This window comes from Pseudomonas fluorescens (genome assembly GCF_002022275.1).
GTDB classification, from domain to species: domain Bacteria; phylum Pseudomonadota; class Gammaproteobacteria; order Pseudomonadales; family Pseudomonadaceae; genus Aquipseudomonas; species Aquipseudomonas fluorescens_AJ.
In genome coordinates, this window is the sequence record NZ_MSDF01000004.1 from 1 (window position 1) to 54,491 (window position 54,491).

The 54,491-nt window shown below is 59.7% G+C and carries 52 protein-coding genes; 31 read left to right on the forward strand and 21 right to left on the reverse strand.

What is annotated here, in order from left to right:
- Nucleotides 1-160: 160 nt before the first annotated feature.
- Complete coding sequence (locus tag BFW87_RS01800; protein ID WP_078738290.1) at nucleotides 161-982, reverse strand: SDR family oxidoreductase; 822 nt, start codon at nucleotides 980-982, stop codon at nucleotides 161-163.
- Between the two features lie 330 nt (nucleotides 983-1,312).
- Here BFW87_RS01800 and BFW87_RS01805 point away from each other — a divergent pair, with 330 nt between their 5' ends.
- Nucleotides 1,313-1,465 (forward strand): DUF3309 family protein, encoded by a 153-nt coding sequence (locus BFW87_RS01805; protein ID WP_015885095.1) that lies wholly within the window; start codon nucleotides 1,313-1,315, stop codon nucleotides 1,463-1,465.
- Nucleotides 1,466-1,520: 55 nt separating this feature from the next.
- Here BFW87_RS01805 and BFW87_RS01810 read toward each other — a convergent pair whose 3' ends face one another.
- The 5 genes from BFW87_RS01810 to BFW87_RS01830 all read right to left on the reverse strand — a co-directional run bounded on the left by BFW87_RS01810 (nucleotide 1,521) and on the right by BFW87_RS01830 (nucleotide 7,308).
- Nucleotides 1,521-3,611: an LTA synthase family protein gene (locus BFW87_RS01810; protein WP_078738291.1), complete on the reverse strand. Its 2,091-nt coding sequence runs from the start codon at nucleotides 3,609-3,611 to the stop codon at nucleotides 1,521-1,523.
- A gap of 410 nt (nucleotides 3,612-4,021) precedes the next feature.
- Nucleotides 4,022-4,213 (reverse strand): PLDc N-terminal domain-containing protein, encoded by a 192-nt coding sequence (locus BFW87_RS01815; protein WP_003172956.1) that lies wholly within the window; start codon nucleotides 4,211-4,213, stop codon nucleotides 4,022-4,024.
- Between the two features lie 68 nt (nucleotides 4,214-4,281).
- A complete protein-coding gene (locus BFW87_RS01820; protein WP_078738292.1) occupies nucleotides 4,282-4,812 on the reverse strand; it encodes a hypothetical protein in 531 nt (176 codons plus the stop codon).
- A 41-nt stretch (nucleotides 4,813-4,853) separates the two neighbouring features.
- Nucleotides 4,854-5,369: an ankyrin repeat domain-containing protein gene (locus tag BFW87_RS01825; RefSeq protein WP_078738293.1), complete on the reverse strand. Its 516-nt coding sequence runs from the start codon at nucleotides 5,367-5,369 to the stop codon at nucleotides 4,854-4,856.
- Nucleotides 5,370-5,481: 112 nt separating this feature from the next.
- Nucleotides 5,482-7,308, reverse strand: coding sequence for a long-chain-acyl-CoA synthetase (locus BFW87_RS01830; RefSeq protein WP_078738294.1), 1,827 nt, complete (start codon nucleotides 7,306-7,308; stop codon nucleotides 5,482-5,484).
- A 395-nt stretch (nucleotides 7,309-7,703) separates the two neighbouring features.
- Here BFW87_RS01830 and BFW87_RS01835 point away from each other — a divergent pair, with 395 nt between their 5' ends.
- Nucleotides 7,704-7,982, forward strand: a complete 279-nt coding sequence (locus BFW87_RS01835) for a DUF3509 domain-containing protein (RefSeq protein WP_016970113.1) — start codon at nucleotides 7,704-7,706, stop codon at nucleotides 7,980-7,982.
- 57 nt (nucleotides 7,983-8,039) lie between these two features.
- Here BFW87_RS01835 and BFW87_RS01840 read toward each other — a convergent pair whose 3' ends face one another.
- Entirely contained in the window at nucleotides 8,040-8,318 is a 279-nt protein-coding gene (locus BFW87_RS01840; RefSeq protein ID WP_254865845.1) for a response regulator transcription factor, read from the reverse strand.
- A gap of 216 nt (nucleotides 8,319-8,534) precedes the next feature.
- Nucleotides 8,535-9,389: a LysR substrate-binding domain-containing protein gene (locus tag BFW87_RS01845; RefSeq protein ID WP_254865846.1), complete on the reverse strand. Its 855-nt coding sequence runs from the start codon at nucleotides 9,387-9,389 to the stop codon at nucleotides 8,535-8,537.
- A gap of 136 nt (nucleotides 9,390-9,525) precedes the next feature.
- Here BFW87_RS01845 and BFW87_RS01850 point away from each other — a divergent pair, with 136 nt between their 5' ends.
- From BFW87_RS01850 to BFW87_RS32430, 7 genes are all read left to right on the forward strand, one after another.
- Nucleotides 9,526-10,770 carry an MFS transporter gene (locus tag BFW87_RS01850; RefSeq protein ID WP_078738296.1) on the forward strand — a complete coding sequence of 415 codons (1,245 nt, stop codon included), beginning with the start codon at nucleotides 9,526-9,528 and terminating at the stop codon, nucleotides 10,768-10,770.
- Nucleotides 10,771-11,118: 348 nt separating this feature from the next.
- Nucleotides 11,119-11,892 (forward strand): taurine catabolism dioxygenase TauD, encoded by a 774-nt coding sequence (locus BFW87_RS01855; protein ID WP_254865847.1) that lies wholly within the window; start codon nucleotides 11,119-11,121, stop codon nucleotides 11,890-11,892.
- 61 nt (nucleotides 11,893-11,953) lie between these two features.
- Complete coding sequence (locus BFW87_RS01860; protein ID WP_078738298.1) at nucleotides 11,954-13,129, forward strand: pyridoxal phosphate-dependent aminotransferase; 1,176 nt, start codon at nucleotides 11,954-11,956, stop codon at nucleotides 13,127-13,129.
- Between the two features lie 42 nt (nucleotides 13,130-13,171).
- Entirely contained in the window at nucleotides 13,172-15,082 is a 1,911-nt protein-coding gene (locus BFW87_RS01865) for an FAD/NAD(P)-binding protein (protein ID WP_078738299.1), read from the forward strand.
- 22 nt (nucleotides 15,083-15,104) lie between these two features.
- The gene (locus BFW87_RS01870; protein ID WP_078738300.1) at nucleotides 15,105-15,695 is read left to right on the forward strand and encodes a cysteine hydrolase family protein; all 591 of its coding nucleotides are present in this window, start codon (nucleotides 15,105-15,107) and stop codon (nucleotides 15,693-15,695) included.
- Nucleotides 15,696-15,708: 13 nt separating this feature from the next.
- A complete protein-coding gene (locus BFW87_RS01875) occupies nucleotides 15,709-16,134 on the forward strand; it encodes a cupin domain-containing protein (protein ID WP_176159696.1) in 426 nt (141 codons plus the stop codon).
- Nucleotides 16,131-18,152, forward strand: coding sequence for an aconitase family protein (locus BFW87_RS32430; RefSeq protein WP_078738302.1), 2,022 nt, complete (start codon nucleotides 16,131-16,133; stop codon nucleotides 18,150-18,152). Before BFW87_RS01875 ends, BFW87_RS32430 begins: the two co-directional genes overlap by 4 nt.
- Before the next feature lie 39 nt (nucleotides 18,153-18,191).
- Here the strand turns inward: BFW87_RS32430 and BFW87_RS01885 are convergent, their stop codons facing one another.
- From BFW87_RS01885 to aroC, 3 genes are all read right to left on the reverse strand, one after another.
- The gene (locus tag BFW87_RS01885) at nucleotides 18,192-18,725 is read right to left on the reverse strand and encodes an acireductone dioxygenase (RefSeq protein WP_078738303.1); all 534 of its coding nucleotides are present in this window, start codon (nucleotides 18,723-18,725) and stop codon (nucleotides 18,192-18,194) included.
- Nucleotides 18,722-19,882, reverse strand: coding sequence for an MFS transporter (locus BFW87_RS01890; protein ID WP_078738304.1), 1,161 nt, complete (start codon nucleotides 19,880-19,882; stop codon nucleotides 18,722-18,724). Before BFW87_RS01890 ends, BFW87_RS01885 begins: the two co-directional genes overlap by 4 nt.
- A 73-nt stretch (nucleotides 19,883-19,955) precedes the next feature.
- Nucleotides 19,956-21,047 carry a chorismate synthase gene (gene aroC, locus BFW87_RS01895; RefSeq protein WP_078738305.1) on the reverse strand — a complete coding sequence of 364 codons (1,092 nt, stop codon included), beginning with the start codon at nucleotides 21,045-21,047 and terminating at the stop codon, nucleotides 19,956-19,958.
- Between the two features lie 143 nt (nucleotides 21,048-21,190).
- Between aroC and BFW87_RS01900 the strand changes: the two genes are divergently transcribed.
- On the forward strand, nucleotides 21,191-22,153 hold the full coding sequence (locus BFW87_RS01900) for an alpha/beta hydrolase (protein WP_078738306.1): 963 nt from the start codon (nucleotides 21,191-21,193) through the stop codon (nucleotides 22,151-22,153).
- Between the two features lie 99 nt (nucleotides 22,154-22,252).
- Nucleotides 22,253-23,059 carry a hypothetical protein gene (locus BFW87_RS01905; protein WP_078738307.1) on the forward strand — a complete coding sequence of 269 codons (807 nt, stop codon included), beginning with the start codon at nucleotides 22,253-22,255 and terminating at the stop codon, nucleotides 23,057-23,059.
- A 129-nt stretch (nucleotides 23,060-23,188) separates the two neighbouring features.
- On the opposite strand, the gene prmB is transcribed toward BFW87_RS01905, so the two are convergent.
- On the reverse strand, nucleotides 23,189-24,097 hold the full coding sequence (prmB, locus tag BFW87_RS01910) for a 50S ribosomal protein L3 N(5)-glutamine methyltransferase (protein ID WP_078738308.1): 909 nt from the start codon (nucleotides 24,095-24,097) through the stop codon (nucleotides 23,189-23,191).
- Between the two features lie 239 nt (nucleotides 24,098-24,336).
- On the opposite strand from prmB, the gene BFW87_RS01915 reads away from it, so the two are divergent.
- From BFW87_RS01915 to BFW87_RS01935, 5 genes are all read left to right on the forward strand, one after another.
- Nucleotides 24,337-24,927 carry a cysteine hydrolase family protein gene (locus tag BFW87_RS01915; RefSeq protein WP_078738309.1) on the forward strand — a complete coding sequence of 197 codons (591 nt, stop codon included), beginning with the start codon at nucleotides 24,337-24,339 and terminating at the stop codon, nucleotides 24,925-24,927.
- Nucleotides 24,928-25,073: 146 nt separating this feature from the next.
- Nucleotides 25,074-25,394, forward strand: coding sequence for a hypothetical protein (locus tag BFW87_RS01920; protein ID WP_078738310.1), 321 nt, complete (start codon nucleotides 25,074-25,076; stop codon nucleotides 25,392-25,394).
- Between the two features lie 74 nt (nucleotides 25,395-25,468).
- Entirely contained in the window at nucleotides 25,469-26,026 is a 558-nt protein-coding gene (locus BFW87_RS01925; protein ID WP_017137833.1) for a Smr/MutS family protein, read from the forward strand.
- Between the two features lie 78 nt (nucleotides 26,027-26,104).
- Nucleotides 26,105-26,650: a GTP cyclohydrolase I FolE gene (folE, locus tag BFW87_RS01930; RefSeq protein WP_003204506.1), complete on the forward strand. Its 546-nt coding sequence runs from the start codon at nucleotides 26,105-26,107 to the stop codon at nucleotides 26,648-26,650.
- A gap of 102 nt (nucleotides 26,651-26,752) precedes the next feature.
- On the forward strand, nucleotides 26,753-27,124 hold the full coding sequence (locus tag BFW87_RS01935; protein ID WP_078738311.1) for a glutathione S-transferase N-terminal domain-containing protein: 372 nt from the start codon (nucleotides 26,753-26,755) through the stop codon (nucleotides 27,122-27,124).
- 108 nt (nucleotides 27,125-27,232) lie between these two features.
- Here BFW87_RS01935 and BFW87_RS01940 read toward each other — a convergent pair whose 3' ends face one another.
- The 3 genes from BFW87_RS01940 to BFW87_RS01950 are packed head-to-tail and all read right to left on the reverse strand — an operon-like array spanning nucleotide 27,233 to nucleotide 30,169.
- Nucleotides 27,233-27,553, reverse strand: coding sequence for an AtuA-related protein (locus BFW87_RS01940; protein ID WP_078738312.1), 321 nt, complete (start codon nucleotides 27,551-27,553; stop codon nucleotides 27,233-27,235).
- The gene (locus tag BFW87_RS01945) at nucleotides 27,550-28,875 is read right to left on the reverse strand and encodes an acyclic terpene utilization AtuA family protein (protein ID WP_078738313.1); all 1,326 of its coding nucleotides are present in this window, start codon (nucleotides 28,873-28,875) and stop codon (nucleotides 27,550-27,552) included. The genes BFW87_RS01940 and BFW87_RS01945 overlap by 4 nt, the downstream gene beginning before the upstream one ends.
- A 1-nt stretch (nucleotide 28,876) precedes the next feature.
- Nucleotides 28,877-30,169, reverse strand: coding sequence for a CitMHS family transporter (locus tag BFW87_RS01950; RefSeq protein WP_078738314.1), 1,293 nt, complete (start codon nucleotides 30,167-30,169; stop codon nucleotides 28,877-28,879).
- A 111-nt stretch (nucleotides 30,170-30,280) separates the two neighbouring features.
- Between BFW87_RS01950 and BFW87_RS01955 the strand changes: the two genes are divergently transcribed.
- Complete coding sequence (locus BFW87_RS01955) at nucleotides 30,281-31,177, forward strand: LysR family transcriptional regulator (protein WP_078738315.1); 897 nt, start codon at nucleotides 30,281-30,283, stop codon at nucleotides 31,175-31,177.
- 107 nt (nucleotides 31,178-31,284) lie between these two features.
- On the opposite strand, the gene BFW87_RS01960 is transcribed toward BFW87_RS01955, so the two are convergent.
- Nucleotides 31,285-31,887 carry a glutathione S-transferase family protein gene (locus BFW87_RS01960; protein ID WP_078738316.1) on the reverse strand — a complete coding sequence of 201 codons (603 nt, stop codon included), beginning with the start codon at nucleotides 31,885-31,887 and terminating at the stop codon, nucleotides 31,285-31,287.
- 10 nt (nucleotides 31,888-31,897) lie between these two features.
- On the reverse strand, nucleotides 31,898-33,064 hold the full coding sequence (locus tag BFW87_RS01965; RefSeq protein ID WP_078738334.1) for a PLP-dependent aminotransferase family protein: 1,167 nt from the start codon (nucleotides 33,062-33,064) through the stop codon (nucleotides 31,898-31,900).
- Nucleotides 33,065-33,145: 81 nt separating this feature from the next.
- On the opposite strand from BFW87_RS01965, the gene BFW87_RS01970 reads away from it, so the two are divergent.
- From BFW87_RS01970 to BFW87_RS01985, 3 genes are all read left to right on the forward strand, one after another.
- A complete protein-coding gene (locus BFW87_RS01970; protein WP_078738317.1) occupies nucleotides 33,146-33,577 on the forward strand; it encodes a MarR family winged helix-turn-helix transcriptional regulator in 432 nt (143 codons plus the stop codon).
- 409 nt (nucleotides 33,578-33,986) lie between these two features.
- On the forward strand, nucleotides 33,987-35,333 hold the full coding sequence (locus tag BFW87_RS01980; RefSeq protein WP_078738319.1) for an NCS2 family permease: 1,347 nt from the start codon (nucleotides 33,987-33,989) through the stop codon (nucleotides 35,331-35,333).
- Nucleotides 35,334-35,343: 10 nt separating this feature from the next.
- Nucleotides 35,344-35,985 (forward strand): LysE family translocator, encoded by a 642-nt coding sequence (locus tag BFW87_RS01985; protein WP_078738320.1) that lies wholly within the window; start codon nucleotides 35,344-35,346, stop codon nucleotides 35,983-35,985.
- Here BFW87_RS01985 and BFW87_RS01990 read toward each other — a convergent pair.
- Both BFW87_RS01990 and uraH read right to left on the reverse strand, forming a co-directional pair.
- Nucleotides 35,960-41,209, reverse strand: coding sequence for a dermonecrotic toxin domain-containing protein (locus BFW87_RS01990; RefSeq protein ID WP_078738321.1), 5,250 nt, complete (start codon nucleotides 41,207-41,209; stop codon nucleotides 35,960-35,962). The genes BFW87_RS01985 and BFW87_RS01990 overlap by 26 nt on opposite strands.
- A gap of 155 nt (nucleotides 41,210-41,364) precedes the next feature.
- A complete protein-coding gene (uraH, locus tag BFW87_RS01995) occupies nucleotides 41,365-41,718 on the reverse strand; it encodes a hydroxyisourate hydrolase (RefSeq protein WP_078738322.1) in 354 nt (117 codons plus the stop codon).
- 385 nt (nucleotides 41,719-42,103) lie between these two features.
- Here uraH and puuE point away from each other — a divergent pair, with 385 nt between their 5' ends.
- From puuE to BFW87_RS02035, 7 genes are all read left to right on the forward strand, one after another.
- Nucleotides 42,104-43,030: an allantoinase PuuE gene (gene puuE, locus BFW87_RS02005; RefSeq protein ID WP_078738323.1), complete on the forward strand. Its 927-nt coding sequence runs from the start codon at nucleotides 42,104-42,106 to the stop codon at nucleotides 43,028-43,030.
- A complete protein-coding gene (gene uraD / locus BFW87_RS02010) occupies nucleotides 43,027-43,542 on the forward strand; it encodes a 2-oxo-4-hydroxy-4-carboxy-5-ureidoimidazoline decarboxylase (protein WP_078738324.1) in 516 nt (171 codons plus the stop codon). Before puuE ends, uraD begins: the two co-directional genes overlap by 4 nt.
- Before the next feature lie 78 nt (nucleotides 43,543-43,620).
- Nucleotides 43,621-44,616, forward strand: coding sequence for an allantoicase (gene alc, locus BFW87_RS02015; RefSeq protein ID WP_078738325.1), 996 nt, complete (start codon nucleotides 43,621-43,623; stop codon nucleotides 44,614-44,616).
- A gap of 118 nt (nucleotides 44,617-44,734) precedes the next feature.
- Nucleotides 44,735-45,238 carry an ureidoglycolate lyase gene (locus BFW87_RS02020; protein ID WP_017479983.1) on the forward strand — a complete coding sequence of 168 codons (504 nt, stop codon included), beginning with the start codon at nucleotides 44,735-44,737 and terminating at the stop codon, nucleotides 45,236-45,238.
- 51 nt (nucleotides 45,239-45,289) lie between these two features.
- Nucleotides 45,290-46,579, forward strand: coding sequence for a urate hydroxylase PuuD (locus BFW87_RS02025; protein ID WP_078738326.1), 1,290 nt, complete (start codon nucleotides 45,290-45,292; stop codon nucleotides 46,577-46,579).
- Nucleotides 46,580-46,745: 166 nt separating this feature from the next.
- Nucleotides 46,746-48,092 (forward strand): nucleobase:cation symporter-2 family protein, encoded by a 1,347-nt coding sequence (locus BFW87_RS02030; RefSeq protein WP_078738327.1) that lies wholly within the window; start codon nucleotides 46,746-46,748, stop codon nucleotides 48,090-48,092.
- Nucleotides 48,093-48,537: 445 nt separating this feature from the next.
- Nucleotides 48,538-49,323, forward strand: a complete 786-nt coding sequence (locus BFW87_RS02035) for an outer membrane protein OmpK (protein WP_078738328.1) — start codon at nucleotides 48,538-48,540, stop codon at nucleotides 49,321-49,323.
- Between the two features lie 47 nt (nucleotides 49,324-49,370).
- Here BFW87_RS02035 and BFW87_RS02040 read toward each other — a convergent pair whose 3' ends face one another.
- Complete coding sequence (locus BFW87_RS02040) at nucleotides 49,371-50,519, reverse strand: patatin-like phospholipase family protein (RefSeq protein WP_078738329.1); 1,149 nt, start codon at nucleotides 50,517-50,519, stop codon at nucleotides 49,371-49,373.
- 30 nt (nucleotides 50,520-50,549) lie between these two features.
- Nucleotides 50,550-51,485 (reverse strand): lipid A biosynthesis lauroyl acyltransferase, encoded by a 936-nt coding sequence (locus BFW87_RS02045; RefSeq protein WP_078738330.1) that lies wholly within the window; start codon nucleotides 51,483-51,485, stop codon nucleotides 50,550-50,552.
- Between the two features lie 119 nt (nucleotides 51,486-51,604).
- On the opposite strand from BFW87_RS02045, the gene minC reads away from it, so the two are divergent.
- From minC to BFW87_RS02065, 4 genes are all read left to right on the forward strand, one after another.
- Nucleotides 51,605-52,342 (forward strand): septum site-determining protein MinC, encoded by a 738-nt coding sequence (gene minC, locus BFW87_RS02050; protein ID WP_078738331.1) that lies wholly within the window; start codon nucleotides 51,605-51,607, stop codon nucleotides 52,340-52,342.
- A 201-nt stretch (nucleotides 52,343-52,543) separates the two neighbouring features.
- The gene (gene minD / locus BFW87_RS02055) at nucleotides 52,544-53,356 is read left to right on the forward strand and encodes a septum site-determining protein MinD (RefSeq protein WP_003209098.1); all 813 of its coding nucleotides are present in this window, start codon (nucleotides 52,544-52,546) and stop codon (nucleotides 53,354-53,356) included.
- A 3-nt stretch (nucleotides 53,357-53,359) separates the two neighbouring features.
- The gene (minE, locus tag BFW87_RS02060) at nucleotides 53,360-53,614 is read left to right on the forward strand and encodes a cell division topological specificity factor MinE (protein ID WP_003175252.1); all 255 of its coding nucleotides are present in this window, start codon (nucleotides 53,360-53,362) and stop codon (nucleotides 53,612-53,614) included.
- A gap of 96 nt (nucleotides 53,615-53,710) precedes the next feature.
- Nucleotides 53,711-54,346 carry an RluA family pseudouridine synthase gene (locus tag BFW87_RS02065; RefSeq protein WP_078738332.1) on the forward strand — a complete coding sequence of 212 codons (636 nt, stop codon included), beginning with the start codon at nucleotides 53,711-53,713 and terminating at the stop codon, nucleotides 54,344-54,346.
- Nucleotides 54,347-54,491 lie beyond the last annotated feature (145 nt).

Here is a 54,491-nt window from a genome sequence, read left to right on the forward strand (position 1 = left end):
GATTCAAGCCGGAGTGAGGGCACACCGAGCCTAGGCGAGGTGCCGAGTGGTGGGGCAAGAGCCCTTTGGTTACTTTGGGGCTCTTTTCCAAAGTGACCCGCCGTAAGGGCGGAACCAATACCCGCCGTGACCGCAGCAACGGATATCCCCCAAACCCAGCTCACCCCTTAACACCCCCCACCTGCGCCTTGGCCCGCATCTTGTCCGCCATCACCGCCATCTCGTCATACAACAACGCAGGATTCTTCTGCTTCAACGCCCAAGCCATCCTCCCCTGCTCATGGGGCAAAATCATAAACTCCCCCTCAGCCACCCGCTGATAGATGTAGTCAGCAATGTCAGCCGCCGAAATCGGCGAACTCTCCAGCAGCTTGCCCACCTGCGCCTTCATCGCCGGCGTCGGCCCACGAAACGAATCCAGCAAGTTGGTCTGGAAAAACGACGGGCACACCACATGCACCCCCACTTCCTGCTGCCTGAGTTCCACCAGCAAACTCTCCGACAACGCCACCACACCCGCCTTGGCCACGTTGTAATTGCTCATGGCCGGACCCTGCATCAGCGCCGCCATCGAAGCAATGTTAATAATCCGTCCCTTGCTCTTCTCCAGCAACGGCAGGAACGCCTTGCAACCCTTGACGACGCCCATCAAGTTGATCGCAATCTGCCAGTCCCAATCCTCCAGCGACAATTCGGCAAAGAACCCGCCCGAGGCCACACCGGCGTTGTTGACGATCACATCAATGCCGCCCAGCTTCACTTCACAAGCCTGAGCAAAGGCAGTGAGCTGGCTGTAGTCACGCACGTCGCAGCGCTGGACAAACCCGTCACCGCCCGCCTCGCGTACCAGCTTGAGGGTTTCCTGCAAGCCCGGCTCGCTCACGTCCGACAAGGCCAGCTGCCAACCCTCGCGGGCCCAGCGCAAAGCGATTTCACGGCCCAGGCCCGACCCGGCGCCGGTAATCATCATGCGATTTTGCATAGGAACATTGCCTTGTGGTTCACAGAAGAAGTGATCGGCAGTGTAGCGAAGGTTTTTCCAGTACCCACGCACCATCCAATTGATGAATGCCTCGGGCAAACCGGGGGCCGGGTGCGAGATTGGCTTATAGCGTAAGTTCAATCTTTTTCAACTAAAGCGCGGCAGTTGTGAACGCATTAAAAGAAATAAGCACGTGTGCAAAATGCTTTAAGAAAACATGGAATTTTTTGCGAAGAGGCACAGTCGGAGTTGTTAAGGCGTCCGTACTTGAAACGACGGGCCTGTCGTTAAATAACCGGTCTTTGCAGAAGGCCTATAAGGAAAAAAACCATGAGCCTCATTCTGATCATTATCCTGATTCTGTTGCTGGTCGGCGGCCTGCCCGTGTTCCCGCATTCGCGTAACTGGGGTTATGGCCCGTCGGGCATTCTGGGCGTTGTCCTGGTTGTTCTGCTGGTACTGTTGTTACTCGGTCGGATATAAAATCCAGTCAAAAAAAAGAGGCCTCCTGGAGGCCTCTTTTTTTATGCACGGTTACTTAGTCCGGCTTGCCATTGATCACACCGGCGGTGTTATCCAACAGGCTCTTGGTAGCCGTTTGCAGGAACGATTCAAGTTTCTGCTTCAGCGCGGCTTCGTCCGGGGACTCGGCGATCACTTTGCCAGTCGGCTCGGCGCCCAGTTGGTACTCCCACAACTTGGGTGGCATTTCCTTGGGCAGTACCAGCACGCGGTCACCCGTGAGCAACGCGACGGTCTGGTCGCTGCCCGACGGCTTGATCACGCCGAAACCCTTGTCGCCTTCCGGCAGGTTCAGCAAGTCGCGGCCCCAGCACTGGTGCAGGGTGTCACCACCCAGGCGGCCCATGATGGTCGGCACGATGTCGATCTGGGTACCCACCGTGTGATCACGCTCGCCGAACTTATCCTGAATGCCCGGTGCGATCATCAACATAGGCACGTTGAAGCGGCCCAGGTCCATTTCGGTGATCTGTTGCTCGTTACCAAAACCGTGGTCACCCACGATCACGAACAGGGTTTCCTTGAAGTACGGCTCCTTGCGGGCCTTCTCAAAGAACTGGCCCAGGGCCCAGTCGGAGTAGCGCATCGCCGTCAAATGTTCGTCGAGGCTGCCGCGGCCGGTGACTTTATCCACTGGCAACGGGTTTGGAAGTGCGTACGGCGTGTGGTTGGACAGGGTTTGCAGCAGTGCGTAGAACGGCTTGCCGCTTTCACCACGGGTTTTCAACTCTTCCAGGCCACGGCTGAACATGTCCTGGTCAGACACGCCCCACGTCGGGTCAGAGAACACCGGGTTGACGAAGTCGTTGCGGCCAATGAAGTTGGTCATGCCCTGGTTGCTGAAGAAACCCGACTGGTTGTCCCAGGCAAAATCGCCGTTGTAGACATACACGTCGTCAAAATTGCGCGCGCTGAGCAACTGCGGCAGGCCGGACAGCTTGTGGCTGCCTTCCGGTGTCTGCATCAGGTATTCGAAGCCCGGCAAATTCGGGAAGCACGCCATGGTGGCGAACATACCCTGGTGGGTGTGAGTACCGTTGGAGAAGAAGCGATCGAACAGCAGGCCCTCCCTGGACAGTTTGTCGAAGTACGGCGTGATGTTGCCCGGGCGGCCCAATGCACCCACCGAGTGACCGGCGAAGCTTTCCATCAGGATGACCACAACGTTCTTGATCGGCAGGGTTTTCTCGGCCGGTGGCGTGTAGTCACGGCGCACCGCGGCAATGTCGGTGTCTACCAGTTTTTCCTGCGGCAATACCAGCATGTCACGCACGGTCTGGGTGGCCAGAGGCTGCTCCAGGGTGGCTTTCCAGATGTTGGAACGCTCTTCGGAGAAGCGCGACTTGGCCGCAGCGATCAACGACAAAGTGCCGTTCAGGCCCAACTGGTTGGCGAAGTTGGAGTCGGTGGTGTAGACGTCACCCCAACGCAGTGGCGGGCCCTGGCGCAGGGTGCCACGGATCGCGACCACGGCGATCAACAGGCAAACCACGAATACCGCGATGCGCGTGTACCACGGCGCCACCTGGCGGGTGCCAATGCTGCCGCCGCTGAACGGGCCGCGTGGGCGTGTTGCGCGGTCGGCGCCCTTGAAGGCAATGCTCAGGATCAGCGTACCCACGGCCCAGGCCAGCAGGTAGCGCACCACCGGGAAACCGTACCAGAGCATGCTCATCACGGTTTTCGGGTCTTCCTTTACATACTGGAAGACCAGGCCGTTGAGGCGCTGGTGGAATTCACGGTAGAAGTCCATTTCCATCAGGCCCAGGAACAGGGCAATGCTCGACGCGACGGTCAGCCACAAACGGAAGAACCCGCGTGCCGCCATGGCCCGAACGCTGAATAAGGCCAGCAGCAGCGGGACCAGCAGGTACATCACCAGGCGTATATCCAGGCGCAGGCCGTTGGCGAACGCTTCAAGGAAGGTCGAGGCCGGCGTGTCGAGGATCATCTCGCGGTTGTAGACCAGCAGCGCCAGGCGCAGCAGGGAGAACATCACCATCATGACCAGTGCGCAGAGCGCCGTGTACGCCAGATGGGATTTGACGGTCGGTTGCAGCAGGCGATTAGAAGCTCGCTGCTGACTCAGGGCGTCCGGGTTTGCCATGTCGTTTCAGGACCCATTGGAAGTTTAAGTTGCGAAATAATGCGGTGGCGTCCGTCCCTCGCCCAGGCCTGCTGGGGTAGGCGGTTAACGCGGTGGCGCAAATGGTGCCCGATCAATGGCATCAACGCTATTAATTACTGAACGAGCACTGTAGCGCAGCCTTTAATGACACTGGCGCTAGAGCCTTGGAAGTGCTGTAAAAGCGGGCGGATTGTCTTGGATAAGATGTGAAAATTGTGTGCAGCGAATATTTCGAAACATAAATCTTCAGAATGCGCTGAAGGCAAATGTGGGAGCGGGCTTGCCCGCGATTGCGATCTAACAATCAGCATTGCTGTGACTGGAAGATCGCCATCGCGGGCAAGCCCGCTCCCACATTTACTGTATCCACTTCACATCGGATGAAGTGTTTAAATCCGCACATTCCCCCGTGGCCCGGCAATCGCCCAGATAATCAGGCCCAGTACCGGCAGCAGCAGGATCAACAGAATCCACAGCACTTTGGCGCCCGTGCTCGCGCCGCTTTTGAATACGTTGATGATCGCCCAGATATCCAGCGCAAGGATGATCAGGCCAATCAGGCCATTAAACGTCGAACCCATGGTGTCGCTCCTAAAGTGAGGGCATGCCTCTTTAGGATAGTCAGCCGTGGCGGCGGTTCCGTTTTATTTCAGACGTGGACCGCGACGCGCAACGCCTCCAGCGATGGCTCGGCTTTGATGCCGACTTCGGCACACAACTCCAGCACACGTGGCAGGTCGTTGCCATACACCAGTACCGCCTGAATTTCGTCATCCAGTAATTGGCTGAAGTTCAGCAGCACATAGCCGCCGTCTTCCGGGCTCAGGGCGCTCATCTGGATCTGGATGCGGTTGAGCGCAGTCAGATTTTCGGTCTTGGCCAGTTGCTTGGGCTTGAGGTTGAATGCCACGCCGGGGCCGAACGAGGCAACAATCTGCGCAAACAGGTCGCCGTAGGTGTCGGCCTGGAACAGCACGGTGTCGGGCAGGCTGCCGACCACCACCCACTCACCGAGTGGGATGGGGAACGTGTCGTCGTAGTTGATATCCGGATTCGCCGTCAGGAAGGCCGCCGGGTCCGCGTAGGCCTGGGCTGCCTCGTTGGCGATGCGTGCCACCTCGTCCTCGCCCATGACGCCGGCGCTGATTTTGCTGATAAGTTCGACGAGGGCGGTTTGCATGGGGCGATCCTGTAACGGGCTGGCTTTTGAGGGCGCGTAGCCTACACCAGTTTCTGCAACTGCGCCGCCGTATCCACGGCGCCCATGGTCTGCGCTGCCGCCAGAGCGGTGGCGCCCTGAGCGTCAGTGGCCTTGGGGTTGGCGCCCTGGCCAAGCAAGTAATCCAGCATTTCGACGCGGTTGAACATCGCGGCCAGCATCAGCGCAGTACGGCCGTCAGAGGACGCGGCATCCACCGGCGCGCCGCCTTCAATCAACGCCTTGACCACTGGCAGGTTGCCTTTGAACGCCGCACCGGCAATCGGCAGCTGGTTCTTGTCATTGGCAATCTGCGGGTCTGCCTTGAATTCGAGCAGCACTTTCACCGCATCGGGGTGGCCGTGGTAGGCCGCGAGCATCAGCAGGGTGTCGCCATTGTGGTTGCGCAGGTTGGCCGGCAAGCCCTTGGCCAGCAGCGCGGCGAGCATGGCGGCATCACCGCGGCGGGCCACGTCGAAGACCTGCTCGGCAAATTCGGCGGCTTCGTCTTCGGTCATTTGTTTGGGCTGGTCTGACATGTGGGGCTCCTTGTCTGGTGTGCCTTAATAGGCGCCCAGTGTCGCGACGGAGTTCCCCGCTGTCATGCCTTTTTTGCCAAAAGTGGCCATAGGCAGAATCAATTACACCCTTTTAATAACGGAAGTGCCCGTCTTGTATCTGCGCCAACAGCTGGCCAGTCACCGGTACGTAGCAATCCGAGCCGGGCAGCCACGCAAAGACCGGGTCATTACCGGCCTTGTCCGGGTCGAACGCCTCCTCCTTGAGTTTGACCTTCTGATATTTGAAGGTGCCGGTGGTTTCCATCTTTACCTTGATGCGCAGAAACAGCGGCACCGCGTAATGCGGCAGCTGGCCATGAGCGAATTGCAATAACTCGCGCATGTCGAGGGCGGCCAGGGATTCGCTCGGAGTGATGGCGACCATGCCCGCGCGGCCGTTAGTGTTTTCGATCTCGACGCCATACGCGACCACCTCGGCGATCTGCGGATGTTGCAGCAACACGTTCTCGACTTCGGTGGTGGAGACGTTTTCGCCCTTCCAGCGATACGTGTCGCCGAGGCGGTCGATAAATTGCGCATGGCCGAAACCGATACTGCGCAACAAGTCGCCGGTATTGAAGTAACGGTCGCCTTTTTCAAATACGTCGGTGAGCACCACCTTGCGGTTCTTTTCCGGGTCGGTGTAGCCGTCAAACGGCGACTTTTCATCGATCCTGGCCAGCAGCAGCCCCTGCCCGCCCGTTTGCACCTTGCGCATAAAACCATCGCGACCACGCAGTGGCTCGCCCGAATCATGGCTGTAGTCCACCAGCGCCCAGTGCTGCAAGCAAAAGCCGATGGTGTTGTCGAAATTCAATACGTTGGTAAAGCCGATATTGCCGTCACTGGCTGCATACAGCTCGCAGACATGCTCAACCCCGTAGCGTTGCTTGAATTGCGCCCACACCCCCGGGCGCAGGCCATTGCCGACCATTTTGGTCACCTGGTTATCGCGGTCCTGAGCACTTGGCGGCTGGTCGAGCAGGTAACGACATAACTCGCCGACATACCCCAGGGTAGTCGCCTTGAACCTGCGTACGTCATCCCAGAACTGGCTCGCGCTGAACTTGCGCCGGATGGCAAACCCCGACGCCCCGACAATCGCCGAACCCCAGCACACACACAGCCCGGTGGCGTGATACAGGGGTAGCGTGCAATACAGGACATCGTCCGGGCCCATGTCCAGCGCGATGCTGCTGAAGCTGACGGCGGTTTTGGTCCAGCGCCCGTGCTTCATGATGCCGGCCTTGGGCAGCCCGGTGGTGCCGGAGGTGTAGATATAGAAGCAGGGGTCATTAAAGAAGATCTGCGCGGTGCTGGCGGGGTTGTCCTCGCTGCAGTCGGCACTGGCGGTTATCAGGTCGATATAGCCTTCGGGCGCCGTGGTTGCCTGCTGGTCGGCAATAAACCAGGTGTGCTCAGCGTCGATCGCCACCTGATCGCGCACGGCCCCGTGGGGGGCTACCAATTCCGCCCCCACCACGATTGCCACCGGGTTGACCAGAGTGAGGCTATGCACCAGCGCCGCTTGAGTTTGCGAGGTATTGAGCATGGCGCAGATGCCGCCCAGCTTGGCCACGGCCAACACGCTCAACAGCAATTCGGGACGATTTTCAATAAACAGTGCGACGACATCACCTTTGCAAATGCCCTGCGCCCTCAAGTGATGAGCAATGCGGTTGGCGCGCCGGTTGGCTTCGCTGTAGCTGATTACGCTGTCGCCGTACAACAAGGCCGCGCCGTCCGGGTTGCGAGAGGTCGCCTGCTCGAAGTGCCAGCCCAGGCCACAGGGTTGACCCGGATCGGTGACGTTCGCCGCGCGCATGCCGCGCACCACACGTGGCAGGGCTCGAACAATGGAGGGCAGCTTACGCAACATCATGCCCCAGGTGATCATCTCGTCTTGCTGATGGCTCATGGAGGAACGTCCTTTTTCTTATTCTTCATCTGATCCGAAAACTACGGCAGCCTTGTAAGCAGCAGGCCGAACGCCTTGCAGGAAAATACGCCTGCGCTTCTTTCGCTGTACACGCGGGATTTGAAAAGTTTTGTATCCCGCGTCGCAGCGCCACCGAAACGGAATTTCGCGGCCCGCAGGGGGTCATTATTTGTAACGGCGCACGGAAACGATTGGCGCCGACAACGCAAAATGCAGGATGCACGATGGCCATTCATGCAATTTGCACGAAAACGGAAATTCTGAAATTTTTCAACTGATTGATTTATAAGGATTTTTTAACAAACTTAATACTGGCACAATCACTGCACCTATCACTCCATGCTTGCCAACTTGAGCCAACGGAGCTGATAGACATGAGCCTGATCCAAGATAAATTCGCTTCTGTATTCTCCCAATACGACGTCACCACTCAGCCACGTCCTGACGGCGGTATCCTGCTGACCCTGCGCAACAGCGAAGGCAAACAGGTCAAACGTTCGATCTCGTACCAGCAGCTGCACACCGCCGATCAACTGACTTGGGTGATCAGCGCCATTCGCCGCGACCTGGCCGAACAAGCCAGTGAACTGCCGCAGATTTCCATGCTGCAAAGCCAGAACCGCTTTGCATTGCCGACCTACCATTCGGCTTAAGCACTCGAAACGAAAAAGGGCCGCGACGCCATCAAGCGTCGCGGCCCTTTTTTGTGTTCAACACAGCCCTTGGCGGGCGGCTTCATTCATCGCTTGAACACGGTTGGTCACTTGCAACTTGCCGTAGATATTACGCAGGTGGAACTTCACCGTCGCTTCGGAAGTGTCGCGAATCTGGCTGATTTCCCAGACAGTCTTGCCTTCCGCAGCCCATCGCAGAATCTCCAGCTCCGTCGGTGTCAAGGGTTTGCCAGACAAGCTCAGGCGCTGTCTTTGCAACCTGGACCCGCTGTCCGACTCGCTCGACGGTGATTCCAACGCCTCTGTGCTGCTCATAACTCTCTCCCTTGCAGTGACTTCGCCATACCGACCTTCGGAATTATCCTATTGACAGACGGTATAAACATTGAGGTCAGAGAGAGTTACATAACCTTGATAACCGAAACGCAAGGCTGATCATAAACAGCCGAGCCTTACATTAAATTAAGGCTCTTCCCACAACAAATTCCAACTTACCGGGGTTGACCATTTTCAGCAGCTGGATATCCCCGCCTAATTCACCACTTCGCTGCGAATCGCCTGGGTAACGATACTCGCCAGACGCTCGGTCAGTTGATCAGGGGTGGCCTCTCGTCGGTGCAGGGTCAGCGCGATACTGGGCAACGGCGGCAACCCCCGCTCTGCGGCCGCCAATACCGCTGTGCCGGCCTGCATACCGAGGGATGTCCTGATGGTGTAGCCCAGACCGGCTTCGGTGGCCGCCGATAGGCCGTTCAGGCTGGAACTGGTGAACGATAACAGCCAGGGAATGCCCTTGCCGGTCAGGGCTTGCGTCGCCATCGAATGAAACGGGCACGGCGCATCAAAGGCAATGATCGGCAAGGGCTCGCCCGACTCGGCGCTCCAGTTCAGGTATTCATGCGAAGAACCGATCCACTGCATGGGCAACTCCGCCACGCGTTCCTGGTAGCCGCCTTTATGCCCGTCTCCCCACACCACGGCGAGGTCGAGTGAGCCATTGTCGATTCGACTGAGCAGGTCCGCGTTACGCGCGATCCTGGCTTCTACCCGAACCTCCGGATGGGCCCTGGCGAAGCGGCCCAATACCGTGGGCAAAAAGCCACTCAGGTCTTCCTGCAGGCCGAGGCGCACCCAGCCCTTGAGTTTGAGCTCGGACACGGCAGTGACCGTTTCGTCATTGAGGCTCAACAAGCGCTTGGAGTAGTTCAGCAGCACCTCCCCCGTATCTGTCAGCGCCAGCCGTCGCCCGGCCTTGGTGAACAAGGGCGAGCCCGCCTGGGCCTCGAGCTTTTTCAGTTGCGCGCTGATGGCGGAAGTCGAGCGGGCGAGTTTCTGCGCCGCCTTGGCAAAACTGCCCATTTCAACGCCCGTGACGAAGCTACGCATGACGTCCAAATCGAAATTCACCGGTCGCATAATCATCCTAATTTTCGGGACTAATGAGCTAAATAATTTGATATTCGGAACGATGCGCCCGTGAGAGCCTTTTGCCAACAAATATTGGTCTTTTTTTGGAGTGCTTATGCCAGTCGATAACGGTCACCGCTGGAAAGTGCTGGGGGTCGGCGTTGCGGCCAATGCCAGCTTTTCCAGTGTCGTCGGGGGGCTGCCGGCAACAGCCATTTATATGCGCGCCACCTACCAACTCGACAATACGCAGTTGGGCCTGGTGCTGGGCGTACTGGGGTTGGGCATTGCCATCAGCGAAATCCCTTGGGGTTTGCTGACGGATCGTTGGGGCGATCGCCCGGTATTGCTCACCGGCCTGCTGAGTTCCGGTATCGCCCTGGCACTGTTGGCGGTGCTGGCACTCTACCTACCCACCCTGGCCTTGCTGGCGATCGGGCTGTTCATCGTCGGCCTGCTCGGCAGCAGCGTTAACGGAGCCAGCGGCCGCGCGATCATGGCGTGGTTCAAAGAAGGCGAACGGGGCCTGGCCATGAGCATCCGGCAAACGGCCGTTCCCGGCGGCTATGCGCTGGGGGCATTGATCCTGCCGTACCTGGCGCATACCTACGGCTTCGTTCAAGTGTTTGGCGCCAGCGCGCTGTTTTGCCTGGTGGCCAGCTTCTTTGCGTGGTTATGGCTATACGAGCCGGACTTCGATGGAAAGGCTGCTAAAAAGTCCGGCGCAACGCCCGGCAGCAGCCCGCTGAAAGACTCACGGGTGTGGCGCATCGTCTTGGCCATCGGCCTGCTCTGTGCCCCGCAGTTCGCGATCCTCACCTACGCAGCGGTGTTCTTCCACGACTTCAGCCACCTGGACATCACCCTGGTCTCGGCGACCCTGGCGGTTATCCAGATCGGCGCGATTGTCAGCCGTATCTGGAGCGGGCGCTGGACCGACAAGAACAAAAATCGCCGCAGCTACCTTAAAGCCTGCGCCTGGCTAAGTGCCCTGACCTTCCTGCTGCTGGGCGCAACCGTCTCGATCGCCAGCACGTATGGGATGAGCCAAACACCGCTGGCCAGCACCCTGATCATCGCCGTGATGGTAATCGCCGGTATCAGCGTATCCGCCTGGCACGGCGTGGCCTACACCGAACTCGCCACTCTGGCCGGTGCCAGCCGAGCGGGCACCGCACTGGCGATGGGCAATACCTGTGTGTTTGTGGTGCTGTTTGCTACGCCCATCGCAGCGTCGGCGCTGATGACACATTTCTCGTGGGGCACGGTATGGCTGGCCGCGGCCTTCTGTGCACTGTTGACCGTGCCGTTGTTTCCCCGTGTAGAGAAAAACTATGCATTGGAACTGGGTTCTGCCTGAACCCGCTCCGGTTGCCCTTTAACCCCCTCAAGCAAACAACCGTAGTAACTGCCGTAAACAAGGGCTGACTCGCTCAGCCTTTTTCCAATTGGACATATCCTTATTACATTGGAGGTAAACATGACACCTCGATTTATCTTTGCGCCTGAAGAAAAGGCTCAGTTATTCCAACTATTGGAACGATCGAGCGTTTCTCCTTACACCCATTATCCGGCCTTTTCCGAGGAAATAAAAAACCTGAGACATCTGGCACCGCCACGCTTTATTACGCTCTGCCAAGAGATATTCCATGAGCGCGCAACCCAACAACAAAAGATCCATGTCATTCGCAATTGCCCCCTGGATGTAGTGATTCCCGATCTGGACCCCAATGACCCGGTAAAAGATAAATACCTTAAAAAAACCCGCTTTATCAGTGAAGCGTTTCTGGAGTTGTTTGCTCAACTGACGCATACCCCGCTGCTGTCTTATGAAACCAGAAACCAGGGAGACTTCTTTACCGATGTGATAGCCATCAAGAAATACAGCGGGCAACTCACCGGGTTCAGCGACAGCGAACTGGTGTTCCACAACGACCGCACGGCGCATAAAGTCAGGGCCGATTACATCACCCTGCTGGGCCTGCGCTGCCCCGAGGATGACTTGATCTACACCGGTTACATCGACGGTGTCGACATTGTCAGCCACCTGGACCCTGTACACATCGACTACTTGCGCCACCCGCACTTTCTGACGACGTTCGACGTGTTTTCCCGCGACATGAACAAACAACTCAGCACCTCGGAAAAGCATCCGATCCTCAGCAACAGCCACTCCATCCGCTACCTCGATACGATGACCTACGTCGCGCCGGAGGCACCGCTTGAAGCGCGGGACGCGTTCATTGCCTTCAAACACGCCATGACCCGCTCCCAATGCAAACGGCACCGGATTCTCACCGGCGACCTGCTGACGTTCGCCAACCAGGACGGCCTGCATAACCGCGAAAAAATAGACATCCTCAATCCGCAGAACGCCACCTCGCGGTGGTTATTGAAAACCTATGCGTTCAAGGATTTACCTACCGCCGATAGTTACAAACCCTTCTGGTCCAACAACCGTGCCGGTTGCGTCATTGATTAATACAGCGTCAAACACTCTTCTACTGACGGCAGACTATAGATAACTTTATAAGGTGATTTAAATGCGTTTACGCGCGCTCTCCAAACGGGTTCAACAACTAGAACTTTCGGAAACATATGCGATTTTGGACACAGTGCGTAAATTGCGGGAACAGGGTGAAAATGTCGTCGATCTGGGCGGCGGGGAACCTGACTTCAGGACACCTGATCATATCGTTCATGCTGCCGTAAATGCACTGGCCGAAGGCGAAACTCACTATACCGCCAGCCGTGGCACCAAAGCGTTACTTGACGCCGTCGCTCATAAATATAAGAAAGAGCATGGGCTTGAACTGGATGCCCACAAAAACATCATTATTACGCCCTCGGCCAAACATGCCCTGTTTATTGCACTGATGACGTTACTGGATGACGGCGACGAATTGATCGTGCCCACTCCCAGTTGGGTCAGTTACAAGGCAATGGCAGCGATGGCCGGGGCCACCGTCAAAGCGGTGCCCCTGGATGCAAAGACCGGCTTCAGGCTGGATCCGGAACAGCTGGAACGGGCAATCACGCCGCGCACCAAGGCCATTTTGATCAACAACCCGAATAACCCGACCGGTCGTGTATTGAGCCGCGAGGAAGTACTCGGCGTGGTGCAACTGGCACTGAAATATGGCTTGTACATTGTCAGCGACGAAATCTACGAGAAGGTGCTCTATGACCAATCGCGGCATATCGCCATTGCCAGCGTGGAAGGCGCTGCGCCGATTACCGTGACGATCAGCGGGTTCTCCAAAGCCTATGCCATGACGGGCTGGCGCCTGGGTTATGTGGTCAGCAGCGTGGAAGTTTCCGCACAGTTGCTCAAGGTGCACCAGCACACCGTCGGCTGTGCCGGCTCCTTCATCCAGAGTGGCGGCGTGGCGGCCCTCGAAGGCTGCCAGCAACGGATCGCGCAAATGGTGGTGGCTTACCAGCGGCGACGCGACCGGCTCGTCAGCGGGCTCGAAAAAATCAAGGGTATTACCTGTGTTGCACCTGAAGGCGCGCTGTATGTATTTGCGTCGATATCAGCACTGGGGTTCGAAAACTCGATGGCCTTTACACGCTGGTTGCTGGAGACGGTGAAAGTCGCCGTCACCCCGGGCACCGCGTTTGGTGAGGGCGGCGAAGGCTATGTGCGCCTTTCATTTGCAGGCAGTGATGAAGACATCGACGAGGCAGTCCGCCGACTTCATCACGCGTTCAAATAACGGCCTCAATGACTCTTGAATGCTTCAAACAGACTCAAAGGAATGACTATGCCTTCCGTGAATAACGCCCATTTTGCATCTGCGCACCGCATTGCGATCATTGGCAGCGGCCCGCGCGGCCTGTCTGTCCTCGAACGTCTCGCCGCCCTTCTGTTGACACAGCCACCCGCCCGGCAGGTGCTGATTTATCTGATAGACAGCGCCCCGATCGGCACCGGCCGAATCTGGAGAACCGACCAGCCCCGCCACTACGTGATGAACACGGTGGCGGAGGAAGTCTCGTCCTTCTCCGGCCCGCTGGATGACGGGCCTACGCGGCCCGGCGCAGGTCCGTCCCTGGCGCAATGGTGGAGCGCGGTGGACCCGGCCTATCCTGGCCAGAACGCGTATGCACCCCGCGCCGTGCATGGCGAGTACATGCAGTTCGTGCTGGCCACCATCGAGGAAAGTTTCGGCCCGAACATATCGCTGCAGCGGGTCTGCGGCAACGTCGTCGACCTAGCCGATACCCCCCACCTGCGCACCCTGACGCTGGACAACGGCCAATCCCTGGACGTGGATAAGGTGGTCATCGCCACCGGGCATCCGACCCCGGAATTGACCGGTTGGGAAAAGCACCTGCAGCAGTTTGCCGACCAGACCGACGGCGTTGCGTTTATCCGTGGCGACTCCGCCGCAGACATGCCGCTGTCGATGATCGAGGCGCACCACCAGGTCGGTATCGTCGGCCTGGGCCTGGCGTTTCACGATATCGTCGCCGCCCTGACGGTGGGGCGTGGCGGCACGTTTACGAAGGTAAACGGCGTCACAACGTATACCCCGTCAAATCTGGAGCCCAAGCTGTTCGCGGGATCACGCAGCGGTATGTTGATTCCTGCCCGTGGCCGCAACCAGAAGGGGCCCAACTTCCAGTACCAGCCCCTGTGCATCACCCGCGAGAAAATTGATGCGTTGCAAAAGCGCGGTGATATCGACTTCTCTGCCGAAGTCCTGCCACTGCTGCTGACCGAAATCAACATCGTGTATTTCGCGACAGCCCTGCGTATCCAAAAAGACGCCGAAACGGCGCTGCAATTCAAGACGCGGGTAGCCGATCTGCAGTTGTTCTCACCGCAGGCGCTGGCCGCCGAAGCCGAGCGATTCGGCGTCAAACCCCTTGCAGCACTGGACCTTGACCTGCTGGCGCGCCCCTTCCGGGCACAAACCTTCGACAGCCCGGCGGATTTCGCCCAAGCCCTGGACCGCGTGCTGCTGGACGACCTGCAAAACGCGCTCGAAGGCAACGTAGACAACCCACTCAAGGCGGCACTGGACACCATCCGCGATACCCGCGCCCTTATCAGGAGCGTGGTCGACTTTGGGCGACTCACGCCCAACACCCACCGCAAGGACTTTCTCCAGGCGTACGCACCCACGAGTTTGTTCCTGACCGCGGGGCCACCGCTCTACCGCACAGAACAGATACGCGCGCTGATCGCTGCGGGCGTGCTGACCCTGGTGGGCCCCGAAACCGTCTATGGCACAGACGTCGAGCACCAGAAGCTGACGATCGAATCGCCTCGCGTCGGCCATTCCCGGCGTCTGCTCGATATCGTCATCGACGGGCGTATTCCTTCACCCGACCTGCTCCGGGATCCGTCGACCCTGACTCGCGCCCTGGTACGGCGAGGCTATTGGAACAACTACGTTAATGAAAACGCCACTGAGCGTTTCGTCACAGGCGGCGTCAACGTCACCCCCGGCCCGTATCACCCGATCAACAGGCACGGCCAGCCGTTGGAGCATCTCTACGTCCTCGGTTTGCCCTCCGAACACACCCGCTGGTTCATGCAGGCCGGCAGCAGCCGGCCCGGGTTCTGGACTGATTTCGCTCAGGACGCCCATCACGTGGCCAACCACGCCATTGCGCCTGCCTGGGTCTCGGCCGCCGTCCCGCTCGCCGAAATGGCCTGATCCCCACTTAAAGGAATAAACAATGCCTACGAAAAAAGCACTACTGGTCATGGACTTCATCAACGAAATTGTCCATCCCGAGGGCGTTTATGCGCGTGAGGGTTATTACCAGCAGACCCAGAACCGCGAAGTACTGGATTATGCCGCTGCCGCACTCGAGCACGCACGGGCACTGCAATTGCCCATCATCTATATCGTTGTCGGGTTCAATGAGCACTACCCGGAGTTTCCGCCCCATTCCCGGGTGTTCGCTCCGGCCAAAGAGCATGCCGTGCTCAAGCTGAACACCTGGTCGACCGAGGTGCATGAGTCGCTCGCACCGCGCAAGGATGAAATCATCATCGCCAAAAGCCGCGTCAGTCCGTTTTACCAGACCAACCTGGAACTGACGTTGCGCACCCTGGGGATTGAGGAACTGATCCTGACGGGTGTATCGACCGAACACGTGGTGCTCGCCACCACACTCGACGGCCATGACCGCGACTTTATCGTCACCGTGCTGGAGGACGCCTGCTGCGCCGTCACGCAGGAACGCCACCTGGCAGCGATCGAACGGATTTCACGCACCGCCAACGTCAGCTCGACGTCTCACTTTATCAATACCTGTGTGTAACAAGGACGCGACCATGACGCCTACCATTTTTAACCTGTTGACTGTTACCAACGAGCCGGACTCGATTAACTGGTCGGCGCACGCCCAATTGAATCGCAACGGTGCACGCATCCACACCTTGTTCGAATGCGCCGAGAGTGCCCAGCGCATCGCCTTGATTCGCTGCGATGCGGGCGCCAGCGCCGCGACGCACCAACATAATGGCCACGAAACCTTCCTGATTCTGGACGGTGATTTCGAAGATGAAAATGGCATTTACCACAAGGGCGACCTGGTCATTTACCCGCCGGGCAGCACCCATGCCTGGAAATCTTCGACGGGCGCGCTGATCTACGCGACGTGGGGCGGCACCGTGACCTCCCAGCCTCCTGCGGCGGCCTTTGCCGCGCCTGCGCCGGAGTACGACAACAGCATTTACGACGGCAGGCACCTGGTATGAATACACCGTTGAGCGAGGGTAAAGACCCGGCGCCGGGCACGCTGCGGCTTAATCCAAAACTGCTGTTCCTGAGCAATGACCCGCTGAAAATGTCGCAACAGCTGGGCGCACAAGCCCTCACCCTGGAGCAGGCCGCACCGCTGCGCGACGATATTTCCACCGATGAAATAACGCCAATTCCCGTATTGGCGTACTTCGACGACCGCCTGGCCTCCTACCCTTACGTGGGGTTAAAGACTGGCGCCGTGCTGCCCATCGGCAAAGACGATGTGGTGTCAGGCGGCTATGAAGTGACGGTCGCAGGCAAGCGTTACGGCAAGGGGTCTTCGCGTGAGCACAGCCCGTTGGCGGAGAAGAAGTCCGGCATCCGGCTGGTGATTGCCGAAAGCTTCGAACGCATCTACCGGCAAAACGCCGACAATATTGGCTTGCTCACCTCGACCGACCTGTCATTGATCCCGCGCTTGCTGGCGGGCGAAGAGATCGCGATCCTTGAGCTGATTGGCACACGAGACGCGCTGTCCACCGCCATCCTGCAGAGTGGCGGCCTGCTGCACTACGGCCGCAAGCACCTGCAGCACGCCGCCCATGCGCCTGGCAATAGCACCACGGGCTTGCCTGACAGACCACTGACCTTTGCCGAAAAGATCATCCACCGGCACTTGCTCAATGCGCCGGGTGCCGAACGTGTGGACTACGGCGCCGGCATTCTGATGCGCGCCGACTGGCGCTTCATTCATGAGTATTACACCGGGCTCTGTGCGCATTTACTCGAGGACTGCTTCGGCGACAGCTACGAGCTGCATCAACCCGAATCAATTCTGGCGTTTGAAGACCATCTGTCCTACAAGCGTCGAAGCCCGGCGCACCTGGGCCAGAACCTGGTAGGTGAGCTCGATGCCTTGTCCGACGCCCATCGCCATTTCGCGCAACGTCATGGGCTGAAGGCTCACGGGTACTTGCCCGACGAAGGCAGCGAAGGCATTTCCCACGCCATGATGGCGGAGTCCTACGCCCTCCCCGGCCAAGTGGTGGTGGGCACCGATTCCCATACCCCACACAGCGGTGCATTGGGCTGCCTGGCGTTTGGTGTAGGCACCACCGACATGGCCAATGCCTTCATGACGGGCTCGGTCAGGGCGGCTTACCCTGAAAGCCTGAAGATCTCGCTGTTGGGGCGGTTATCAGCCGGGGTGACAGCCAAGGACCTGGTCCTCGCGCTGCTGGCTGACAGCCGGATCAAAGCGGGTCTGGGGGTCGGCAAGATCTTTGAGTTCAGCGGCCCCGCCGTCGCGTTCCTGTCGACCGATGAACGCACAACGCTGACCAACATGACCGCCGAACTGGGTGGTTTTACCGGTATTGTCGTACCTGACTCGGAAACCGTGCGGTTCATCAAGGAGCGCCGGGGTCATGACTTCGAGCTCGAAGACTGGATGAGCAGTGACCCGGGGGCGGTGTATGCCGACACGATTGAACTGGACTGCCGCCGCATTGCGCCGATGATCGCCTCGCCCGGAGACCCGGGCAATGGGCGCAACCTGACCGACCTGAGCGAGCGCGTCAGTGTCGATATTGCTTACGGGGGCTCTTGCACCGCCGGCAAACGCGATGATTTTGACCATTACTTTGACGTTATCCGCTGGGCACTCGACAGAGGCTTGAAGTGTCACCCGAATGTGCAGTTATTCCTGCAGTTCGGCACGGTAGATGTGCGCGAGTACTGCGAACAGCAGAATTACCTGCCGGCCTTTCGTGCATTTGGTGCAGAGCTGCTCCAGCCGGCATGCGGCGCTTGTGCGAACTGCGGGCCAGGGTCTTCAGTGGAGAGGGAGCAAGTGACCGTCAGCGCCATCAACCGCAACTTCCCTGGCCGCTCGGGGCCCGGCCAAGTCTGGCTGGCGAGCCCGCCCACCGTGGTGGCCAGCGCAGTCGCGGGGTACATCACCTCATTCGGCGCGCTGCGTGCCCATCACGCGCAACACGCGCTGAACGCCGGTGAAGGTCTTTACGCGTAACGGATAACGCCGGAAGGGGCATGCGCCTCTTCCGGCGGGTCAGTCATCCAGCCCCGGGAACCCGGCGCCCGCCGTATCCCCCGTGAACTCAGGCACTGGGGCTTGCTGTGTGCGGGACAGGCGCAAGGTCACACAATGCGGGTTCTCACCGATATCAAAGCCATGCGCCAGGCCGGCCGGAATCACCAGCAGGTCGTTTTTGTCACAGCGTACGGCGTACACATAGTCGCCAACTCGCAAGTTGAACAACCCCTGCCCTGCGACGAAAAAGCACGCATGGTCTTCAGCGTAACGGCGCTCATCCCGGTACCGGGCACGCAATTCGTCTTTCTGAGGATGGTCGGTACTGACACGCTGCACTTCCACCGCGCCATAACCCAACGCATCGATCTGCGCCTTGTAGGCCGCAATCATCTGCGCCTCAGTGGCGCCTTGCTCCAGCGCCATAGCCGGCTGCCATCGCTCGAAACGCACGCCCTGCGCACTCAGGGTGGCGGCGATGTCCTCGACGTGGGTCAAGACTTTGTTCGGCGTATCGGGTGAGGCGACGGGGTAGACAGCGACATAACTCATTGAACGGTTCCTTTCTGCTCCGGCAATCGAAGGCCGATGATAAGGGCGGCGACCAGGGCGGCGACGCTGGCGATACTGAACGTCAGCGTGGGGCCCAACAGGTTCCAACTGTAACCGGCGTACAACGCACCCAGTGCACCGCCGGTTCCGGCGAGTGCGGCATACAGCGCCTGGCCCTGGCCTTGCTGGCGATCACCGAAACTGCGCTGCACAAAGGCGATCGCCGATGCGTGAAAGCTGCCAAAGGTGGCGGCGTGCATCACTTGCGCCAACAGCAACACCCAGAGGTATTCGGCAAATGACCCCAGCAGCAGCCAGCGCAGCGCCGCCAACAGAAAACTCGCCAGCAACACCCGGCGCACCGAAAAGCGCGTAAGGATGCGGCTCATGGCGAGGAACATCAGCACTTCCGCCACCACCCCCACCGCCCAGAGCAGGCCGATAACACCTCGGCTGTAACCGAGGTGTTCAAGGTGCAGGGTCAGGAAGGTGTAATACGGGCCGTGGCTCATTTGCATCAGCGCCACGCAGGCGTAAAACGCCAGCACGCCAGGGCTGCGCAGCTGTTTGAGGAAACCATCGCCAGCCACACGACTGCCGTGGGTAACGGGCTGCGCATTCGGCACCCACAGGCTGGCGCCGATGATCCCGGCCATGATCACCACGACCACCACCGGGTAGATGTCCAGGCTCAGCCAGTCGAATAGCCGGCCCATGATCACCACGGTGAGGATGAAACCGATGGAGCCCCACAGGCGAATCTGGCTGTAGCGCGAGGTTTGTTTTTGCAGGTGGGCCAGGGTGATCACTTCAAACTGCGGCAGCACGGCGTGCCAGAAGAATGCGTGGAGTGCCATCACCAGGGCGAGCCAGGCGTAGGTTTTACTGAAGAAGATCAGCGAAAAACTCGCCAGGGTGCACACCGCACCGAAGCGCACGATGGCCAGGCGCCGGCCGGTGTAATCCCCGAGCCAGCCCCATAGATTGGGCGCCACGCAGCGCATCAGCATGGGGATGGCCACCAGTTCGCCAATGCGCGCGCTGGAGAAACCCAGGTGATCGAAGTACAGCGCCAGAAACGGCGCTGTCGCCCCCAGCAGGGCGAAGTAGAAGAGGTAGAAGCTGGAGAGGCGCCAGTATGGGAGGGGGCTGGTCATGGGATTGCAGGGGGCTGCTGCGCAGCCCAACGCGAGCAAGCTCGCTCGCCACAACAAGCTCGCTTGCCACAGGTCACAGCTGGCCCAGCACCGGCGTGCTCACACGCACATCGGCGTTTTGCCCGCGGTTGCGCAGCAGATGGTCCATCAACACGATGGCCATCATGGCTTCGGCAATCGGCGTGGCGCGGATGCCGACGCACGGGTCGTGACGGCCTTTGGTGATCACGTCCACCGGGTTGCCGTGCACATCGATCGAGCGGCCCGGGGTGGTAATGCTCGACGTGGCCTTGAGGGCCAGGTGCGCCACGATCGGCTGGCCGGAGGAAATACCACCGAGGATGCCGCCAGCGTTGTTGCTGAGGAAACCTTCCGGCGTCAATTCGTCGCGATGCTCGGTGCCACGCTGGGACACGCACGCAAAGCCGGCGCCGATTTCCACGCCTTTCACCGCGTTGATGCTCATCAGCGCGTGGGCCAGTTCAGCGTCGAGGCGGTCGAAGATCGGTTCGCCCAGGCCCGGCTTCACGCCTTCGGCGACGACGGTGATCTTGGCGCCAACGGAGTCTTGATCACGGCGCAACTGGTCCATGTAGGCTTCCAGCTCAGGCACCTTGTCCGGGTCCGGGCTGAAAAACGCGTTGTTTTCCACACTGTCCCAAGTCTTGAACGGGATTTCGATCGGGCCCAGCTGACTCATGTAGCCACGCACCACGATGCCCTGGGTGGCCAGGTATTTCTTGGCGATGGCACCGGCGGCCACGCGCATCGAGGTTTCGCGCGCCGAGCTGCGGCCGCCGCCGCGGTAGTCGCGCTCGCCGTATTTGTGGTGGTAGGTGTAGTCGGCGTGGGCCGGGCGGAACAGGTCCTTGATCGCCGAGTAGTCCTTGGACTTCTGGTCGGTGTTGCGGATCAACAGGCCGATGGCGCACCCGGTGGTGCGGCCTTCGAACACGCCGGAGAGGATTTCGACTTCGTCGGGTTCCTGGCGCTGGGTCGTGTGGCGGCTGGTGCCGGGCTTGCGGCGGTCGAGGTCACGCTGCAGGTCTTCCAGGGACAGCTCGAGGCCTGGCGGGCAGCCGTCGACAATGGCGACCAACGCCGGGCCATGGCTTTCGCCCGCGGTGGTGACAGTGAACAGCTTGCCGAAGGTATTGCCGGACATGCAGGGCGCTCCGTGAAATCAGTTGAATCAACTCAACCGTAATAACTTAAGGCGGCCAGTATACGCAGGCTAACCGACTAGTTCATCCTCGAAACCTTACCGGTAGACATCTGTCCAACCGGCACCTTCCTGATGATGGCGCGATGATGCTGCGAGTTCTGCTTTTGACCCTTACTCTTTTTTCCAGTCTTGGCTTCGCCGCCTCCCCTGTGGTGCTGCAACGGCCCATCAGCCTCGACACCGGCAGTGGCGAGCTGTTTGGCTCGCTCCTGCTGCCCAAATCCGACAAGCCCGTGCCCGTGGTGCTGATCATCGCCGGCTCCGGCCCTACCGACCGGAACGGCAACAGCGCCGATGGCGCGCGCAACGACAGCCTCAAGCGCTTGGCCTGGGTGCTGGCCCGCAACAACATCGCCAGCGTGCGCTACGACAAACGCGGCGTCGCGGCCAGCCTGGCCGCCACGCCCGACGAACGCAACCTGACCCTGGACGCCTATGTGTCCGACGCCGTGGCCTGGGGCAAATTGCTCAAGGCCGACCCACGCATGGGCCCGCTGATTGTGTTGGGCCACAGCGAAGGCGCGTTGGTCGCCGCCCTCGCCGCGCCGCAACTGGAACCCGCTGGAGTGATTTCCCTGTCCGGAAGCGCCCGCCCAGTGGATCAGGTCATCCGCCAGCAACTGGCCGATCACCTGCCCCCTGCCCTGTTGCTGCGCAGCAATGAAATTCTCGACCATCTCAAGGCTGGCCAAGTGGATGCCGACGTGCCTGGCCCATTGGAAGGAATCTTCCGACCTACCGTGCAGCCATATCTGATCAGCCTGTTTCGCGCCGACCCGTCGGCCGCATTCGCCAAGCTGACCATGCCGGCGCTGATTATTCAGGGCACCAACGATATCCAGGTCGGCGTCGCGGATGCTCAGCAGTTGAAAAGGGTCAAGCCCGACGCGCACTTGACGGTGATCGAAGGCATGAACCACGTGATGCGTATCGTGCCCAAGGATGTGAAGGAGCAACTGGCGTCCTATAACGATCCGAAACTGCCGCTGGCCGCCGAACTGGGCACGCGCATCGTGCGCTTTATCGACGGACTTCAACCCCGTTAAGCGACTATTTGCCTCCAGTCCTCGGGAAAGCGGCCGATAAGCCAAGAGTCGACAGCAAAAAGGCTGCCGACTCGCAAGGCTTGGACAGGATCGCGCCGCATGACTACCACCGAAGCAACACCAGAACCCATCGCCGACACCCCGGCTGAAAAAACCGAGGCCGTCGAGGCGGCGGCACTGCCGTGGGCGGACGTACAGGCCGAACATTTCAAGATGCTGCGCCTGGCGCCCCTCGCCACCGATCGCGCCACCGGCGTGCGGCCGCTGCGGTTTGTGCAGTTCGGGTATGCCGAGCGCAACGATAAACACCGCAGCCTGTTACGCATGGTCATCCAGTTACCGGGCCAGCGCGTGCGCCGCGAGCAGAACCACCTGGATATCTGGGTCGACCACGACACCCACCGCGTGCACTTTGGCCCGGGCAACAGCCTGGAAATCGAGCCGGCCAACCGTGGCATCGGCCGCTTTCTGGTGGCCCAAGGCGCCGCCTGGGCGAAAAAACGCTGGTCGCACTACCGCGTTGACGGCGTGGACCTCGCCAACAAAGACGCACTCAACGAAGCCACCCGCCTGCGCCGCGATCACTTTTTGCGCATTCAGGGCTTCGATGTGGCTTACGCCGATGTGCAGCACCTGAAAGGCAATGTGCAGCCGGGCAAGGTCAGCGACGTGCTGGACAGCTGGAACACCGAGAAGGTGCAGTTCGTGGAAATCCTCGAAGCTGCGCAGATGTTGCAGCAGGCCGAGCACAATCTGGCGGAGCAGGAAGTGAAGCTGCGCAAGGAAGAGGATAAGGTCACCAAGTTCAAGCGCGAGGACAGTGGGTTGCGCTTTACCATTACGTGTCTGGTGGCATTTACGGTGTTTCAGGCGGGGTTGTTGATCTGGATTGCGACACACCGCTAGTCGATTGGAATGCAATCTGAATGGTGGGAGCTGGCTTGCCTGCGATAGCGGTAGGTCAGTGAGCACATCTGTTACTCATAGACCGCGATCGCAGGCAAGCCAGCTCCCACATTGACCGTGTTCCTGCCCTTAAACGCGGGCGGCGAATACGGTCTGGTGCTGGCGGCACTGTTCAGCCGTCAACATGAACACGCCGTGCCCACCGCGCTGGAAGTCCAGCCAGGCGAAATCCACTTCCGGGTACAGCGCTTCAACGTGTACCTGGCTGTTGCCCACTTCCACAATCAACAAACCCTTCTCGGTCAGGTGGTCGGCGGCTTCGGCCAGCATGCGCCGCACCAGGTTCAAGCCGTCATCGCCGCAGGCCAGGCCCAGTTCAGGCTCGTGCTGGTATTCGTCGGGCATGTCAGCGAAGTCTTCGGCGTCCACGTACGGCGGGTTGGACACGATCAGGTCAAACCGCTGACCTGGCAAGCCATCAAAGCCGTCGCCCTGCACGGTGTACACGCGCTCATCAACGCCGTGACGCTCGATGTTTTGATTGGCCACTTCCAGGGCTTCGAACGACAAGTCGCCCAACACCACTTCGGCGTCCTGGAACTCATACGCACACGCAATCCCGATGCAACCCGAGCCGGTGCACAGGTCGAGGATGCGCGCTGGCGGTTGGGCCAGCCAGGGGGCGAAGCGGTTTTCGATGAGTTCGCCAATCGGTGAGCGCGGGATTAACACGCGCTCGTCGACGATAAACGACATGCCGCAGAACCAGGCCTCCTTCAACAGGTAAGCCGTCGGCACACGTTCATGAATACGACGGTGCAGCAAACGCTGAACGTGGGAGATTTCCTCTTCTTCGAGGTTGCAGTCCAGGTAACTGTCGTTGATTTCCCACGGCAGGTGCAAGGCACCCAGCACCAGTTGCCGGGCTTCGTCCCAGGCGTTGTCGGTGCCATGGCCGAAAAACAGGTCTTCCCCATGGAAACGGCTGACAGCCCAACGGATATGGTCGCGCAATGTGCGCAGGCGGGATGTGATCACGGGGGAGAACTCCTGGAAAAAACGACTGAGGATTCTAACAGCCTTCGCCTGTATGGACGATGTACGAAACACCCTCGCCGTACGTCGGAATTCATCCAAATTGCCATCATTGCGATAAACAAGCCGTGCACTTGACATCGCTGCACGCCAACAACGGCGTACCTTACGAGGGTAGCGATTCACAGAACCGCTCAGCCAGTGGACAATGTCGCAAAAGCCCCCCTCACAGGAGCCCCAGAATGTCCGTTCCAAAGACGATGTTTCAACTCAGCGGTCGCGGTTACGCAGCAGCCAATCTGAACCACGCGACCCTCCTGATCATCGACGCCCAGAAGGAATACCTCAGCGGCCCACTCGCCCTGTCCGGCATGGACGCGGCGGTCGACAACATCAAGCAGCTGGTGGCGGCCGCACGCAACGTCGGACGACCGATCGTGCATGTTCGCCATCTTGGCACCGTCGGCGGCCTGTTTGACCCACAGGGCGAGCGCGGCCAATTCATCCCCGGCCTTGAGCCGCTGGGTGACGAAACCATCATCGGCAAGTTGCTGCCGAGCGCCTTCCACGGCACCGGCCTGGAAAAACACCTGCAGGACCTCGGCTCGCTGGACTTGATCGTCTGCGGCTTCATGAGCCACTCCAGCGTCAGCACCACCGTGCGCGCCGCCAAGAACCTGGGCTTTCGCTGCACCCTGGTGGAAGACGCCTGCGCCACTCGCGACCTGCCTTACAAAGGCGGCGTGCTGAGTGCCGAACACGTGCAGCAAACCGAAATGGCCATCATGGCCGACAACTTCGCGACCCTTGCACTGACCAAAGATCTGATCTGATTTAAACGCCCTTCGATGAGCGGCGCGGCAATGTTTATTGGCCCGCTCATCCGCAAAGCCCTTTCATTTGGCGCATTTACCCCTCTACCCGGAACAACCTGTGTATCTTCCGGTCGAAGGGCCGATACCCTGGAGGAAAGGTCGGAATGAAGATATCCGATGGTTTTGACGCTCGTCGCTTGCGCCCCAAGGGCCCGAGCAACTGGCGTCTGCGCCTGGTAGCGGGCTTTGCCGCGCTGCTGGCGATTGTAGGTCTGCTGTTGGCCGGCGCTGGTGGTGCCGGCCTGTTTGGTCACTCGCCGGCCCTTGGCGAGCTGAATGCCAGCCCCGGCGGCTCGGCGATCCTGGCGGTGGTCGGCTTGCTGGTGCTGTGGTTGGGCGTATGGTTGTGGCGTCGCAGCCGTCGGCGCATGCGCCAGCCGTTGTCGCTGAACATCGCTTCGCACCTGATGAAAAAGCACGACTGATGGCGCCTGGATAGCGTTTCCTGCGCCCTGGCCGCCGCGATTAGGTAAACTGCCCGCCCTTCGCGGAGGCTGACATGCAAGACGACGATTTTTCCCTGTTCAAAAACGAGCTGCGCGGCGTCAAGCCGATCAAGCACGACCGCGCCGACACCGGCAAACCCAAGGCTGACCGGGCGCAGATCGCCAAGTTGCGCCAGGCCGCGACCGTGCGCACCGATGCCACCACCGTAGATGGCCTGTCGGACCAGTTCGTGATCGACGTCGGCCCCGAAGACGAGCTGATGTGGGCCCGCGATGGCGTGCAGGAAAGCCAGATGCGCAAGCTCAAGATCGGCCAGATCCCGTTCGAAGGCAGCCTGGACTTGCACGGCATGAACGTGGAAAAAGCCCGCGAAACCCTCTGGGCCTTCCTCGCCGAAGCCACAAAATTCGAAATCCGCTGCGTGCGCGTCACCCACGGCAAGGCCGTGCGGCTCGATGGCAAGCGCCCGATGATCAAAAGTCACGTCAATACCTGGCTGCGCCAGCACGCTCAGGTGCTCGGCTTTACCTCATGCCAGGCCCGCCACGGCGGCGCGGGTGCGGTGTATGTGATGCTCAAGCGCACCATGATGGAAGGCCGCGACGAGTAACAAGTGCCATCGTCAGGCTTGCAGCGATGTGCCCGCCACCGTAACCTTGCGCTTTGCGAAAATCCCACAGGTAGTTTCATGTCCCTGGAACAGAATTACACCGCGATCCTCGGCCAGCTCGGCGAGGATGTCTCCCGCGAGGGCCTGCTCGACACGCCAAAGCGTGCCGCCAAGGCGATGCAGTACCTTTGCCGCGGTTATGAACAGACGCTCGAAGAAGTCACCAATGGTGCTTTGTTTAGCTCTGATAACAGCGAAATGGTGCTGGTCAAGGACATCGAGTTGTACTCGTTGTGCGAACACCACCTGCTGCCGTTTATCGGCAAGGCTCACGTCGCGTATATCCCGAGCGGCAAAGTGCTGGGCCTGTCCAAGGTCGCCCGTATCGTTGATATGTACGCGCGCCGCCTGCAGATCCAGGAAAACCTCAGCCGCCAGATCGCCGACGCGGTCCAGCAAGTGACCGGCGCCCTGGGCGTTGCGGTGGTGATTGAGGCCAAGCACATGTGCATGATGATGCGCGGTGTGGAAAAACAGAATTCGTCGATGATCACTTCGGTGATGCTGGGTGAGTTCCGCGAAAATGCGGCCACCCGTAGCGAGTTCTTGAGCCTGATCAAGTAAACAGGCCTCGTAGGAAAAAGCCGGCGTTCATCGCCGGTTTTTTTTCGCCTGCAAAAATCAGGTAAGCTGCGGCCCCTTCTGTATCGGGCAAGAGGTTTCAGCATGTTCGTCAAAGCACTTCGAGTGGGCCTCGGCCACGTCATCATCGCGGGCGACTTCCTGACCCGTCCGCGCAAAAAACAGCGCCCTGCCGAGCAGCAAGCCCAGGTGAATGCCGCGGCAAAGGAACTGACCCTGTATCAGTTCCACGCTTGCCCGTTCTGCGTGAAGACCCGCCGCACCCTGCACCGCCTGAATGTGCCGGTGGCGCTGAAGGACGCGAAGAACAACGCGCAGGACCGCCAGACCCTGCTGGAGCAAGGCGGCAAGATCAAAGTGCCGTGCCTGCGCATTGAAGAGAATGGCCAGACCACCTGGATGTATGGCTCCAAGGTGATCATTGACTACCTGGACAAGCGGTTTGCAGCGGTCTGACAGACGCTGGTGAACCCCTGTGGGAGCTGGCTTGCCTGCGATGGCGGTGTATCAGTTGCAGAAATGCAAGCTGGCCCACCGCTATCGCAGGCAAGCCAGCTCCCACATTCAGTTTTGTATTTCCAGTTCCAGATCCAGTAACGCCGAACCCAGGCACTTGCCGTGGGCATCCAGCGCCAGTGAACGCGTCACTCCGCCACGCAAGATCCCCGGCAGCACGAAGTTCAGCGCCTGCACATTCGGCAACTCATAACGCCGCACCGGTGCCGCGCCGGGGTCCAGCAAGCCGCTGAAAAACTCGGCCACGCGCTCCGCCGTGAGCTGCTCACACAACAGCGGATAATCCTCAGTGCGATAGGCAATGATCGAAATGTTTGACGTATCGCCCTTATCCCCGGTGCGGGAATGGGCCAGTGTGTGCAGTTTCATGCTTCGATCCTCGGGTTGACAGAACCACGCGGCAGCAGCAACGACGCCACCGCCACCACCTGACGCACGCTTTTGCTGGCACCGCCGCCGCCCGACGGACCATTGGTATAGAGGGTTTCCACCTCATTACCGACCCGCACCGCCTCGCTGCGTTCTTCACAACGCGCCGCCACGCGCAAGCGCACTTCCCACGGTTCAACACTGCTGCGCGGGCCATGCAGCGAATCCATGCCGATCAACTCCGCACGCACGTCCTGCATCTTCACACCCATCAATTCCAGGCGTTTGAGGACGACGTCCCGCGCCAACCGTGCCCGTGCGACAGCGCCAGGGCCGCCGTAGGACATTTGCCCCTCGCCGATCCAACCGTCCAAAAATCCGACGCTGACCTTCAACTGCTCGGGTCGTGCACGGCCGTCTGCACCGCCAGCGCGAACGCGATCAACGCCCTCCTCCACAAACCCCACGTGGGAAAAGTCTGCCGTCACGTCCGGCGTGAGATACGCCGCCGGGTCATGCACTTCGTAGATCAACTGTTCGGTGCACGTGGCGCGGCTGACCCGCCCGCCCGAGCCCAATACCTTGGTAATCAAGGCCTCGCCATCAGCATTGATCTCGGCCAGTGGAAAACCCAGCCGCGCCAGGTCATCCACATCCTTGAACCCCGGATCGGCAAAATAACCACCACTGACCTGCCCCGCGCACTCGAGCAAATGCCCCACCAGCGTGCCGCGCCCCAGGCGCTGCCAATCGTCCGCCGCCCAGCCGAATTCAAACATTTGCGGCGCCAGAAACAGCGACGGGTCAGCCACGCGCCCGGTGATCACCACATCGGCGTCAGCGTGCAGGGCCTCTAGAATCCCGTCGACGCCCAGGTAGGCATTCGCGGAAATCAGCCGGTCGCCCAGGGAGGCCAGGGTTTGGCCGTTATCCAGCACCTGCTCGGGTTGCAGCACCGCCAACACGTCATCACCCACCACGGCCACGACCTTCAGATTCAAACCCAATTCAGCCGCTATCCGGCGCACCTCAATGGCCGCCGACACCGGATTGGCCGCGCCCATATTGGTGATCACCCGCAAACGACGACGGCCAGCGTGCACGCCAACAAACGGCAACACCCGCTGCATACGCTCACTCAGCAATGGGTCATAACCGCCCTGCGGATCACTGATACGCGCCTGTTGCGCCAGGGCGATGGTGCGTTCGGCCAGGCATTCGAATACCAGGTAATCCAAATCGCCCTGCTCGGCCAATTCCACGGCAGGTTCGATACGGTCGCCGGAATAGCCGGCGCCGGAACCGATGCGCAAGGTTTTCATCTCAAAACACTCCCAGGAGCAACGCGGTCAGGGTCATCAACACCGACGCGGCGAATAGAAAAGGGATGGTGAAGCGCTGGTGGTCGGCCAGTTCGACCTTGCACAGGCCCACCAACAGGAAGGTCGCGGGGGTCAGCGGGCTGACCGGGAAGCCGGTGGTGTGCACGCCCAGCAAGGAGGCCTGGGCCACTTGCAGCGGGTCGACGCCCAGCGCCTTGCCGACTTCGGCAATCACCGGCATTACGCCGAAATAGTAGGAATCGGGGTCAAACAGCAGGCTCAGCGGCATGGAAATAAAGCCCACCACCGCCGTGATCAGCTTGCCGTGCCCGGCAGGAATCTGCGCCACCGCCACTTCGGCCATGGCCTTGAGCATGCCGGTGCCTTGCATGATGCCGGTGAACACCCCGGCGGCGAGCAGGATGCTGGCCATGGTGAGGGCAGTTTTTGCGTGGGCATCGATGCGTGCGCGCTGGGCGTCGACGTTCGGGTAGTTGATGCACAACGCCACCACGGTGCCGAGCATGAACATCACCACCGGGTCGACCCAGCCGGCGATCATCACCACCATGACCACTACGGTGAGCAGCAGGTTGATCCAGAACAACCGGGGGCGACGCAGCGCCAGGTCATCGTCGCTGAGCACGCGTTGCGGCACCGCATCCACAGTGGAACCGGCGCCGAGGCCCAGGCGTTTTTCTTCGCGATGGCCCAGCCACCAGGCGCAGGCGAATACAAAGGCCAGGCCGACGATCTGCACCGGGATCAGCGGCTGGAACAAATCCGCCACGGGCACATGCAACGCCGCCGATGAACGCAGCACCGGGCCGGTCCACGGCAGGAAGTTGACCCCGGCGGCCATGGCGCACACACAGGCGAGAATGCGTTTATCGATGCCCAGCCGCGTATACAGCGGCAACATCGCCGGCACCGTCACCAGGAAGGTCACCGCACCGGAACCGTCCAGGTGCACCAGCAGCGCCAGGGTCGCGGTGCCGACGACAATCCGTGTAGGACGCGTGCCAACGGTGCGCAGGATGCGGTCGATGATCGGGTCGAGCATGCCGGCGTCGGTCATGATCCCGAAAAACAGGATCGCGAACACAAACATGCCCACCACGGGGGCGACGTTCTTGATACCGGTAATGATGAAGGCACTGGTTTGCAGGCCGAAACCGCCAAGCAATGCGGCAATGATCGGCAATGCAATCAGGGCCACCAGCGGCGACAGGCGTTTGCTCATGACGGCAGCGAGCAGGCACAGGATGGTGATGACACCCAGGGTAGCGAGCATGGGTTACTCCAGAGCGGCCTTTGTGGCCGGTTATTGTTTTCCCTGGAGTATTGGAAGCGGGGTAGTCTTTGTAAATTGGAATATTCAGCCGATCACGTTCGGAAAAACAAAATGAAGAACAGTATCCAACACATTCAGGCGTTCCTTGCGGTGGCCCGTACCGGCAGCTTCACAAAGGCCGCCAACGAATTGCATCTGTCACCCTCGGCGCTCACCGTGCAGGTGCAGCAACTGGAAGACTGGCTCGGTGTCGCCCTGCTCGACCGCAGCCCGCGCCACGTCAGCATCACCGCCGCCGGCCAGGACGCGCGCGGCCCGATGGAAAAACTGCTGCTGGACCTGGACAACATCGTCACCGGGTCCCGCGACCTTGCCGCGTTGCGCCGGGGGGTTGTCACTATCGCCGCGCTGCCTTCGGTGTGTGCCGGCGCCCTGCCCCCGGCCTTGCGCCTGTTTCGCGAACGCTTTGCCGGGATCGAAGTGCGCCTGCATGATCTCGTTGCCCACCGTATTCATGCCCAGGTGCGTTCGGGTGAAGTGGATTTCGGCATCGGCGTGCGCGCGCGGTTAAGCCACGGCCTGGAATTTGTGCCGGTGCTGAATGACCGGCTGTGCGCCTTCGTGCCGCAGGACCATCCCCTCACCCGTCATCGTCAGTTGACCCTGGAACAACTGGCCGACCAGCCGATCATCCTCACCGGGCGCGACAGCAGTGTGCGTGAGCAGGTGGATGCGTTGTTTGATGAGACACGGCTGACGATGAACGCGGGCATGGAGGCGAACTACATGTCGACGGTGCTGGCGTTGGTGCGCCAGGGGCTGGGGATCAGTGTGCTGCCGGAGTCGGCGGCGGACAGTTTGGAGGGGTTGGTGCGGATCACCATTGATCATCCCGGGGTCAACCGCGAGATCGGGTTGATCAGTCGTAGTGTGGTCGGCTTGAGCCCCGCGGCGCAGCGCTGTTTCGATATGCTCAGTGAGGAACTATCTGACACAACACCGAGCTAAAATGTGGGAGCGGGCTTGCTCGCGAAAGCGGTGTGCCAGTCACCACATCTGATACTGACACACCGCTTTCGCGAGCAAGCCCGCTCCCACATTTTTGAACCGAGTTATCAGTCCAGCATCGGTACATGCTTCGGATGGCTGGCCACTCGCGCCAGCCACGCCTGCACAGCCGGATACGGCGCCAGATCAAACCCACCCTCATGCGCCACATGCGTGTAGGCATACAACGCAATATCCGCAATCGAATACTGCTCACCCACCAGGTACGGCGTGGCTTGCAGCTGCTTCTCCATCACCTTCAGCGCCTTGTAACCGCGCTTGTGGGTGGTTTTGTATTCCTCCAGGCGATCTTCGGGCATGTTCAGGTAAAACTGGATAAACCGCGCCACGGCGATGTACGGCTCGTGGCTGTACTGCTCGAAAAACTGCCATTGCAGCACTTGGGTGCGCAGGCGCGGTTCGCTCGGCAAGAACTCGCTGCCGTCGGCGAGGAAGTTGAGAATCGCATTGGACTCCCACAAGCAGGTGCCGTCTTCCAGTTCCAGTACCGGGATCTTGCCGTTGGGGTTCTTGGCCAGGAACTCGGCGGTCTGGGTGTCGCCATTGAGGATGTCGACATCGATCCATTGATACGGGATGCCCAACAGGTTGAGCATCAATTTGACCTTGTAGCAGTTGCCCGACTTGTAATCGCCATAAACCTTGTACATGAGGCTCCCCTTATGCCGCTTGCGCGAGCTGTGCTTGACGGACCACCGCGGCCAGGCGTTTGAGACCTTCGTCCAAACGGGCCGGGTCGATGTGACTGAAATTGAGCCGCAACGAACCCAGGTGCCGGTCCGGCTCGGAAAAGAACGGTTCACCGGGCATGAACGCGACGTTCTGGTCGAGCGCGGGTGCCAACAAGGTGCGGGTGTCGAGCGGCTGTTTCAAGGTCAGCCAGAAGAATAATCCGCCCTGCGGGGTTTGCCAGTCGGCCAGATCCGCAAAATGACGCTCCAGCGCTGACTGAAACGCGTCGCGGCGCTCGCGGTAGAAACTGCGCAGTTCCACCAGATGCTTCTGATACGTGTCGGTGCCGATCCACTGCATGGCTTGCCATTGGCCCACTCGGTTGGTGTGCAGGTCGGCCGATTGCTTGAGCTTGAGCAAGTGCGGGAACAGATCGGGGCTGGCGATCAGGTAGCCGACGCGCAGGCCCGGCAACAGGGTTTTGGAGACCGTGCCGGTGTAGATCCAGCTGGCTTTTTTCAGGCGCCCGGCAATCGGCTGCGCGCTGCCGCCGTCGAAGGTCAGCTCGCGGTAGGGTTCGTCTTCGATCAACGTCACGCCGAACTCGTCGAGCAAGGCGGCGACTGCTGCGCGCTTGGCCTCGCTGTAGCGCACAGCCGACGGGTTCTGGAAGGTCGGGATCAGGTAGATGAACGCGGGATGATGGCGTTCAAGGCTGGCGCGCAGCGCGGCCAGGTTCGGGCCGTCGGCTTCCAGCTGCACGGTGAGGCAGTCGGCACCAAACAGCTGGAAAATCTGTAACGCCGCCAGGTAGGTCGGGCCTTCCAGCAAAATTTGCGTGCCTTTGTCGATATACAGCTTGGCCGCCAGGTCGAGGGTTTGCTGCGAGCCGCTGACCACCAGCACCTGGCTGGCCTCGCACGGCACACCTAATGCCCGCGCTTCGGCGGCAAGCAATTCACGCAACTGCGGTTCGCCCTCGCTCATGCCGTATTGCCCGATGTTCAGCGGCATGCCGTCCCAGTTCAGCGCGGGCAACATGGCTTCGGCGGGCAGGCCACCGGCGAACGACATCATTTCCGGGCGCTGGGCCGCCGCGAGGATTTCACGGATCAAAGAGCTTTTGAGGCGCGTAACACGTTCAGAGAAGGCCATAAGGTCACCGGTAGCGAAGCCTGTGGGAAATACGTCAAACTGGTTGACCGAAATTACGACGACTTCAGTGGATACGTCAATATGCTTGACCTTAAAAACCCAGCCCATCAGCAAGAAGCCATGGAAGCGTTCTTCTTCGGCTACCAGGCATTCACTGCCAAGGCCGACGAAATGCTCGAGCGCCGGGGCCTGAGCCGTGTGCACCAGCGCATCGTGTTTTTTATCGCGCGCTACCCCACCCTGAGCGTGAAAGAGCTGCTGGAACTGCTCGGCGTGAGCAAGCAAGCGCTGAATATGCCGTTGCGCCAATTGCAGGAAATGCACTTGGTCAACAGCGTCGCGTCCGAGACCGACAAGCGCAAACGCCTGTTGGAACTGAGCGACGAAGGCCTGCGTTTCGAGCAGTCACTGCGCCGTGAACAGGTGAAATTGTTACAGCGCGCCTTCGCAGACGCCGGGGAAGAGGCCGTGGCGGGATGGCTGGCGGTGAATCAGGCACTCGCCAATCCGTGATTGTTGCAATGCTCGCTGTTGTGGCAAGGGCCTGCTATGGCAAAAGGGCTTGTTGTGGCGAGCGGGCTTGCTGTGGTGAGCGGGCTTGCCCCGCGTTGGGCTGCGAAGCGGCCCCAAAACCTGCCACCGAGTTTTTACTGAAAGAATGGAGTGCCTGGATCAGGGCCGCTTCGCGCCCCAACGCGGGGCAAGCCCGCTCGCCACAAAAGCCTCCTGCATTAGCCTTTCATCTCTTGCCGCCCACTAAATCGAAAACATTATTTGCTTTATTTGTATACAAAAGCATAATCCACTGCGTGCGAGTTCCTGACCTATTGGTCAACAAAACCCGCCAGTACCTCAAAGCGCTGTTGCCCACACCTGTGACCGGCGCTGGAAATAACAATAAAACTCTTGAGGAGTACTCGCTGTGGAAAGCCGCAAATCCGAAGCCCCTACGCTTGAAATCGCCCGGCCGAACAATAATTGGCTGGAACGCCTGTTCAAACTCAGTTTGCATGGCACCACAGTGAAGACCGAGCTGATCGCCGGCCTCACAACCTTCATCACCATGGCCTACATCATCTTCGTCAACCCGAACATCATGGCCGACGCCGGCATTGATCACGGCGCGGCGTTCGTCGCCACCTGCATCGCGGCGGCACTCGGTTGCCTGCTGATGGGCCTGTACGCCAACTGGCCGGTGGGCCTGGCGCCAGGCATGGGCCTGAACGCGTTTTTCACTTACACCGTGGTCGGCACCATGGGCTACACCTGGGAAACCGCGCTGGGTGCGGTGTTTATTTCCGGCGTGCTGTTCATGGGCCTGACCCTGTCGCGGGTGCGCGAGTGGCTGCTCAACAGCATCCCGGTGAGCCTGCGCCACGCCATGGGCGCGGGCGTTGGCTTGTTTCTCGGGGTGATCGGCCTTAAGACCGCCGGCATCATCGTCGACAGCCCGGCCACGCTGATCAAGCTCGGCTCCCTGCATGAGCCCGCGCCGCTGCTGGCCGCGGTGTGCTTCCTGCTGATCGCCATTCTCAGCTACCACCGCGTGTTCGGCGCGATCCTGATCAGCATCATCGCCGTGACCCTCGCCGGCTGGGGCCTGGGCCTAGTGCACTACAACGGCATTCTCTCCACCCCACCAAGCCTGGCACCGACCTGGATGGCCATGGACGTGAAGGGTGTATTCAATGTCAGCATGATCAGCGTCGTTTTTGCCTTTCTTTTTGTACACATGTTCGATACCGCAGGTACACTGATGGGCGTCGCGCAACGGGCCGGCCTGGTCAATGCCGATGGCAAGATCGATAACCTGTCCCGCGCCTTGAAGGCTGACAGTGCTTCCAGCGTGTTCGGCGCCATGGTCGGTGTGCCGCCGGTGACCAGCTACGTAGAAAGTGCTGCGGGCGTGGCCGCCGGTGGTCGCACCGGGCTCACCGCTGTAACCGTGGGCATGCTGTTTGTGGCGGCGATGTTTTTTGCGCCTCTGGCAGGGATGATCCCGGCGTACGCCACGGCGGGGGCGCTGATTTATGTCGCGATGCTGATGATGGCGAGCATGGCCCATATCAACTGGGATGAAGCCACCGACAGCATTCCGGCGATCGTCACCGCGATCATGATGCCGCTGACGTTTTCGGTCGCCGACGGTATCGCCTTGGGCTTTATCACTTATGTGGCGCTCAAGGCCGGCACCGGCAAGTACCGTGAGATCTCCGTGAGCCTGTGGGTGTTGTGCGCGATTTTTATCGCCAAATTCATATTTTTATAGGGAGTAACGAATGAACCTGGAAACCTGGCTACTGTTCAGCGGCGCAGCATTGGTGGTGATTCTGATACCGGGGCCCCTGTCCTTGTTGATGATCAGCAACAGTCTCAACTACGGGCTACGCCGTTCGTATCCAGCGTTTCTCGGTGGCGTGTTTGCCTCGATATGCCTGCTCAGCGCCTCGGCCCTCGGCTTGGGCGCACTGCTGCTGGCTTCCGAGCAGTTGTTCAGCGCCTTAAAAATTGTCGGCGCCGCGTACTTGTTCTATCTCGCCTGGCAAAGCTGGCAGCAATCGCGGCAGCCGGCGCACGGCGCTGAAGTCCCGCAATTGGCGACCACGCCACGCTTTCGCACGATGTTTGGCCGTGCCTTCGTACTGGGCGCCAGCAACCCCAAAGACATTCTGTTTTTTGCTGCCTTCCTGCCGCAGTTTCTCAATGGCGACCAGCCGTTTCTGCCACAGCTACTGATCATGATCGCCACCTGGGCCACGCTCGACCTGCTCTGCAAGCTGGCCTACGGCCTGAGCGCCCACGGCGCTGCGCGCTATTTGCGCAGCGGCAAGGGGCAGAGCTGGTTCAATCGCATCAGTGCCGGGCTGTTCGGGGGCGCCGGTGTGGTTTCGCTGATCAAGGCCAGGTCGGGCTTACTTTGACAAAGTAAACGCTTGGGCCGTCCGCACCCGAAGCTGGCCACTGAATGCCTGCCACAATCCGAATCAGGCGTTGTTCTCGCATGGCGCTACGCACTTCCTCCGACGGAGGCGAACCGGTGCTTCGCCTCAATGTCGATAGAATCCAGGCATCCGTAAGCTTCTCGTCCAGCGCAAATGACGCGGTCCTGACCCACTGGAGTACGACGTAGTACACATTTGAATTGGCTAGAGGATGAATGGCTACCAAATCAAATTTCGTGAGACCACCCCGACTCACATTCACTTTGTGCACGTCAAAGCCCTGACTTTTCAAGACCTGCTCGACGGCACCGCGCTGCGCAGTCTCTCTCGCCGCCTTTACCTCACGGCCGCTGAGCCACAGCGAGGGGTCCATGGCGGGCGCCTTGAAGTCGACACGGGTAAAGCCAGTCCTTCCGTCGTAACCGATATAGATATTGGCGGTGAGCCTCTCGTTAAGGCGCAACATCCTCAGCAAATCATCGGTCTGCCCAGCCTTCGCAGGATAAGGGGGTAACCAATCGTCGATCGTCGCCCGAATACTGAGCAGATGGGTCGCTGTGGCCGGACCGACCGGGCCTGACAACTCAATCATCCTTGTAACGGTGGACGCTCGGCTTTTTTCCGTCATGCCGGGAAAAGCCTCACCGACATAGTCCGTCAGCGGCCGATCAAACAGTGGCGCGTGGACCACCCAATCATTGATCCCTGAATGACGCGATGCGGGAAGAGGCTGCGTGCCTCGCGCCGTGTCCGTCCAGCGAATGATTTCGACATCGGCGAAAGGTGCCCGCGGCATGTCCCGCGTGATAAACACAATATGGTTCAAAGGCGCGTGATTACCCGGGGGGAGCAATCGGTAATAGCCGCTCAACGGATCACCTGGTCCTACACCCGGGGGAGCCACCCTGAGGGCAAGGTAGGGAACGCCATGAGCACCCGGTGAAAACTGAAACACTTCAGGCGCCAGGGAGCTTGATGGCAGCGTCATCGGATGTTGCATACGCCAACTCAACCAATCGTTAGTGATCGAGGAAGATTGAAGGATTCTATTTTGCGTATCTGTACGTAAAAGAGGCGGCCACCAATCAGACGGTGTCACTGGCGTTGAAAAGGGGTCCAGCACGCGCGTACTCGTCCCCGCGATGGGCTGAGGTGCATCCGCCCCCAGTAACCACTCCCGGGACTGGTGAATGTCCAGGATCAGTTCATCCTGGCCCGGCGCCTGTCGGTTCTTCAGGCGAAACGGTTGCTCGTTGCTGCGTTTGTACACCGGGTAGATGTGCGTCTCATCCGCCACAAACCGCTCGCCATTCTTCACGTAGATACCTTGCTCACCCGGCCCCCTCAACGCCACGGCGCCTTCGGGCACACCCTTGATCTTGAAATGCTCCAAGGCCTTGAGTTGATTTACAGCAGGTGGCACCAAGCGAGGTGGCCGGCCCTGCGCAGCCATGCGCAAACGGTGTATCCGCCCCAAAGCGGCCTGCGTTACGGGGCGCGCGATCCGCGCCAGACGTTTTCCGATTTTCCCAGGCCCGGGCAGAAAATTCAGTAAGAGGTCGATCGCCAAAAATGCGCTCATGAAACCCAAATCCAGCGCGTCACGGGTGCGGCCGTAACGGTGGTACTGCCGCGCCAAAAGCAGCACTTCATAGACGTCAATAAACAATCCCAATATCGGAAAGAAAAACTGCGAAAAAAAAGCCACCACGCGGCGTATGCGGGTTTCTTCCTGCTCGCCCAGGCGGCGGTTTCGATACTTCTCCAACTCCTTGCCGGAGCGACTGGCCTCTTGAGTTCGGCGTTGCAGGTCAAACACGCTGGCGCGGTAAAGCAACGCCCTGGCATTGCTGTGGGGCGTGACGACAATTGCCAGCCAGTCCGACGGAGCGCTGGCAATTTGCTCAAGCACTATTTTTTCCAACTCACCGAGCAGCACCGTCGGTTCCAGATGCTTGATGCTGAATGAGCGAATGAACTCGACTCCCAGCCAGACTCCCTTGACCATGGCCGAGCCCGCAAGCACATCAAAAATGGTCACTAGCCGGTTGAGTTCAGCAACTTTATTCGGGGCATAGGCCATGGCTTCGAATGCCCAACCGGGTGCGATCTGACGGGCCAGCGCCTTGGCGTTCTGCGTCAGTGCACCGATCTGATTCAGCGCCTTATGGGCCTGCTCCAGGCTGCCGTATTCCTTGAGGACCCGCACATCGGGAGCTTTGGGCCAATAGACCACACAACGCTCGCTGCGCTTGTCTTGCACGACCACTAACCCTGCGATGTAACGGTCATGCTGCATCGTGTGCCCCACCAGATGCACTACATGCAGTTGCAAGTGATGCTGATTTTTCAACAGGTCTTGCGCAGTGCGCGCCGCCATCGCGGTGCTGAATATGCTTTGCGCCTGCGCGGTCAACCCCTCGCGAATCGCGCAGAAAAGATGATGTTTGAAGCCTTCTTTCAACGTGCGATTCAACAGCTCAGGGATACGTACGTCGCCGGGCAGGTGTTTGCTGCTCGCTGGGGGATAGAAAAACGTGTTGATCAATGTGTCGTACCTGCCTCCGATATCCAGCGAGGACACCATCGGGATCAAGTAAGCGGCATTCAGCCGCTGTTTCAAATCGGGCTGCAGATAACGCGCCCGATTGAGTCGCCACTGCGTCCAGGGCGCTTGCGGGTCGAGATTGTGCAGCGCCAACTGCAGCAGACTGAAGGTCGTACGCTCCTGGGTTGGGGTCAATATCTGTTTGCGATCGCCCACTGAGCATTCGCTCCCCACACAGAAGCTGCCGCTAACATCATCGGGCATCTCAATCAGAGGTTGATCGACATCCGGCAACGGGGTCATACCATCCTGGCTCAAACGTGCGATGAGGGCTCGTCGGGCGAATGTCCCCAGGTCGGGGAGGCGCTGTTCCAGCCGGTTTACAAAAGCAAAGGCACTGCTCAGGTAACGACGTTGTGAACGCCTGAACTTTTTTCGCTCGGCACGCGTTGCACTTGCCAACCACGCAGGCAGTTTTTTGGCTTCAGATGCGAACTTGCACAGCAGGTCGATATTGGCCTGAGCTTGGCTCAAGGCACTGTTCACGGGAACGTTCAGTTTGTTTTCCAGCTCGGCCATCAGCAGCGCGCGGCTGACCTCGGCCCCTCTCACCTCACTGAAAATACGCGTGATATCTTCGGGGCACTGGTGCAGGCGATGGTAAGTCCCGAGTAGTTTGCGCAGAGTGACCAGTGCAGGCTTGCCCTCGATATCAACGTAGCGCACGCCCAGCGTTTCACGTGCCGCATGTGCACGTAAATCGCGACGTTTATCGCGCTCGACACAGCCCCACAGCACGGAATCATCCCGGCTGCCTAGACTCGCCTTGATGCCTTGGATAAGCGTTTGCACACCGGAAAACGCCAGCACCCCGCCATCCAACCCGAAGATGTACAAAACCACAGGTCGCTGGCGGGTGGGAACTCTCAGCGCCGCTGCCGTCGTCACCACCCACACGTTATGGAGCGGGTAAAAAGCGTCTGGCTCACTGCCAACCGCAATTGACAGCACACGGGTTTCACTGCCCGGGCGCCTGGATGCCAAAGGCTGCTCAATCACTTCGATCATCAGGTCCCGATGCGCCGTACTGAGCAGCTTCAGCCGGTGTTGCAGTTGAACTTCGCAGCGCAAGGCCTCGGCCTGGGCGGTCAAAAACGAAGAAACCCGCCTGGGAGTCCCCGAACCGCCTGCGCGCTCGGCCCAAAAGTCCAGGTTGAACAGCTCTTGCGGCGCAACGTTCATCAGCGTCTTCAGCGCCTGTGCGTGAACCTCCAATTGACTTATCAGCGACAGAATCTCTCTGTACGCCGGCGTCAGTACGCTGGGTTCATCGGCGTCCAACAACGCAGCCAGACCTTTTTCGTAACGTTTGACCTGATGCTCCAGCGTGAGCAGGGCCAAACCAGGCGTCATGCTGGCAAGAACAATTTCCGCACGACGTCGCTGATGGTCCCACTTCAGTAAATGATCACGAATGAGACCGAGCCGAGCGCCGCCAACCAATTGCTGCCTGGCGCCCTCCACGTACGCTAGAAAAGGCACCGCTCTCAGTGGTTCAGGCCGAGGCCGCTCTCTGGAATATACGTGCGCGTGATTGACTTTCATGGCGCACGCCAGCTCGTTGCTCCATTGCCCACTCAGCAATGCATCGGCACTGTGTGCCAACGCATCCCTCGTTACCGTTTGGCCACGAGTAAAGCTGGAAGCCTGGGACAGGTCATCGGGCCGGCACAGCGCATTGCGCCGATCCAACGGCAAACACTGCCAGAGGTCGTGGAAACGCACTCTGCCCAGTTCCAGCAGGCCGCATTGAAGGGCGGCGAAGGTCGGGTATTCGTAAAAATTGCGCACCACCCCCGGAAGATAAATCACCTGAGGCACATCGCCGGGATCGTCCTTACGATAGAGATGCAATGCGCCAGGGATCGCCACTGCGGACGATCCTGGCCACATCAACTCGCCCACCTGCACGCTGGCCCACTCTTCACCTGCGCACTGTCGTGCGTCGGCGGTCGGCGCGTCGATCAAGGCCTGGACCATGATCATTGCCGCACTCGATAGCTCATCCAGTTGCCGCGCCATAAACGCTCGGTCAGCAAACAACTGCGTGTGCAACTCCACCCAGCGCTCCCGACGGGTCAGCCACGAACCTTGAGCAAGCGTGTGCCAGTAGGCGGTGTGCGCATGGGCCAAACGTTCCAGCAACCTCAGTGCGATGATCCGTTGCGATGCTTCCAGTGGGGAATACGGCAATCGACGGCCCGGCTCCCCTCTTACGCTCAGGGCGGTGAAGTGATTGAGGTTGATTTCTACTGAAGCACGGACCAGCAACAACAATGCCCGATCAGTCAACGTGTCGACTCTCTGCGGCGCAGCTGGGGGTTTGGGCTCGGTAAACAACAGGCAGTCAGGGTCAATCTCGAATGCTTTGCGCAGCTCGGCGCGGATCACGCTCAACACCTTGGGCGAGCGCCCGATCAAGTGGGCAAGCGCCTGTGTCGACTCTGTGCACCGCAGGTCTGCAATGGCGATCTGATTGATCAAACGGCTGGGGTGGGTGCACGCGTTGATTCGCCATCGCAGTTGGTTGCGAATCTCCTCGGACGCGGCTTGGGCAGAGGCCTCTGCGTCTTCGGTATCGGGGGAAAGGCTCATGGTGTTTTCTTCTCAATGAGGAAAACTGCCAGCCTAAGCACCAAGGATGTTCGAAAGACGCTAGATAGTTAAGCCCACCGCAGGCAAAAAAAAGCCCGCAGTGTGGGCGGGCAAAAAACCAACGAAGAGCTTTGGGGGTGTGAAGCGAGGTGACGCTAGCTACCGCGATAAGTGGAGTAGCTGTAAGGCGAAATCAGTAGCGGCACATGGTAATGATCCTGTTCAGCACTGATGCCGAAGCGCAGTACCACCACGTCGAGAAAAGCAGGCTCCGGCAATTGCACACCACGGGCGCGGTAGTAGTCGCCGGCGCTGAATTGCACTTGGTACACACCGCTGCGGTAATCATCGCCTTGCAACAAAGGCGCGTCGCAGCGGCCGTCACTGTTGGTCACGGCGCTGGCGACCAGCTCAAGCAGCGTGCCTTCGACGCGGTACAGCTCCACCTTGATTGCGCTGCCAGGGCAGCCGTGTGCGGCGTCCAAAACGTGTGTGGTCAAACGTCCCATGGCGTCTACGCGCCTCCCGAAGTCAGTAGAGAAGAAGTCCGCACTTTTTCAGGGCATCAAAAAAGCCGGCGATGGCTGATTAAGACACTTTTTAAAAAAATTGTACACAATAAAAATCACAAAGTTGTGGATCCATCCGCAGGCATTGATCGAGAGGTCAATTGACGAGTAATCCTTGCTTTCAAACGACCTTTTATCCATTAGCTGACCAGTCAGGCAAGTTTCTTGCTAGACCCTATACACAGTGATCCGCGGAAAAAATGCAGAAATGCAGGCTTACAAAGTTGACGATAAGTTGTATACAATCACTCATCGCTGTGACGCCACCCAGGCATTTCACCCCCGGCCGCCACATGAATGATCACGAACAAGAAGGAAGACTGCAGTGAGCGCTGACTACCCACGCGACCTGATCGGTTACGGCAGTAACCCTCCTCACCCCCACTGGCCGGGCAAGGCGCGCATTGCGCTGTCTTTCGTACTCAACTACGAAGAAGGCGGCGAGCGCAACATTTTGCACGGCGATAAAGAGTCCGAAGCCTTCCTCTCGGAAATGGTCTCGGCCCAGCCGCTGCAAGGCGCACGCAACATGAGTATGGAGTCGCTGTACGAATACGGCAGCCGTGCCGGCGTGTGGCGCATCCTCAAGTTGTTCAAGGAATTCGACATTCCGCTGACCGTCTTCGCCGTGGCCATGGCCGCCCAGCGCCACCCGGACGTGATCCGCGCGATGGTCGAGGCCGGCCATGAGATCTGCAGCCACGGCTACCGCTGGATCGACTACCAGTACATGGATGAGGCCCAGGAGCGCGAGCACATGCTCGAAGCCATCCGCATCCTTACCGAGCTGACTGGCGAGCGCCCGCTGGGCTGGTACACCGGGCGCACTGGCCCGAACACCCGTCGGCTGGTGATGGAGGAAGGCGGCTTTCTCTACGACTGCGACACCTACGACGATGACCTGCCGTACTGGGAGCCGAACAACCCCACCGGCAAGCCGCACCTGGTGATCCCTTACACCCTGGACACCAACGACATGCGCTTCACCCAGGTGCAGGGTTTCAACAAGGGTGATGACTTTTTCGAGTACCTCAAAGACGCGTTTGACGTGCTGTATGCCGAAGGCGCCGAAGCGCCGAAAATGCTCTCCATCGGTTTGCATTGCCGCCTGATCGGCCGCCCTGCGCGCCTCGCCGCCTTGAAACGTTTTATCGAATACGCCAAAAGTCACGAACAGGTGTGGTTCACTCGCCGCGTCGACATTGCCCGTCACTGGCATCAAACCCACCCGTCCACGGGAGCGGCGAAATGACTGCGTTCCAGACCCTGAAGCCTTCGACCCTGAGCCGCGATGAATTCGTCGCAGCCTTCGCCGACATCTACGAACATTCGCCATGGGTGGCCGAAAAGGCCTTCGACCTGGGCCAGGACGTTTCGATCGACGAGATCGAAACCCTGCACCAGCGCATGAGCGACATCCTGTTGAGCGCTGATCATGCCAGCCAACTGGCTCTGATCAACGCTCACCCGGACCTGGCCGGTAAAGCTGCCGTCCAGGGCCAACTCACCCAAGCCAGCACCGATGAGCAAGCTGGCGCGGGGATTCACCAATGCTCGAGCGAGGAATTTTCTCGCTTCACCGAGCTGAACGATGCCTACAAGGCCACGTTCAAGTTTCCCTTCATCATGGCGGTAAAAGGCAGCAACCGGCATCAGATCCTGGCCGCGTTCGAAACGCGCATTCACCATTCGGCAGATACCGAGTTCAAATGCGCGCTGGCCGAGATCAACAAAATTGCGTTGTTCCGATTACTGACCCTATAGCAACCCTGGCCCGAGCGCTCATGACGCCCAGGGCCTGGCGAGCATCCCAAGCCACTTACTTCAAGGCAGACAAGAAGAATGAAAGCTTACGCCGTACCTTTCGAGAAGTTCGTCAACCTGGCCGACGCGCGTCTGGGCACCAAGATCCTTTCGGTGACCGATGACTGGTTCGCCGACGCCAACCGCCTGTTCCAGCCGACCCCGGCCGTGTGGAAGGAGGGCGTTTTCGATGACAACGGCAAGTGGATGGACGGCTGGGAGTCGCGCCGCAAGCGCTTCGAAGGCTACGACAGCGCGGTGATCCGCCTGGGCGTGCCGGGCTCGATCAAGGGCGTGGACATCGACACTTCATTCTTCACCGGCAACTTCCCGCCGTCGGCCTCGCTGGAAGCCTGCTTCCTGGCCTCGGGCGATCCTGATGAAAACACCCAGTGGGTGGAAGTGCTGTCGGCCGTCGAGCTGCAAGGCAACAGCCACCATTACCACGAGATCAGCAACGACCAGGCGTACAGCCACCTGCGTTTCAACATCTACCCGGATGGCGGCGTGGCCCGTCTGCGCGTGTACGGCGTGCCGTTCCGCGACTGGTCCTCGATCGGCGACAACGAGCAAGTCGACCTGGCCTCGGCGCTCAACGGTGGCCGTGCGCTGGCGTGCTCCGATGAACACTTCGGGCGCATGAGCAACATCCTCAATCCGGGCCGTGGCATCAACATGGGCGATGGTTGGGAAACCGCACGTCGTCGCACGCCGGGCAATGACTGGGTGATCGTGGCACTGGGGCATGCCGGTGAAGTCGAGCAAGTGATCGTCGACACCCTGCACTTCAAGGGCAACTACCCGGACACCTGCTCCATTCAGGGCGCATTCGTGAAGGGCGGCACCGACAGCCAGATCGAAACCCAATCGTTGTTCTGGCGCGAACTGCTGCCGGCGCAGAAACTGGAAATGCACGCTGAACACAGCTTTGCCGAGCAGATCAAGGCGCTGGGGCCGATCACTCACATCCGCCTGAATGTGTTCCCGGATGGGGGTGTGAGTCGCCTGCGTGTGCTGGGCAAAGTCGCTAAATAAGCGGTGAGGCCATCGCAGGCAAGCCAGCTCCCACAGGGGACTGCATTCCAAGTGTGGGAGCGGGCTTGCCCGCGATGACGATAGATCAAACAACACAGAATCCGGATAAGAGACAGCCATGCGCACACTGATGATCGAACCCCTGACCAAAGAAGCCTTCGCCCCTTTCGGAGACGTTATCGAAACCGATGGCAGCGATCACTTCATGATCAATAACGGGTCGACCATGCGTTTTCATAAACTGGCGACGGTGCAAACCGCCACGCCGGAAGACAACGCCATCATCAGCATCTTCCGCGCCGACGCGCAGGACATGCCGCTGACCGTGTGCATGCTGGAGCGACACCCGCTGGGCAGCCAGGCCTTCATCCCGCTGCTCGGCAACCCCTTTCTGATCGTGGTCGCGCCACTTGGCGATGAACCTGTATCGGGCTTGGTCCGCGCCTTCGTTACCAACGGCAGGCAGGGCATTAATTACCATCGCGGCGTTTGGCACCATCCGGTGCTGACGATCGAAAAGCGGGATGACTTCCTGGTGGTTGATCGCAGTGGCACAGGCAATAACTGCGATGAGCATTTTTTCAAAGAGGATGAGCGGTTGATCCTCGCCCCCCACCAATAAGAGAAGGTCTGATCACCCGACAACAAGGGTGACAGGCGAGAGGTAGAGACTGTGGAAGCACATCTGTTGGAATGGCTGAACCTGAGCGTACGCTGGGTTCACATGATCACTGGCGTCGCGTGGATCGGCGCTTCCTTCTATTTCGTCTGGCTGGAAAACAACCTCAACCGCGTCAACCCCAAGAGCGGCCTGGCCGGTGACTTGTGGGCGATTCACGGTGGCGGTATCTACCACCTGGAAAAATACAAACTGGCCCCGCCGACCATGCCGGACAACCTGCACTGGTTCAAATGGGAAGCCTATTTCACCTGGATGTCGGGCGTCGCGCTGCTGTGCGTGGTGTTCTACCTCAACCCCACGCTGTACCTGCTCGCCCCCGGCAGCACGCTCAGCGGCACCGAAGGCGTATTACTGGGCATCGGCTCACTGTTCGCCGGCTGGTTTATCTACTCCTTCCTCTGCGACTCGGCCCTGGGCAAGCGCCCTGCCCTGCTCGGTTTCATCCTGTTTGTGCTGTTGATTGCGGCGGCCTACGGCTTCAGCAAAGTGTTCAGCGGCCGTGGCGCTTACCTGCACGTGGGTGCGGTGATCGGCACGATCATGGTTGGCAACGTGTTCCGCATCATCATGCCCGCCCAGCGCGCATTGGTGGCGGCGATCGCGGAGAACCGCACGCCGGATCCGGCACTGCCGGCCAAGGGTTTGCTGCGTTCACGTCACAACAACTACTTCACCTTGCCGGTGCTGTTCATCATGATCAGCAACCACTTCCCGAGCACCTACGGCAGCCAATACAACTGGCTGATCCTCGCAGGCATCGCCGTGGCAGCGGTGTTGGTGCGTCACTACTTCAACACCCGTCACAACAGCCAGAAATACGCGTGGACGCTGCCAGTTGGCGCGTTGGCAATGATCAGCCTGGCCTATGTGACCGGTCCCAAGCCCGTCACCGAAGTGGCCAAGGCACCTGCGGCGATCGAGTACCAGCCATTGCCGGAAACCGCGTTGGGCGGTGGTTTGAAACCCGCCGCGCCGGCTGAGCCTGCTGCTGCACCTGCCGCTGCGCCCGCCCAGGCCTCGATTGACTTCGACAAGGTGCACGGCGTGATCCAGGAACGTTGCGCCGTGTGCCATTCGGCCAAGCCGACCAGCCCGCTGTTCAGCACCGCCCCGGCCGGCGTGATGTTCGATACCCCGGCGCAGATCCAGCAGCAGGCGGCGCGCATTCAAGCGCAGGCCGTGGCCAGCCAGATCATGCCGCTGGGCAACATCACCCAGATGACCCAGCAGGAGCGGGATTTGATCGGCACCTGGATCAATCAAGGAGCTCGTACCAACTAACTGACCGCTCCAGATCAAATGTGGGAAGGGCTTGTGTGGGAGCTGGCTTGCCTGCTCCCACACAGGCCAGCGCCCACAGGTGAGATCAGCTTTGCTCTGAAGATTGAGTTCCACCCGGCAATTGAATGCCGAACGACACAACAATAAAAAAGATCCGAGGTGTTGCATGACCGAGTTAGCCGAACCGCAGATTCCTGCCGCGCCCGCCATGGTGCGGCTGCCCCTCTTGCAACTGATTCTGGTAGGCCTGCAACACGTCTTGCTGATGTACGGCGGCGCCGTCGCCGTGCCCCTGATTATTGGCCAGGCCGCGGGCCTGAGCCGTGAAGAAATCGCCTTTCTCATCAACGCCGACCTGCTGGTAGCGGGCATCGCCACCATGGTGCAGTCGTTCGGCATCGGCCCGGTGGGCATCCGCATGCCGGTAATGATGGGCGCCAGTTTTGCCGCCGTCGGCAGCATGGTCGCCATGGCCGGCATGCCCGGTATCGGCTTGCAGGGCATCTTCGGCGCGACCATCGCCGCCGGCTTTTTCGGCATGCTGATTGCGCCATTCATGTCCAAAGTCGTGCGCTTTTTTCCGCCATTGGTCACCGGCACCGTGATCACCGCGATTGGCCTGTCACTGTTCCCGGTGGCCGTAAACTGGGCCGGTGGCGGCAGTGCTGCCGCGACCTTTGGCTCGCCGGTTTACCTGGCGATTGCCGCGCTGGTGCTGGGCACCATCCTGTTGATCAACCGCTTTATGCGTGGCTTCTGGGTAAATATTTCGGTGCTGATCGGCATGGCCCTCGGCTACGGCCTGTGCGGCACGCTAGGCATGGTCGACCTCAGCGGCCTCGCCCAGGCGCCCTGGGTGCAAGTGGTCACGCCGCTGCACTTCGGCATGCCCAAATTCGAGTTGGCACCGATCCTGTCGATGTGCCTGGTGGTGGTGATCATCTTTGTCGAGTCCACCGGTATGTTCCTCGCCCTGGGCAAAATCACCGGCCAGGAAGTCACCCCGAAAATGCTGCGGCGCGGCTTATTGTGTGATGCTGGCGCGTCGTTCTTCGCGGGTTTCTTCAACACCTTTACCCACTCCTCCTTCGCACAAAACATCGGCCTGGTGCAGATGACCGGCGTACGCTGCCGCTCGGTGACGATCATGGCCGGTGCCTTTCTGATTGTGCTCAGCCTGTTGCCCAAAGCGGCGTTCCTGGTGGCATCGATTCCGCCAGCGGTGTTGGGCGGGGCGGCGATTGCCATGTTCGGCATGGTCGCCGCCACGGGCATCAAGATCCTGCAGGAAGCGGATATCGCCGACCGCCGCAACCAGTTGTTGGTGGCGGTGAGCATTGGCATGGGCCTGATCCCGGTGGTGCGCCCCGAGTTCTTCGCGCAACTGCCGCTGTGGATGAGCCCCATCACTCACAGTGGCATCGCCATGGCTACCCTCAGCGCGTTGTCGCTGAACATACTCTTCAACATCCTCGGCGGTGCTGAGCGCCCCGCCGTCGCCCACACGCATTGATTCCGCCCGTTATCAAACAACAACAAAAACAATAACGCACAGGAAACACCCACATGCACGCCATTCACCCGGGGCCGGCCACAAGCTGCGCCCCATTCTCGCCCCACGCGCTCTGTTACAGCGCACTTGAGCCAAGGCCTGGGAGCCAGTATTCTCCGCGCCCGCTCGAATCGACTCAAAAAAAAACAGCGAATGTAAAAGCTGACTGCAAGGCCAACTTATCCGGGCCTACTGTCTGCGGCCAATGTGCTCAAAAAACCTCTGGATTCGACTGCATCAAGTGCAGCCGAAGGCGTTTTATTGGCTTTTTGAACAGCTTGGCGCAGCTCTTGCTAAAAGCATTAAAGCTGACCAAACAGACGATTTTTGCAGCGAACCAAAAGGCGCCACACCAGAGCGCCTGCGTAGAACAACAACCCTAAAAATTTGACTCGGGAGCAACCGAATGAAACCTATGTTGAAAGGCCTGATGTTGGCAGGATCCCTGCTGGCTGGTGGCCAGGCCGCGGCCGGTGACTTGTTGCAGTGGCAGAACAACAGCCTGACGTACCTGTGGGGAAAGAACTTCACCGTCAACCCGCAGATCCAGCAAACCGTCACCTTCGAACATGCTGACGCGTGGAAGTACGGCGACAACTTCTTCTTCCTTGACCGCATCTTTTACAACGGCAAGGAAGACGGCAATGTTGGCCCAAGCACCTACTACGGAGAGTTCAGCCCACGCTTGTCGTTCGGCAAAATCTTCAACAAAGACCTGTCATTCGGCCCGATCAAGGATGTATTGCTGGCCTTCACTTACGAGTTCGGCGAAGGCGATAACGAGTCCTACCTGGTCGGCCCGGGCTTTGACCTGAATATCCCGGGTTTCGACTACTTCCAGCTGAACTTCTATCAGCGCCAGACCGAAGGCAATCGCCCGGGCGACGGCGTGTGGCAGATCACTCCGGTGTGGTCGTACACCATTCCTGTCGGCAACTCCAACGTGTTGATCGACGGCTTTATGGACTGGGTGGTGGACAACGACAAGAACGCCCGTGGCACTTACCACGCCAACTTGCACTTCAACCCACAGATCAAATATGACTTGGGCAAGGCGCTGCACTGGGGCGACAAGCAGTTGTATGTCGGTATTGAATACGACTACTGGAAGAACAAGTACGGGATTCAGGACAGCGGTGCGTTTGAAACTAACCAGGACACAGCGAGCCTGTTAGTCAAATACCACTTCTAAGCCACACTGCTGATCTCCTGGGGGAGCTGGCTTGCCAGCTCCCTCATTCAGTTCGGTGTGAGCCCAAGGAACTTCGACAATTCCTCGCGCTTGGCCATCGCATCACGCCGCCCCAACTCGATCAACTCGCTGCAATACCCCGCCTCGAACAACAAATAACTCAACACCCCCGCCCCACTCGTTTTGGTCGCCCCCGGCCCGCGTAGAAACACGCGCAACGCCGCCGGCAATTCCTGCCGATGCCGCGCCGCGATTTCATCAATCGGCTGGCTCGGTGCAATCACCAGCACGTCCACCGGCGCCAGGCCCTGAATGGCCGCATCGGCCGGTAGCACATGACTGAACTGATTCAAGCGCTCGAGCAACTCGATATCACTCTCCAGGCTGTCGATGAACGTGCTGTTGAGCATATGCCCGCCGATCTGCGCCAGTGTGGGTTCCTGGCCGGTGTAGGTGCGCTGGGTCGACGGCTCGTTACCCCTTGGGTTGCCGCTGACGCCCACCACCAGCACACGGTTGGCGCCCAGGTGCAAGGCAGGGCTGATCGGCGCTGACTGACGCACAGCACCATCGCCGAAATACTCCTGGCCGAGTTTGACCGGCGCAAACAACAAGGGGATCGCCGAACTCGCCAGCAGGTGATCAACCGTCAACTGAGTCGGCACGCCAATGCGCCGATGACGCAACCAGGGATCGATGGTGCCGCCGCCCTGATAGAAGGTCACCGCTTGCCCCGACTCGTAGCCAAACGCCGTGACCGCCACCGCATGCAGCTGCTTCTGGCGAATGGATTCGTCGATGCCTTCCAGCTGCAGTTTGTCGTGGAGTAAAGCGCGCAAGGGCGAGCTGTTGAGCAGCGCGACCGGCAATTGCGCGCCAAACCCCAACAGGCTGTGGGTGAAGAAACGGCTGGCTTGGCGCACCACCCCCGGCCAATCGCTGCGCAGCACCAGGTGGCTGCGAAAGCCCTGCCAGAACGCGGTAAGACGTTCGATCGCCGCCGTAAAATCCATGGCGCCGCTGGCCAGGCTCACCGCATTGATCGCGCCGGCGGAGGTGCCGACGATCACCGGAAACGGGTTCGGTGCGCCCGGCGGCAACAGCTCGGCAATGGCCGCCAACACCCCCACCTGATACGCCGCTCGCGCCCCGCCGCCGGAAAGAATCAAGCCTGTGACCGGTTCAGCTGGGCGCATTGCGTCACTCCCTGTGGTGAAAGGTAGGTGTTATCGACGGCGTTTTTCGTACAGCTTGGGCTCACCCGGCGGGCGGCTCTTGAAGCGGCGGTGCGTCCACAGGTATTGCTCGGGGCATTCGCGTACAGAGGCTTCGACCCACTGATTGATGCGCAGGCAATCGATCTCGTCGGTTTCGCCGGGGAAATCGGTCAACGGCGGGTGGATCACCAGGCGATAGCCACTGCCGTCGGCCAGACGCTCCTGGGTAAACGGCACAACGAGGGCTTTGCCCAAACGCGCAAATTTACTGGTGGCGGGCACAGTCGCAGCCTGAATGCCGAACAGCGGTACGAAAATACTTTGCTTGGCGCCGTAGTCCTGATCCGGTGCGTACCAGATGGCGCGGCCGGCGCGCAGCAGCTTGAGCATGCCGCGCACGTCGTCGCGCTCTACCGCCAGGGAATCGAGGTTATGCCGCTCGCGGCCACGGCGCTGGATGAAGTCGAACAACGGGTTGCCATGCTCGCGGTACATGCCATCGATAGTGTGCTTTTGCCCCAGCAACGCGGCGCCGATTTCCAGGGTGGTGAAATGCAGGGCCATCAGGATCACGCCCTTGCCGTCCAGCTGCGCTTGCTTGAGGTGCTCAAGCCCCTCGACATGGGCCAAACGGGCCAGGCGCTGGCGCGACCACCACCAGCTCATGGCCATTTCAAAGAAGGCGATGCCGGTGGACGCAAAGTTTTCCTTGAGCAGGCGCTTGCGTTCTTTAGCGGTTTTTTCCGGGAAGCACAGTTCCAGATTACGCGCGGCGATACGGCGACGCTCACCGGCCACACGGTACATGCCCGCGCCGAGTAATCGACCAATGGTCAACAGCGCCCGGTAGGGCAACTGAGTGACCAGCCACAGCAGGCCGAGCCCCAGCCATAGCAGCCAAAAACGCGGGTGAAGAAATGCAGCACGAAAACGCGGGCGATCCATTACAGATTCCGGTAAAGACAAGGGCCGCGCATTCTACAACGGATCGACTCGGCTTGCGGCCCGGGGATGTTCTCGTTATAAGTCTCGACACTTTTCGTGACAAGCCGCTTTTGCCGACCATGAGCCAAACCGAACCGCTAGACCAAGATCCCGTGTTCCAGCTGAAAGGCAGCATGCTCGCCATCACCGTGCTGGAGCTGGCCCGCAATGACCTCGATGCCCTCGACCGCCAGCTGGCGGCCAAGGTCGCCCTGGCGCCGAACTTCTTCAACAATGCCCCGCTGGTACTGGCCCTGGACAAACTCCCGGCCGGCCAGGGCGCCATTGATTTGCCCGGACTGATGCGCGTGTGCCGCTCCCATGGTCTGCGCACCCTGGCGATTCGCGCCAGCCGTATTGAAGACATCGCCGCAGCCATCGCTATTGAACTGCCAGTACTGCCACCGTCCGGTGCCCGCGAGCGTCCGCTCGAACCATTGGTCGGTGAAGAGAAGAAAAAACCGGAAAAACCACCGGAGCCGACGATCAAGCCTACAAAGATCATCACCTCCCCCGTACGCGGCGGGCAGCAAATTTACGCCCAGGGCGGCGACCTTGTGGTGATCGCGCCGGTCAGTCCGGGTGCGGAACTTCTCGCCGATGGCAACATCCATGTATACGGCCCGATGCGCGGACGTGCCCTCGCCGGCATCAAGGGTGATACCAAGGCCCGTATTTTTTGCCAGCAGTTGACCGCTGAGCTAGTGTCCATCGCAGGCCAGTACAAGGTTTCAGAAGATTTGCGCCGTGATCCGCTGTGGGGGGCCGGGGTACAAGTCAGCCTGTCGGGCGATGTGTTGAACATCATCCGTCTTTAACGGATACTGCCGCATTTTCCAAGCATCTCTAGACTCTGATAGCAAAGCGAAACCGGCAAGACTTGAGTAGGAATAATTGGAAGTTGGCGTTTGCCCTGCGCAAACCACATCTTTTTCCTACGAAGGCTGTCCGCCTGCGGCGAGTTCCAAGAGATGTTTTTCAGGGACCGAAAAGTCCTTTTTCCTTAGGGGTGAAACACCTTGGCCAAGATTCTCGTGGTTACATCCGGCAAGGGTGGTGTGGGTAAGACCACCACCAGCGCCGCTATCGGTACCGGCCTCGCACTGCGCGGTCACAAAACAGTTATTGTCGACTTCGACGTCGGTTTGCGTAACCTCGACCTGATCATGGGCTGCGAACGCCGCGTGGTGTACGACTTCGTCAACGTGGTAAACGGCGAAGCCAACCTGCAACAGGCCCTGATCAAGGACAAGCGCCTTGAGAACCTGTACGTACTGGCCGCCAGCCAGACCCGTGACAAGGACGCGCTGACCAAAGAAGGCGTAGGCAAAGTTCTCGCCGAGCTGAAAGAAACCTTCGAATACGTGGTCTGCGACTCCCCGGCCGGTATCGAAACCGGTGCTCACCTGGCGATGTACTTCGCCGATGAAGCCATCGTTGTGACCAACCCTGAAGTCTCCTCGGTACGTGACTCGGACCGCATGCTGGGCCTGTTGGCCAGCAAGTCCCAGCGCGCCGAAAAAGGCGAAGACCCGATCAAGGAGCACTTGCTGCTCACCCGCTACAACCCTGAGCGCGTCAGCAATGGCGAAATGCTCGGTGTTGAAGACGTGAAGGAAATCCTCGCCGTGACCCTGCTGGGTGTGATCCCGGAATCCCAGGCCGTGCTGAAGGCATCCAACCAGGGCGTTCCCGTGATTCTTGACGACCAGAGCGACGCCGGCCAGGCGTACAGCGATGCAGTTGATCGCTTGCTGGGCAAGACCGTGGAACATCGCTTCCTCGATGTTAAGAAGAAGGGATTCTTCGAGCGTATCTTTGGAGGCAACTAAACAATGAAATTTCTCGACTTCTTTCGCGCCAACAAAAAGCCAAGTACCGCGTCGGTAGCGAAAGAGCGTCTACAGATCATCGTGGCGCACGAACGCGGCCAACGCAGCACCCCGGACTACCTGCCAGCCTTGCAGAAGGAACTGGTCGAGGTGATCCGCAAGTACGTCAATATCGGCAACGATGACGTGCATGTCGCCCTTGAAAACGACGGCAGCTGCTCGATTCTGGAACTCAATATCACCCTGCCTGATCGTTAATCGAAAAGGCGGCTGCCACGGCGGCTCGGTCACCTTGATCCCTTTGCGGGGAACGGGTGAGCGAGCCGCCGTTGGCGTTTGTTACGAGGCTGTTTTATGCCGTTGTCCAATATCCATATCCTGCATCAGGACGACGCTGTCCTGGTGGTGAACAAACCCACCCTGCTGCTCTCGGTGCCTGGCCGCGCCGATGACAACAAGGACTGCCTGATCACCCGCCTGCAGGAAAACGGCTACCCCGAAGCCCGCATCGTGCATCGTCTGGACTGGGAAACCTCCGGGATTATCCTGCTCGCTCGCGACGCCGATTCCCACCGCGAACTGTCGCGCCAGTTTCATGACCGTGAAACTGAAAAGGCCTACACCGCCCTGGCCTGGGGTCAGCCGGAGCTGGACAGTGGCAGTATCGACTTGCCTCTGCGCTACGACCCGCCGACCAAGCCGCGCCATGTGGTGGATCACGAATTTGGCAAGCATGCGCTGACGTTCTGGAAGGTGCTGGAGCGTTGTGGCGACTGGTGCCGCGTGGAGCTGACGCCGATTACCGGGCGCTCGCACCAGCTGCGCGTGCATATGCTGTCGATCGGGCATCCGTTGCTCGGTGATGGGTTGTATGCGCATGAGCAGGCTTTGGCTGCGTGGCCACGGTTGTGCCTGCATGCGAGCATGTTGAGTTTTACGCATCCGCAGAGTGGGGAGCGGTTGCGGTTTGAGTGTTCTGCGCCGTTTTAGGGGTTTGGACTGGGTACATATCCATTTTTTTGGTAACGGCTGAGATGGGTTCCGCCCTTACGGCGGGTCACTTTGGAAAAGAGCCCCAAAGTAACCAAAGGGCTCTTGCCCCAACACTCGGCACCTCGCCTAGGCTCGGTGTGCC

Excerpts from the sequence above, each read along its gene's own strand:
- minE (WP_003175252.1), top strand. The coding sequence starts at position 53,360 with ATGAAATTTCTCGACTTCTTTCGCGCCAACAAAAAGCCAAGTACCGCG.
- BFW87_RS01945 (WP_078738313.1), bottom strand. The coding sequence starts at position 28,875 with ATGAAAACCTTGCGCATCGGTTCCGGCGCCGGCTATTCCGGCGACCGT.
- BFW87_RS01835 (WP_016970113.1), top strand. The coding sequence starts at position 7,704 with ATGAGCCTGATCCAAGATAAATTCGCTTCTGTATTCTCCCAATACGAC.
- BFW87_RS01985 (WP_078738320.1), top strand. The coding sequence starts at position 35,344 with ATGAACCTGGAAACCTGGCTACTGTTCAGCGGCGCAGCATTGGTGGTG.
- BFW87_RS01865 (WP_078738299.1), top strand. The coding sequence starts at position 13,172 with ATGACTATGCCTTCCGTGAATAACGCCCATTTTGCATCTGCGCACCGC.
- BFW87_RS01885 (WP_078738303.1), bottom strand. The coding sequence starts at position 18,725 with ATGAGTTATGTCGCTGTCTACCCCGTCGCCTCACCCGATACGCCGAAC.
- BFW87_RS01965 (WP_078738334.1), bottom strand. The coding sequence starts at position 33,064 with ATGGCCTTCTCTGAACGTGTTACGCGCCTCAAAAGCTCTTTGATCCGT.
- BFW87_RS01860 (WP_078738298.1), top strand. The coding sequence starts at position 11,954 with ATGCGTTTACGCGCGCTCTCCAAACGGGTTCAACAACTAGAACTTTCG.
- BFW87_RS01925 (WP_017137833.1), top strand. The coding sequence starts at position 25,469 with ATGCAAGACGACGATTTTTCCCTGTTCAAAAACGAGCTGCGCGGCGTC.
- BFW87_RS01805 (WP_015885095.1), top strand. The coding sequence starts at position 1,313 with ATGAGCCTCATTCTGATCATTATCCTGATTCTGTTGCTGGTCGGCGGC.
- BFW87_RS01960 (WP_078738316.1), bottom strand. The coding sequence starts at position 31,887 with ATGTACAAGGTTTATGGCGATTACAAGTCGGGCAACTGCTACAAGGTC.
- BFW87_RS01850 (WP_078738296.1), top strand. The coding sequence starts at position 9,526 with ATGCCAGTCGATAACGGTCACCGCTGGAAAGTGCTGGGGGTCGGCGTT.
- BFW87_RS01935 (WP_078738311.1), top strand. The coding sequence starts at position 26,753 with ATGTTCGTCAAAGCACTTCGAGTGGGCCTCGGCCACGTCATCATCGCG.
- BFW87_RS01845 (WP_254865846.1), bottom strand. The coding sequence starts at position 9,389 with ATGCGTAGCTTCGTCACGGGCGTTGAAATGGGCAGTTTTGCCAAGGCG.
- BFW87_RS01950 (WP_078738314.1), bottom strand. The coding sequence starts at position 30,169 with ATGCTCGCTACCCTGGGTGTCATCACCATCCTGTGCCTGCTCGCTGCC.
- minC (WP_078738331.1), top strand. The coding sequence starts at position 51,605 with ATGAGCCAAACCGAACCGCTAGACCAAGATCCCGTGTTCCAGCTGAAA.
- BFW87_RS02040 (WP_078738329.1), bottom strand. The coding sequence starts at position 50,519 with ATGCGCCCAGCTGAACCGGTCACAGGCTTGATTCTTTCCGGCGGCGGG.
- BFW87_RS01825 (WP_078738293.1), bottom strand. The coding sequence starts at position 5,369 with ATGTCAGACCAGCCCAAACAAATGACCGAAGACGAAGCCGCCGAATTT.
- BFW87_RS01905 (WP_078738307.1), top strand. The coding sequence starts at position 22,253 with ATGACTACCACCGAAGCAACACCAGAACCCATCGCCGACACCCCGGCT.
- BFW87_RS01840 (WP_254865845.1), bottom strand. The coding sequence starts at position 8,318 with ATGAGCAGCACAGAGGCGTTGGAATCACCGTCGAGCGAGTCGGACAGC.
- BFW87_RS01940 (WP_078738312.1), bottom strand. The coding sequence starts at position 27,553 with ATGAAACTGCACACACTGGCCCATTCCCGCACCGGGGATAAGGGCGAT.
- uraD (WP_078738324.1), top strand. The coding sequence starts at position 43,027 with ATGACTGCGTTCCAGACCCTGAAGCCTTCGACCCTGAGCCGCGATGAA.
- BFW87_RS01955 (WP_078738315.1), top strand. The coding sequence starts at position 30,281 with ATGAAGAACAGTATCCAACACATTCAGGCGTTCCTTGCGGTGGCCCGT.
- BFW87_RS32430 (WP_078738302.1), top strand. The coding sequence starts at position 16,131 with ATGAATACACCGTTGAGCGAGGGTAAAGACCCGGCGCCGGGCACGCTG.
- BFW87_RS01870 (WP_078738300.1), top strand. The coding sequence starts at position 15,105 with ATGCCTACGAAAAAAGCACTACTGGTCATGGACTTCATCAACGAAATT.
- BFW87_RS01830 (WP_078738294.1), bottom strand. The coding sequence starts at position 7,308 with ATGAGCCATCAGCAAGACGAGATGATCACCTGGGGCATGATGTTGCGT.
- BFW87_RS01815 (WP_003172956.1), bottom strand. The coding sequence starts at position 4,213 with ATGGGTTCGACGTTTAATGGCCTGATTGGCCTGATCATCCTTGCGCTG.
- BFW87_RS01920 (WP_078738310.1), top strand. The coding sequence starts at position 25,074 with ATGAAGATATCCGATGGTTTTGACGCTCGTCGCTTGCGCCCCAAGGGC.
- BFW87_RS01915 (WP_078738309.1), top strand. The coding sequence starts at position 24,337 with ATGTCCGTTCCAAAGACGATGTTTCAACTCAGCGGTCGCGGTTACGCA.
- BFW87_RS01990 (WP_078738321.1), bottom strand. The coding sequence starts at position 41,209 with ATGAGCCTTTCCCCCGATACCGAAGACGCAGAGGCCTCTGCCCAAGCC.
- BFW87_RS02045 (WP_078738330.1), bottom strand. The coding sequence starts at position 51,485 with ATGGATCGCCCGCGTTTTCGTGCTGCATTTCTTCACCCGCGTTTTTGG.
- BFW87_RS02065 (WP_078738332.1), top strand. The coding sequence starts at position 53,711 with ATGCCGTTGTCCAATATCCATATCCTGCATCAGGACGACGCTGTCCTG.
- BFW87_RS01970 (WP_078738317.1), top strand. The coding sequence starts at position 33,146 with ATGCTTGACCTTAAAAACCCAGCCCATCAGCAAGAAGCCATGGAAGCG.
- folE (WP_003204506.1), top strand. The coding sequence starts at position 26,105 with ATGTCCCTGGAACAGAATTACACCGCGATCCTCGGCCAGCTCGGCGAG.
- uraH (WP_078738322.1), bottom strand. The coding sequence starts at position 41,718 with ATGGGACGTTTGACCACACACGTTTTGGACGCCGCACACGGCTGCCCT.
- BFW87_RS01890 (WP_078738304.1), bottom strand. The coding sequence starts at position 19,882 with ATGACCAGCCCCCTCCCATACTGGCGCCTCTCCAGCTTCTACCTCTTC.
- BFW87_RS01875 (WP_176159696.1), top strand. The coding sequence starts at position 15,709 with ATGACGCCTACCATTTTTAACCTGTTGACTGTTACCAACGAGCCGGAC.
- BFW87_RS02020 (WP_017479983.1), top strand. The coding sequence starts at position 44,735 with ATGCGCACACTGATGATCGAACCCCTGACCAAAGAAGCCTTCGCCCCT.
- aroC (WP_078738305.1), bottom strand. The coding sequence starts at position 21,047 with ATGTCCGGCAATACCTTCGGCAAGCTGTTCACTGTCACCACCGCGGGC.
- BFW87_RS01810 (WP_078738291.1), bottom strand. The coding sequence starts at position 3,611 with ATGGCAAACCCGGACGCCCTGAGTCAGCAGCGAGCTTCTAATCGCCTG.
- BFW87_RS02030 (WP_078738327.1), top strand. The coding sequence starts at position 46,746 with ATGACCGAGTTAGCCGAACCGCAGATTCCTGCCGCGCCCGCCATGGTG.
- BFW87_RS01820 (WP_078738292.1), bottom strand. The coding sequence starts at position 4,812 with ATGCAAACCGCCCTCGTCGAACTTATCAGCAAAATCAGCGCCGGCGTC.
- BFW87_RS01900 (WP_078738306.1), top strand. The coding sequence starts at position 21,191 with ATGATGCTGCGAGTTCTGCTTTTGACCCTTACTCTTTTTTCCAGTCTT.
- alc (WP_078738325.1), top strand. The coding sequence starts at position 43,621 with ATGAAAGCTTACGCCGTACCTTTCGAGAAGTTCGTCAACCTGGCCGAC.
- BFW87_RS02035 (WP_078738328.1), top strand. The coding sequence starts at position 48,538 with ATGAAACCTATGTTGAAAGGCCTGATGTTGGCAGGATCCCTGCTGGCT.
- BFW87_RS01800 (WP_078738290.1), bottom strand. The coding sequence starts at position 982 with ATGCAAAATCGCATGATGATTACCGGCGCCGGGTCGGGCCTGGGCCGT.